46 protein-coding genes and 1 pseudogene are annotated in these 56,910 nt (G+C 75.3%); 28 read left to right on the forward strand and 19 right to left on the reverse strand.

The features are described 5' to 3' along the window. The 4 genes from PUR56_RS06440 to PUR56_RS06455 all read right to left on the reverse strand — a co-directional run. On the reverse strand, positions 1 to 288 hold a 288-nt coding region (locus PUR56_RS06440), incomplete at its 3' end, for an RICIN domain-containing protein (RefSeq protein WP_329948186.1). A 41-nt stretch (positions 289 to 329) separates the two neighbouring features. Continuing rightward, on the reverse strand, positions 330 to 863 hold the full coding sequence (locus PUR56_RS06445; RefSeq protein ID WP_329948187.1) for an RICIN domain-containing protein: 534 nt from the start codon (positions 861 to 863) through the stop codon (positions 330 to 332). Between the two features lie 61 nt (positions 864 to 924). Then, positions 925 to 1,467: an RICIN domain-containing protein gene (locus PUR56_RS06450; protein ID WP_329882435.1), complete on the reverse strand. Its 543-nt coding sequence runs from the start codon at positions 1,465 to 1,467 to the stop codon at positions 925 to 927. A 690-nt stretch (positions 1,468 to 2,157) separates the two neighbouring features. Beyond that, on the reverse strand, positions 2,158 to 3,450 hold the full coding sequence (locus tag PUR56_RS06455) for an MFS transporter (protein WP_329948188.1): 1,293 nt from the start codon (positions 3,448 to 3,450) through the stop codon (positions 2,158 to 2,160). A gap of 204 nt (positions 3,451 to 3,654) precedes the next feature. On the opposite strand from PUR56_RS06455, the gene PUR56_RS06460 reads away from it, so the two are divergent. The 8 genes from PUR56_RS06460 (at position 3,655) to PUR56_RS06495 (ending at position 11,078) form a co-directional block, all read left to right on the forward strand. Beyond that, a complete protein-coding gene (locus tag PUR56_RS06460; RefSeq protein WP_329948189.1) occupies positions 3,655 to 4,911 on the forward strand; it encodes an ROK family transcriptional regulator in 1,257 nt (418 codons plus the stop codon). Between the two features lie 237 nt (positions 4,912 to 5,148). Continuing rightward, positions 5,149 to 5,562: a TOBE domain-containing protein gene (locus PUR56_RS06465; RefSeq protein ID WP_329948190.1), complete on the forward strand. Its 414-nt coding sequence runs from the start codon at positions 5,149 to 5,151 to the stop codon at positions 5,560 to 5,562. A gap of 36 nt (positions 5,563 to 5,598) precedes the next feature. Then, positions 5,599 to 6,045 carry a hypothetical protein gene (locus PUR56_RS06470; protein ID WP_329948191.1) on the forward strand — a complete coding sequence of 149 codons (447 nt, stop codon included), beginning with the start codon at positions 5,599 to 5,601 and terminating at the stop codon, positions 6,043 to 6,045. A 183-nt stretch (positions 6,046 to 6,228) separates the two neighbouring features. Next, positions 6,229 to 6,957, forward strand: a complete 729-nt coding sequence (locus PUR56_RS06475; protein WP_329948192.1) for a glycerophosphodiester phosphodiesterase — start codon at positions 6,229 to 6,231, stop codon at positions 6,955 to 6,957. After that, positions 6,954 to 8,060, forward strand: a complete 1,107-nt coding sequence (locus PUR56_RS06480) for a winged helix DNA-binding domain-containing protein (RefSeq protein ID WP_329948193.1) — start codon at positions 6,954 to 6,956, stop codon at positions 8,058 to 8,060. The genes PUR56_RS06475 and PUR56_RS06480 overlap by 4 nt, the downstream gene beginning before the upstream one ends. A 162-nt stretch (positions 8,061 to 8,222) precedes the next feature. Then, positions 8,223 to 8,657 carry a hypothetical protein gene (locus PUR56_RS06485; RefSeq protein WP_329882427.1) on the forward strand — a complete coding sequence of 145 codons (435 nt, stop codon included), beginning with the start codon at positions 8,223 to 8,225 and terminating at the stop codon, positions 8,655 to 8,657. Positions 8,658 to 8,787: 130 nt separating this feature from the next. Then, complete coding sequence (locus PUR56_RS06490; RefSeq protein WP_329882426.1) at positions 8,788 to 10,032, forward strand: AI-2E family transporter; 1,245 nt, start codon at positions 8,788 to 8,790, stop codon at positions 10,030 to 10,032. 167 nt (positions 10,033 to 10,199) lie between these two features. Further along, on the forward strand, positions 10,200 to 11,078 hold the full coding sequence (locus tag PUR56_RS06495) for a Vgb family protein (RefSeq protein ID WP_329948194.1): 879 nt from the start codon (positions 10,200 to 10,202) through the stop codon (positions 11,076 to 11,078). 37 nt (positions 11,079 to 11,115) lie between these two features. Here the strand turns inward: PUR56_RS06495 and PUR56_RS06500 are convergent, their stop codons facing one another. Beyond that, on the reverse strand, positions 11,116 to 11,970 hold the full coding sequence (locus PUR56_RS06500; RefSeq protein ID WP_329948195.1) for an AraC family transcriptional regulator: 855 nt from the start codon (positions 11,968 to 11,970) through the stop codon (positions 11,116 to 11,118). 141 nt (positions 11,971 to 12,111) lie between these two features. Here PUR56_RS06500 and PUR56_RS06505 point away from each other — a divergent pair, with 141 nt between their 5' ends. Beyond that, positions 12,112 to 13,323: an MFS transporter gene (locus tag PUR56_RS06505; protein WP_443034446.1), complete on the forward strand. Its 1,212-nt coding sequence runs from the start codon at positions 12,112 to 12,114 to the stop codon at positions 13,321 to 13,323. Positions 13,324 to 13,386: 63 nt separating this feature from the next. Here PUR56_RS06505 and PUR56_RS06510 read toward each other — a convergent pair whose 3' ends face one another. The 4 genes from PUR56_RS06510 to PUR56_RS06525 form a co-directional block, all read right to left on the reverse strand. After that, a complete protein-coding gene (locus tag PUR56_RS06510; RefSeq protein WP_329948196.1) occupies positions 13,387 to 16,350 on the reverse strand; it encodes a helix-turn-helix transcriptional regulator in 2,964 nt (987 codons plus the stop codon). A 477-nt stretch (positions 16,351 to 16,827) separates the two neighbouring features. Next, entirely contained in the window at positions 16,828 to 17,019 is a 192-nt protein-coding gene (locus PUR56_RS06515) for a hypothetical protein (protein ID WP_329948197.1), read from the reverse strand. Between the two features lie 170 nt (positions 17,020 to 17,189). Next, positions 17,190 to 20,654: a type 2 lanthipeptide synthetase LanM family protein gene (locus PUR56_RS06520; protein WP_329948198.1), complete on the reverse strand. Its 3,465-nt coding sequence runs from the start codon at positions 20,652 to 20,654 to the stop codon at positions 17,190 to 17,192. Between the two features lie 259 nt (positions 20,655 to 20,913). Further along, on the reverse strand, positions 20,914 to 21,558 hold the full coding sequence (locus tag PUR56_RS06525) for a class I SAM-dependent methyltransferase (RefSeq protein WP_329882420.1): 645 nt from the start codon (positions 21,556 to 21,558) through the stop codon (positions 20,914 to 20,916). A gap of 310 nt (positions 21,559 to 21,868) precedes the next feature. Here PUR56_RS06525 and PUR56_RS06530 point away from each other — a divergent pair, with 310 nt between their 5' ends. The 7 genes and pseudogenes from PUR56_RS06530 to PUR56_RS06560 all read left to right on the forward strand — a co-directional run bounded on the left by PUR56_RS06530 (position 21,869) and on the right by PUR56_RS06560 (position 28,391). Then, positions 21,869 to 22,732, forward strand: a complete 864-nt coding sequence (locus tag PUR56_RS06530; protein ID WP_329948199.1) for a sigma 54 modulation/S30EA ribosomal C-terminal domain-containing protein — start codon at positions 21,869 to 21,871, stop codon at positions 22,730 to 22,732. Between the two features lie 50 nt (positions 22,733 to 22,782). Further along, positions 22,783 to 23,253, forward strand: coding sequence for a pyridoxamine 5'-phosphate oxidase family protein (locus PUR56_RS06535; protein ID WP_329948247.1), 471 nt, complete (start codon positions 22,783 to 22,785; stop codon positions 23,251 to 23,253). A 333-nt stretch (positions 23,254 to 23,586) separates the two neighbouring features. Further along, positions 23,587 to 25,257: pseudogene (ctaD, locus tag PUR56_RS06540) on the forward strand (aa3-type cytochrome oxidase subunit I); the annotation flags it as partial. 393 nt (positions 25,258 to 25,650) lie between these two features. Next, complete coding sequence (locus PUR56_RS06545; protein WP_329948200.1) at positions 25,651 to 26,199, forward strand: hypothetical protein; 549 nt, start codon at positions 25,651 to 25,653, stop codon at positions 26,197 to 26,199. A gap of 181 nt (positions 26,200 to 26,380) precedes the next feature. After that, positions 26,381 to 26,818 carry a nuclear transport factor 2 family protein gene (locus PUR56_RS06550; protein ID WP_329882417.1) on the forward strand — a complete coding sequence of 146 codons (438 nt, stop codon included), beginning with the start codon at positions 26,381 to 26,383 and terminating at the stop codon, positions 26,816 to 26,818. Positions 26,819 to 26,983: 165 nt separating this feature from the next. Further along, positions 26,984 to 27,715 (forward strand): response regulator transcription factor, encoded by a 732-nt coding sequence (locus tag PUR56_RS06555; RefSeq protein ID WP_329882416.1) that lies wholly within the window; start codon positions 26,984 to 26,986, stop codon positions 27,713 to 27,715. Between the two features lie 247 nt (positions 27,716 to 27,962). Beyond that, entirely contained in the window at positions 27,963 to 28,391 is a 429-nt protein-coding gene (locus PUR56_RS06560; RefSeq protein ID WP_329948201.1) for a pyridoxamine 5'-phosphate oxidase family protein, read from the forward strand. A 103-nt stretch (positions 28,392 to 28,494) separates the two neighbouring features. On the opposite strand, the gene PUR56_RS06565 is transcribed toward PUR56_RS06560, so the two are convergent. After that, positions 28,495 to 30,192 (reverse strand): sensor histidine kinase, encoded by a 1,698-nt coding sequence (locus tag PUR56_RS06565; protein WP_443034447.1) that lies wholly within the window; start codon positions 30,190 to 30,192, stop codon positions 28,495 to 28,497. A 625-nt stretch (positions 30,193 to 30,817) separates the two neighbouring features. Here PUR56_RS06565 and PUR56_RS06570 point away from each other — a divergent pair. Next, positions 30,818 to 31,738: a universal stress protein gene (locus tag PUR56_RS06570; protein ID WP_329948202.1), complete on the forward strand. Its 921-nt coding sequence runs from the start codon at positions 30,818 to 30,820 to the stop codon at positions 31,736 to 31,738. 299 nt (positions 31,739 to 32,037) lie between these two features. Continuing rightward, positions 32,038 to 32,481 (forward strand): hypothetical protein, encoded by a 444-nt coding sequence (locus PUR56_RS06575; RefSeq protein WP_329948203.1) that lies wholly within the window; start codon positions 32,038 to 32,040, stop codon positions 32,479 to 32,481. Positions 32,482 to 32,801: 320 nt separating this feature from the next. On the opposite strand, the gene PUR56_RS06580 is transcribed toward PUR56_RS06575, so the two are convergent. From PUR56_RS06580 to PUR56_RS06590, 3 genes are all read right to left on the reverse strand, one after another. Further along, positions 32,802 to 33,347: a copper chaperone PCu(A)C gene (locus tag PUR56_RS06580; RefSeq protein ID WP_329882412.1), complete on the reverse strand. Its 546-nt coding sequence runs from the start codon at positions 33,345 to 33,347 to the stop codon at positions 32,802 to 32,804. Next, entirely contained in the window at positions 33,344 to 35,716 is a 2,373-nt protein-coding gene (locus PUR56_RS06585; RefSeq protein WP_329882411.1) for a heavy metal translocating P-type ATPase, read from the reverse strand. The genes PUR56_RS06580 and PUR56_RS06585 overlap by 4 nt, the downstream gene beginning before the upstream one ends. A 339-nt stretch (positions 35,717 to 36,055) precedes the next feature. Continuing rightward, positions 36,056 to 38,419, reverse strand: a complete 2,364-nt coding sequence (locus tag PUR56_RS06590; protein ID WP_329948204.1) for a lamin tail domain-containing protein — start codon at positions 38,417 to 38,419, stop codon at positions 36,056 to 36,058. Positions 38,420 to 38,911: 492 nt separating this feature from the next. On the opposite strand from PUR56_RS06590, the gene PUR56_RS06595 reads away from it, so the two are divergent. From PUR56_RS06595 to PUR56_RS06620, 6 genes are all read left to right on the forward strand, one after another. Next, positions 38,912 to 39,970 carry a FecCD family ABC transporter permease gene (locus tag PUR56_RS06595; protein WP_329948250.1) on the forward strand — a complete coding sequence of 353 codons (1,059 nt, stop codon included), beginning with the start codon at positions 38,912 to 38,914 and terminating at the stop codon, positions 39,968 to 39,970. Next, positions 39,967 to 41,028 (forward strand): FecCD family ABC transporter permease, encoded by a 1,062-nt coding sequence (locus PUR56_RS06600; protein ID WP_329948205.1) that lies wholly within the window; start codon positions 39,967 to 39,969, stop codon positions 41,026 to 41,028. Before PUR56_RS06595 ends, PUR56_RS06600 begins: the two co-directional genes overlap by 4 nt. 40 nt (positions 41,029 to 41,068) lie before the next feature. Further along, a complete protein-coding gene (locus tag PUR56_RS06605) occupies positions 41,069 to 41,986 on the forward strand; it encodes an ABC transporter ATP-binding protein (protein WP_329948206.1) in 918 nt (305 codons plus the stop codon). An 83-nt stretch (positions 41,987 to 42,069) separates the two neighbouring features. Next, positions 42,070 to 43,125, forward strand: a complete 1,056-nt coding sequence (locus PUR56_RS06610; RefSeq protein WP_329948207.1) for an iron-siderophore ABC transporter substrate-binding protein — start codon at positions 42,070 to 42,072, stop codon at positions 43,123 to 43,125. A gap of 92 nt (positions 43,126 to 43,217) precedes the next feature. Then, positions 43,218 to 45,035 carry an ABC transporter ATP-binding protein gene (locus PUR56_RS06615; protein WP_329948208.1) on the forward strand — a complete coding sequence of 606 codons (1,818 nt, stop codon included), beginning with the start codon at positions 43,218 to 43,220 and terminating at the stop codon, positions 45,033 to 45,035. Positions 45,036 to 45,194: 159 nt separating this feature from the next. Next, positions 45,195 to 46,898 (forward strand): ABC transporter ATP-binding protein, encoded by a 1,704-nt coding sequence (locus PUR56_RS06620; protein ID WP_329948209.1) that lies wholly within the window; start codon positions 45,195 to 45,197, stop codon positions 46,896 to 46,898. A gap of 42 nt (positions 46,899 to 46,940) precedes the next feature. Here the strand turns inward: PUR56_RS06620 and PUR56_RS06625 are convergent, their stop codons facing one another. Both PUR56_RS06625 and PUR56_RS06630 read right to left on the reverse strand, forming a co-directional pair. Next, positions 46,941 to 47,417: a PPOX class F420-dependent oxidoreductase gene (locus PUR56_RS06625; protein ID WP_329948210.1), complete on the reverse strand. Its 477-nt coding sequence runs from the start codon at positions 47,415 to 47,417 to the stop codon at positions 46,941 to 46,943. A 130-nt stretch (positions 47,418 to 47,547) separates the two neighbouring features. Continuing rightward, entirely contained in the window at positions 47,548 to 49,374 is a 1,827-nt protein-coding gene (locus PUR56_RS06630; protein WP_329948211.1) for a D-alanyl-D-alanine carboxypeptidase family protein, read from the reverse strand. A 319-nt stretch (positions 49,375 to 49,693) separates the two neighbouring features. On the opposite strand from PUR56_RS06630, the gene PUR56_RS06635 reads away from it, so the two are divergent. The 3 genes from PUR56_RS06635 to PUR56_RS43295 all read left to right on the forward strand — a co-directional run bounded on the left by PUR56_RS06635 (position 49,694) and on the right by PUR56_RS43295 (position 51,728). Further along, on the forward strand, positions 49,694 to 51,055 hold the full coding sequence (locus PUR56_RS06635; protein ID WP_329880874.1) for an MFS transporter: 1,362 nt from the start codon (positions 49,694 to 49,696) through the stop codon (positions 51,053 to 51,055). A gap of 10 nt (positions 51,056 to 51,065) precedes the next feature. Further along, complete coding sequence (locus tag PUR56_RS06640) at positions 51,066 to 51,281, forward strand: hypothetical protein (protein ID WP_329880872.1); 216 nt, start codon at positions 51,066 to 51,068, stop codon at positions 51,279 to 51,281. Positions 51,282 to 51,419: 138 nt separating this feature from the next. After that, positions 51,420 to 51,728 carry a hypothetical protein gene (locus PUR56_RS43295; protein WP_443034444.1) on the forward strand — a complete coding sequence of 103 codons (309 nt, stop codon included), beginning with the start codon at positions 51,420 to 51,422 and terminating at the stop codon, positions 51,726 to 51,728. Between the two features lie 124 nt (positions 51,729 to 51,852). On the opposite strand, the gene PUR56_RS06650 is transcribed toward PUR56_RS43295, so the two are convergent. After that, positions 51,853 to 52,080 (reverse strand): hypothetical protein, encoded by a 228-nt coding sequence (locus tag PUR56_RS06650; RefSeq protein WP_329948212.1) that lies wholly within the window; start codon positions 52,078 to 52,080, stop codon positions 51,853 to 51,855. A 277-nt stretch (positions 52,081 to 52,357) separates the two neighbouring features. On the opposite strand from PUR56_RS06650, the gene PUR56_RS06655 reads away from it, so the two are divergent. After that, on the forward strand, positions 52,358 to 53,353 hold the full coding sequence (locus PUR56_RS06655; RefSeq protein WP_329880869.1) for an alpha/beta fold hydrolase: 996 nt from the start codon (positions 52,358 to 52,360) through the stop codon (positions 53,351 to 53,353). Positions 53,354 to 53,396: 43 nt separating this feature from the next. Here PUR56_RS06655 and PUR56_RS06660 read toward each other — a convergent pair whose 3' ends face one another. The 3 genes from PUR56_RS06660 to PUR56_RS06670 all read right to left on the reverse strand — a co-directional run bounded on the left by PUR56_RS06660 (position 53,397) and on the right by PUR56_RS06670 (position 56,630). Then, on the reverse strand, positions 53,397 to 54,944 hold the full coding sequence (locus PUR56_RS06660) for a vWA domain-containing protein (protein WP_329948213.1): 1,548 nt from the start codon (positions 54,942 to 54,944) through the stop codon (positions 53,397 to 53,399). After that, on the reverse strand, positions 54,941 to 55,813 hold the full coding sequence (locus PUR56_RS06665) for an AAA family ATPase (protein ID WP_329948214.1): 873 nt from the start codon (positions 55,811 to 55,813) through the stop codon (positions 54,941 to 54,943). The genes PUR56_RS06660 and PUR56_RS06665 overlap by 4 nt, the downstream gene beginning before the upstream one ends. Positions 55,814 to 55,955: 142 nt before the next feature. Further along, a complete protein-coding gene (locus PUR56_RS06670; protein WP_329948215.1) occupies positions 55,956 to 56,630 on the reverse strand; it encodes a Tat pathway signal sequence domain protein in 675 nt (224 codons plus the stop codon). Positions 56,631 to 56,910 lie beyond the last annotated feature (280 nt).

The following is a 56,910-nucleotide window of genomic DNA, read 5'->3' on the forward strand; positions in this document are numbered from 1 at the left end:
GCACAGCCCGCTGTTCCGGTTGACCAGGAACCCGTTGCTGTTGGCCGCCCACTGCTGGTTGGCCCCGCCCGTGCAGGTCCACTGGCGGACGGGCGCACCCGCGTCCCTGCGCCAGTCGGAGACCTCCAGGCACTTGCCGGTCGAGTGGTTGAAGAGCTCGAAGTAGGGGGTGTAGCGCGGGATCTGCTCCGAGGCGGCCGCCGAGGCCGACCCGGTCACGGCGAGGCCGGACGCGAGGGCGAGGACGGCGGCGCCGGAGGCGAGCCGGCTGCCGAGGGGTGCGCGCATGGGGTGGTCCCTTCGCTGTCGAGACGGGGTGCTGGGGTTGTCTAGCGGACGCTGCCGGCCGGCCACGGCGAGTAGAACCAGACCTGGTTGAGGCCGTTGTTCTTCCCCCACTGGGCCACGGGGGTGCCGTCGTCGGCGCTGGAGCCGGTGAGGTCGAGCAGGAGACCGCTGTGACCGTTGGTCAGGGTGCGGATCCCGCTGTGGTGGACGACGGTCTCGGTCCAGGTCTGGTTGAGCCCGCCGTTGCAGGTCCACTGGCCGGCCCGGGTGCCCCAGGTGGTGCTGTATCCGGGGATCTCCAGGCACTTGCCGCTGCGGACGTTGACGAACTCGCCGCGGTCGGTCCGGACCCACTTCTGGTTGTCGCCGCCGGTGCAGGTCCACTGGCGGACGGGTGCGCCGTCGTCGGTGCGCCAGTCCGCGACCTCCAGGCACTTGCCGGTGGCGGCGCTGTTGATCTCGAACGGGGTGCTGTCGGCGGCCCCGGCCGGCGCCGGTACCGCCAGTGCGAGCGCACAGGCGAGGACGGCGGCGGGGCCGAGGCGGACGGCGAGCGTACGGCGGGCGGTGCCCATGGTTCCTCCTGCGGTGGGGTGGGTTCGCGAACGGGGGAGGACGGCCCGGACGGCTCCGGGGTCAGTGGTGCGGGCCGGGCGGGAACGGCGAGGGCGCCCAGACCTGGTTGTAACCGCCGGTCGGACCCCACTGGATGACGGGCGTGCCGTCGGCCGGGTCGGAGCCCGAGACGTCGAGGTTGAGGCCGCTGTTCAGGTTGACGATAGTGCGGCTGCCGCTGTGGAGCCGGTTGGCGTCGCTCCAGGCCTGGTTGCGTCCCCGGTTGCAACTCCACTGGCCGCCCGGGGTGCCCCAGGTGGTGCTGTATCCGGGGATCTCCAGGCACTTGCCGCTGTGGACGTTCACCAGCTCGTCGCGGTCGGTCCAGTACCACTTCTGGTTGTCGCCGCCGGTGCAGGTCCACGTCCGGACCGGGGCGCCGTCGTCGGTGCGCCAGTCGGCGACCTCCAGGCACTTGCCGACGGCGAGGTTCCCGAGCTGGAAGTGCGCGGAGTCCGCGGCGTGCGCGGGCGAGGACGGGGCGGTGACGGCCAGTCCGACGGCGAGGGCGAGGCAGGCGGCGGTGGAGCCGGCCCGCCGGGCGAGTGCGGTGGGAGTGCTCACGGTCTTCTCCTGACGGTGGGTCGGGTCGGGTGGTCGCGGTACCGGAGGGGACCGGTGCGGGGCGGGGCGGCGGACCCGCCCCGCCCCGGCGCGGTTCACCGGTTTCAGAGCGGGGTGCTGCCGTCCTTCCAGACGAAGAAGAACTGGTTGACGACGGTGCTGCGTGGCCACTGGATGGCCGGGGCCCGGGGTCGAAGGAGACCTCGGCCACGTCGAGGGCGAGCCCGCTGTGGACGTCGACGAACTCCCGGTAGGTGCGCACCCCGTAGTACGGCGGTCGTGACGAGGGCGAGGACGGCGGCTGCGGAGGCCGAGCCGGGACGACGCTTCACGATGGTGCGACGGGTCATGGGGTCCTCACGGCGTGTTCGAATATGGACATACCTGGGACACGGCGGTCCGTGCTCGCCACGGAGCGCCGGGAGTGAAGGGCGGGTGGTCGGATGTACCCGGTCCCCCCGACCGGTTCGCAGGGTTCGACTGAGGATCATTCGAAAGGGTTGTGCGGCACCTGAGGAAAGTTCATGAACCCTGAGAAGTAGCCGGGTTCGGTGGCCGAGGGTGTGCGGGCGGGGCGTGCGGGGGAGCGGCGGAGGGCGCGAACGCGTGCGCCCCGGCCGCGGGGTGGCTGCGGCCGGGGCGTTGCGGGGGTCGGGTGGTGCGCGCCGGAGGACGGTGCCGGCAGGGTGTTCAGCCGTCCTGCCGCTGCCCGGTTCCGGTGCGGCCGGTCCGGCCCGGGACGGCGGCCGGTGCGGGGTGCGGGGTGCGCTCCGGAGCGGGCTTCGGGGTGGTGGCCGGCGCCCGGTCGGGCTCGGCCCGGCGCAGGGCGCCCGCGCTGAGGAACAGGGCGACGGAGAGCGCGGTGACGACCCCGAACGAGACGGTGAGCGAGGTGGCCTGCGCCAGCCCGCCGACGATCGCGGGCGCGATCAGCCCGGAGGTGTAGGTGACGGTGGCGACGCCGGCGATGGCCTGGCTCGGGTTGGTGCCGATCCGGCCGGCCGCGGCGAAGGCCAGCGGCACCACCACCGCGACGCCGACCCCGATCAGCGCGAAGCCGGGGATGGCCAGGGCGGGGCTGTCGGCGACGACGACCAGCAGGCCGCCGGCGGTGGCGATCGCCCCGCTGAGCCTGGTGGCCCGGACGGCGCCGAGCCGGCGGATCGCCGCGTCGCCCGCGAGCCGGCTGACGGCCATGGTGAGGGAGAAGGCGGTGTACGCGGCGGCGGCCACGGTCGACGAGGCGCCGGTGACGTCCCGGAGGTAGACGCCGCTCCAGTCCATCGACGCGCCCTCGGCGAACACCGCGCAGAAGCCGACCAGTCCGATCACCAGCGAGCTGCGCGGCGGCAGTGCGAACCGCGGCGGCTCCTCGGCCCCGTCCGGCGCCCGCAGGTCGGGCAGCGCGCGGCAGACCGGCTGGCTGACGGCCAGCAGGACGAGCGCGGTGACGGCGAGCTGGAGGCGCGCGTCGAGGTCCTGGTGGGCGGCGACGATGCCGAACCCGGCGGCCAGCAGCCCGCCGGCGCTCCACATCCCGTGCAGTCCGGACATGATCGAGCGGCCGAGCCGCTGTTCGATCTCCACGCCCTGGGCGTTCATCGCTACGTCGGCCATGCCGGCGCTGGCCCCGTAGAGCAGGAGGGCCGGGCAGAGGAGCGGCAGCGAGGGGGCGAGGGGCGGCAGGATCAGGGCCAGGCACCAGAGCGAGAGCAGCCCGCGGACCGCCGCCCGGCCGCCGTAGCGGTGGACGAACCGCCCGGCCAGCGGCATCGCGAGGGACGAGCCGATCGCGGGCATCACCAGGGCCAGGCCCAGCTGGCCGGGGGAGAGGTCGAGACGGTCCTGGATCCACGGGATCCGGCTGACGAACGTGCCGCTCACGGCCCCGTGCACGGCGAAGACGAGGGAGATGGAGGCCCTGGCCCGGCGTGGTGAGTCCAGTGTGTCGAGGGGTGGTCCTGCGGTCGAGTTGCTGGTCATCCGGCTTCTTCCCTCCCGGCCGCGCCGGAGGCGCGGCGGTGCCCTGAGGTGGTGGTTCCTGGTGGGTGGCTGCTGCTGAAGGTGGTACCCGTCGAGCGGTACCTGTGACCGGTGCCCGCGCGGGGTCGTCGGTGTGCGGCGGCGACGTGGGATAAATTATCAGGAAGGGACCCTGATAGAAACACTCTGGAAGGATGTCCGCCCATGACCACCGCGCGTACGGCCACGCCGAGCACCGCCCGGGCGATCAACGACCGGTTGGCGCTCAACCTGCTGCTCGACCAGGGACCCCTCACCGCCACCGAGCTGCGCGACCTCACCGGCCTCTCCCGGCCCACCGTCGCCGACCTGCTCGAACGGTTGCAGCGCACCGGGCTCGTCGCCGTGGTCGGCGAGCGCGGCGAGCAGCGGCGCGGCCCGAACGCCCGGCTCTACGCGCTGGTCGCCTCCCGTGCGCACCTCGCGGCCGTCGACGTCCGCGAGGGCGGCGTCTCGCTGGTCGTCGCCGACCTCGCCGGACAGGTCCTCGCCTCCGCGGACATCCCGGTCGACGTGCCCGGCGGCGACTCCGCGGCCGACGGCCCCGCCGCCGTCGACCGCCCCGCCGCCGACCGTGCGAGTGCCGACCGCGACACCGCGGCCCGGATCGTCCGCACCCTGCTCGACACCGCCGCCCGGGCCGGCGCAGGCCACCTGCACACCGTCGCCGTCGGCGCCCCCGGCCTGGTCGACCCCGCCACCGGCCGCCTCCAGTCCACCGGCGAGCTGCCCGCCTGGCACGCCGAACTCCTCGCCGCCCTGCGGGCGCTCCCCGGCACCGACGTGATCCTGGAGAACGAGGTCAACCTGGCCGGCCGCGCCGAGTACCGGACCGGTGCCGCCCGCGACCGGGAGGACTTCGTGCTCATCTGGCTCGGCCACAGCGTCGGCGCCGCCGTCGTCCTCGACGGCAGGCTGCGCCGCGGGGCGAGCGGCGGCACCGGTGAGATCTGCTTCCTGCCCGTTCCCGGCTCCACCGGCCTGCCCAGTGCGACCAGCTGCGAGGGCGGCTTCCACGGGCTGGCCGGCAGCGCGGCCGTCTGCGCGCTGGCCCGCGCCCACGGGTTGCCCGCCGACCCCGCCGACGACGCCTCCGCCGCCGAGGCCGCCGTCCGGGCCGCCCTGCGCGCGCTCGGTGACGATCAGCCGGGCGGGCCCTTCCTGGAGGAGCTGGCCGAGCGGATCGCCGTCGGGGCCTCGGCCGTCTGCGTCGTCCTGGACCCGGGCTGCGTCGTCCTCGGCGGCGAGATCGGCCGGGCCGGCGGCGCCGAGCTCGCCGCCCGGGTGGAACGCCGGCTCGCGATGCTCTCCCCGCTGCGCACCGAGGTCCGGGCCGGCGAGGCGGGCGGCGGCGCGGTGCTCGGCGGCGCCGTCCTCACCGCCGGTGACGCCGTCCGCCGTGACCTCTTCGGCGAGCCGTAGGCACGCAGGGGCGGCGGACGCCCTCCGGCGGGCCGGCCGTCGGGCGGGCGGGCCGGTCGTCGGACCCGGCCGGACCGGCCGTGCCGTCGCCGGCGGTGGCCCGGCCGGGCGCCGCTTGGCCGTGCGGGCACCCGGTACGGCAGGATGGCCGCGGGGGCTCCGGCCAGGGCCCGCCGTGTCCGCACCGCGTCCGCCGTCACGCGTACCGGCACCCGAACGATCGTCAGGAGTCGCACCATGGGCCAGCCCGGGGCACCGGTCAACCCGTACCGCATCAGCGAGGCCGCGGCGCTGCTCGGCGTGAGCGCCGACACCATGCGGCGCTGGGTGGATGCCGGCCGGGTCGTCGCCGAGCGTGACGAGCACGGTCACCGGATCGTCCCCGGCGCCCAGCTGGCCGCCTTCGCCCGCGAGCTGGCCCGCCCGGAGAATGCCACCGAAGGCCGTGCCTTGTCCGCGCGCAACCGCTTTCCCGGCATCGTCACCGACGTCGTGCTCGGCGACGTCGCCGCCCAGGTGGAGATCCAGGCCGGGCCGTTCCGGGTGGTCTCGCTGATCAGCCGGGAGTCCGCGGAGGAGCTGGAGCTGGTGCCCGGAGCGCCTGCCACTGCCGTCATCAAGTCCACCAATGTGATGATCGAACGGCGCTGAGCGCGACCCGAGAACCCGTCAGGAGAGGATCGCCCGATGTCCCACCCCCCGCTGCCGTCCACCCAGAGCGCCGTCTTCGCGATCGAGGCGATGGCCGCCCGGCACGGCCGTGCGGTGAGCACCGATCACGACATCGGACACGACCGGACCTTCGCCGGTCTGGTCGGCACCGGCGGCGGTGGTGACGAGCTGGCCGCGATACCCCACGAGGCCCTGCTGGAGATCCCGGGCCGGCCCGGGATCACCGTCCGGCTCTTCGTCCACGACGAGGCCGTGGTGACGGTCGACCACATCGCCTTCGACGTCCCGCGCGACAGCGTGCCGGCCTTCCTGAACTCGGTCTGGTCCGATCTGGTCCACCTCAAGCGGCGGGCCTTCCCGCCCGCCTGCACCATGATCGTCACCGTGCCGGGCGAACCCGCCTACCGCGAGGCCGTCACCCTGCCGGTCCTCACCCCGTGGCTCGCGGGGAAGATCCGCTGACCACCCGGCCGACCCGGCCGGTGCCCGCAGTGTCCGCGGTGCCCGCCGGCCCGGCGAACCCCTCGACCGCGCACCTCCCACCGGCCGACGACCGACCCGACCACCGACCCGATGATCGACCTGATGATCGACCCGATGAGCGAATTGATGCGCGCACCGATGAGTGAACCGATGAACGGACCGATGACCGACTCAGCCCGCCCGCAGGGCTCCGCCCCCCGCCCGGTGCTCGCCGTCGCCCACCGGGGCGACCCGTACCGGTACCGCGAGAACACCCTCCCGTCGATCGAGTCGGCGCTCGCCGCCGGGGCCGACGCCGTCGAGGTCGACGTCCGGCTCACCAGGGACCGCGTCCCGGTCCTGCTGCACGACGCGACGCTGGAACGGCTCTGGGGTGACCCGCGCGCACTCGACCGGGTCACCGCCGAGCAGCTCGACGACCTGGGTGACGGGCAGTACGCCGTCCCCACCCTCGCCGAGGCGCTCAAGGCCGCGGAGGCGTCCCCGACGGCCAGGCTGCTCATCGACCTCGACGACCCGACGCCCGCCGCGGCGGCCTGGGATGCCGTCACCGGGCTCGGCGCCGAGCAGCGGGTCGCGTTCTGCGGCCCGGCCACCGCGATGCTCGCCGTCCGCGCGCTCGCCCCCGGGGCGGAGATCGCGCTCACCTGGAAGCAGCCCCGGCTGCCCGTCCGCGCCCTGCTGGACGACCTGCGCCCGCACTACCTCAACCCGCCGTTCGGCCTGGCCACCCCGGAGTTCACCGCGGCCGCGCACCACGCCGGGCTCGCCGTCTCCACCTGGACCGCCGACCTGCGCCGCACCATGCGCAGGCTGCGCGCCGCAGGTGTCGACTCGATCACCAGCAACCGGATCGCCGTCCTGCGCTCCGTCCTGGACGGCCGCCGGTGAACGACGGCGAGGTCCTCGGGCCGAGAGCGCTCGGCCGCGCGCTGCTGGCCCGGCAGCACCTGCTGACCCGTACCGCCGCCACCCCGGCCGCGATGATCGGGCACCTCGGGGGCCTCCAGGCCCAGGCCGTCCCGCAGCCGCCCTACCTCGGGCTGCTCGCCCGGCTGGACGGCTTCACCCCGGACGCGCTCGACGAGCTGATCGAGGGGCGGCAGGCCGTCCGGATCGCCCTCCAGCGCGGCACCATCCACCTGGTCACGGCGGAGGACTGCCTCACACTGCGCCCGTTGCTCCAGCCGGTGCTGGACCAGGGGCTGCGCGCCACCTTCGGCAAGCGCCTGGACGGTCTCGACCTCGACGCGCTGGCCGCCGAGGCCCGCGCCCTGGTGGAGGAGGAGCCCCGGACGTTCCAGCGGCTCGGCGTCGAGCTGGCGGCCACCCGCGCCGACCGCGACCCGGCCGCGCTGGCGCAGGCGGCGCGCTGCCTGCTGCCGCTGGTGCAGGTCCCGCCGCGCGGCCTCTGGGGCCGTGGCGGCCCCGCCGCGCACACCACCGCCGAGGAGTGGCTGGGCCGTCCGCTCGATCCTGCGCCCTCGCTCGACGACCTCGCCCTGCGCTACCTGGCGGCCTTCGGTCCGGCCACCGTCGCCGACCTGCAGAAGTGGTGCGGCCTCAGCCGGCTCGCCCCGGTGCTGAAGCGCCTCGCCCCCGGTCTGGTCACCTTCCGCGACGTCCACGGCCGGTTGCTCCACGACCTGCCCGACGCGCCCCGGCCCGACCCGGGCACCCCGGCGCCGGTCCGGCTGGTCGCGCCGTTCGACAACCTGCTCCTCTCGCACGCCGACCGCACCCGCGTGCTGCCCGAGGAGTACCGGGGCCGGGTGATGACGCAGAACGGCATCGTGCTCGGCACCCTGCTGGTGGACGGACTCGTCGCCGGGAGCTGGCGGCTGGCCGAGGACCGGCCCGGTGAGCGGGTGGTGACGGTCCGCCCGTTCGTGCCGCAGGCCCGGGCCGACCGGCGTGCGGCCGAGGCGGAGGCCGAGCGGGTGCTGGCGTTCGCGGGCGGGGGCGGGGCGGTCCGCTTCGAGGAGCCGGAGTAGGGGGCGGGCGTTCGACGGTCGGTCCGGTGTTCGGGGAGGCCGACTCGTTCGAGTGGCCTGCGGCGGGTGGTCCGTGCACGGAGCGGCCGGCCTGGCTTGAATCGACCCACCCGTCGGACGGCGGCGCCGCACGCGGCGCCGCCCCGTGAAGTGGAGTCGACAATGGCAGCACCTGTACCGGACGGCGTCTACGCCATCGGCAAGCCGGAGGAGCAACTGCTCACCCTCCAGGAAGCGAAGGAGTTCGTGGTCGTCCTCCCGCCGACCGGTGGGCCCGGCGAGCAGGAGTGGGAGGTGGCCGCGCAGAGCAACGGGAACGTCGTCGTCAAGAACCTCCGGCACGGCAGCTTCCTCGGCCTGGAGGGCCGGCCGGAGGTGAACCAGCAGGTCGTCGGTGCCGCCGAGCCCTTCGAGTGGGTGCTCTACCAGGCCGCCGAGCCGTACTCCTTCCACGTCGTCCTCCCCGGCGGCCCGGTCGACGGTGAGGAACTGGCGCTCGACCTGAGCGTGCTGCGGATCTTCCCGCCGCGCACCGCGCTGCGGCCGTTGGACGTCGAGGACCAGGCGCAGACCTGGTCGTTCAGGTTCCACGAGTGACGGAGGGGCGTCCGGGCCGGTACCGCCACGGCCGGCCCGGGCGCGCCCGAGAGGGAACAAAACGCGCAATTGATCGGATCATCTGCTGAGATGGGGCAGACCTGGACCGATCGACCGGACGGAGACGCGGATGCCGGGGGAGCCGGGGAAACCAGGGGCGCAGCCGGGGGAGCCGGGGGAGCGGAAGGAAGGCCCGTCCGGCGACGGCTCGCAGGCGGAACGGCGCGCGACCGAACGGCGCGGGCCGGTCGACGTCCTCGAAGCGAGGCCCACGGACCACCGCCGTCCCTACCTGATGCTGCCGCCCCCGATCCGGGCCGCGGCCGCGTGGTCGGTGGCGGTCATCCTGCTCATCACCGTCGCCTCGCTGGTGGTCTACGCCCTCGTCGAACTGCGCGCCGCCACCGTCCCGGTCATCCTGGCGCTGCTCGGCACCTCGCTGCTGTACCCCGTGATGCCCTGGATGGTCCGACGCGGCGTCAGCCGCTCGGTCGCCTCCGGGCTCACGTGCGCGGTGCTGGTGGCCGCCGTGGGCGGGGTGATCGCCCTCCTGGTCAACTCCCTGGTGCACAGCGCACCGCAGATCGCCGCCTCCCTCCAGGAGGCCGGCGACCGGATCGCCGCATGGCTCGGCCCGTTCGGCGAGAAGATCCGGCACGCCCTCGACAACGCCCAGGGCGAGACCAGCTCGCTGCTCTCGACCGTCACCGACGGCGTGCTGTCCGGGCTCGGCCTGGCCACCCAGATCGTCACCGGAGCCGTGCTGGCACTCGCGCTGGTCTTCTTCTTCCTCCGCGACGGCCACCGCACCGGCGACGCCATCCGCTCCTACCTGCCCGGCCGCACCGCCGACACGGTCGTCGCCTGTGCCGAGCGGGCCTTCGAGGCGATGGCCGGGTTCATGCGCGGCACGACCCTGATCGCCCTGATCGACGCCTTCTTCATCACCGTCGGCCTTCTCGTGCTGAGCGTCCCCGGTGCACCCGGCCTCGGTGCGCTGGTCTTCATGGGCGCCTACATCCCCTTCGTCGGGGCCTTCCTCTCCGGTGCGGTCGCCGTCCTGGTGGCGCTCGCCGAAGGCGGCTTCGGGACGGCGCTCTGGGCGCTCGGCATCGTGCTCGCCGTCCAGGTCATCGAGGGCAACGTCCTCCAGCCGCTGATCCAGAGCCGCACCGTGGAACTCCACCCGGCCACCATCATGGTCGCGGTGGTGGCCGGCGCCGGGATCGCCGGCATCCTCGGCGCCCTGCTCGCGGTGCCGATCTGTGCCGCCGTCCTGGGCGTCGTCTCCGTCCTGCGGGGCGATCCGAACCGCCGGGCGCGCGGCGGGCGGCGGAACGGCACGGCCCCCGCCGAGGTGGCCGTACCGGAGTAGGCGGCCGGGCGCCGTCCTCCCGGCCGCCCCGGTTGCCCGGGCGGCCGCCCTGCCCGTCCGTCCTGCCCGATCGCCCGGAACCCGGTTGCCGTGCGTGTGCCGAGTAGTGGAGAGTGCCGGGTGCGGGGGAGCCGCCGAGGTGTCACGAGAGAGGGGCGGGGCTGCTGATGACGGTCGAACGCATCAAGGTGTCGGACGGTGAGGCCGGTCCGTACGGCGTGACGGTCGGTCCGGACGGAGCGATCTGGTACACGCTGGTGCACGCCGGGGAGATCGGACGGCTGGCGGCCGACGGCACGGTGACCGGGTACGGGCTGGGCGCGCCGGAGTGCGGACCGTCGGTGATCACGGCCGGCCCGGACGGCGCGCTCTGGTTCACGCGGATGCGCGACCACCGGATCGGACGGATCGGCACCGACGGGACCGAGCGCTCCTTCGCGCTGCCGGGCGAGGGCGCCGGTCCGTACGGGATCACGGCAGGCCCGGACGGCGCGCTCTGGTTCACCGAGCTGAGCGCCGACCGGATCGGCCGGATCACCGTGGACGGCGAGGTGACGGAGTACCCGCTGCCCGTCACCGGAGCCTTCCCGTCGATGATCGCCGCCGGCCCGGACGGGGCGCTCTGGTTCACCCTCAACCAGGCCGACGCGGTCGGCCGGATCACGGTCGAGGGCGAGGTGACGATCCATCCGCTGCCCACCACCGGCACCGCGCCGGTCGGCATCGCAAGCGGTGCGGACGGCGCGCTCTGGTTCGTCGGGATCGGCGCCGGGCTGGTCGGCCGGATCGAGGTCGACGGCAAGGTCACGGAGTACCCGCTGCCCGACCGGGCCGCCCGACCGCACGCCATCACGGCCGACCCGGACGGCCGGCTCTGGTTCACCGAGTGGGGCGCCGGCCGGATCGGTTCGCTCGGTCCCGGGGGCGACTACCGGAGCCACGAGCTGCCGGTGCCCGGCGCGGAGCCGCACGGCATCGTCGTGGGCCCGGACGGCGCGGTGTACGCGGCACTGGAGATCGGCGAGATCGCCCGCCTCGCCCGGTAGCGGAGCCACCGGGCCGGCAGCGGCTACGGCGGGGCGGTCAGCGCGGTGAGTCCGTCCGGCGGTGGTGGGCGGCGGGGGTGTGGCCGAAGACCCGGCGGAAGGCGTCGATGAAGGCGCCGGCCGACGCCCAGCCGCAACGGTGCGCCACCGCCGTGACCGGCAGGTCGTCGGCCAGCAGCTTCAGCGCGTGGTGCAGTCGCAGCTGGGTGCGCCACTGGGGGAAGGTCATGCCCAGTTCGTCGTGGCAGAGCCGGCTGAGGGTGCGGGCCCCGGCCCCGGCGGCCCGGCCGAGCTCGGCGAGGGTGCGCCGGTCGGCCGGATCCCGGTCGAGGAGGACCCCGACCGCGGCGAGCCGCGGGTCGCGCGGCACGGGCAGGTGCAGCGGCTGCTCGGGGGCGTGCCGCAGTTGGTCCAGCAGGACGGCCAGCACGCGCCGCCCCTCCTCGGTCCGTTCGGTGCCGGGGCTGCTGTACGCGATCAGGAGCTCGCGCAGCAGCGGGCCCACCGCCAGCACGGCCGGGCGGGTCAGCCCGAGCGGGTTCCGGTCCAGCGGCAGGCCGACCGTGTGCAGCACCGTCCGTCCGTACGCGCGGTGTCGGTGGAGCGTCCCGGCCGGGATCCAGAGGGCCCGCGTCGCCGGTGCCACCCAGGTGCCCGCGTCCGTGGTCACCGCGAGCACGCCGCGGCCCGCGTACACGATCTGGTGCACCTCGTGCCGGTGCGCGGCCACCTCCGAGCCGGCCGACAGCGGGCGCGTGGTGGTCGGGTGGTCCGTCGGGCCGTGCTGCGCACGGTCGGGACCGGGCGGTCGGTCGGGTGAGGGGGCGGTTGACGGACAGGGCGTCTGGTCGGGCGTCTGGTCGGGCGGCGGGGGTTGGCGAGAATCCGGCATCGATCGGCACTTTATCGGAAGTACGCCACCGGTCCGGTCCCCGATGATCGGCTCGTGACCTCCCAGACCTCGTCCCGAACCGCCCGAACCGCCCGAACCCGCGGGGCCGGCCGGCCCCGCGGTGCCGCTCCGATCGCCGCGCTGGCCGCCGGCCATGCGGCCGTCGACTTCTACCAGGGCGTCGTCCCCGCCCTGATCCCCTTCCTCGTCGCCGGCCGCGGGCTGGGCTACCTCGCCGCATCGGGGATCATGCTGGCCGCGACGTTGCTCTCGTCCGTCGTGCAGCCGCTGTTCGGCGTGCTGACGGACCGTTGGGCGATGCCCTGGTTGATCCCGGCCGCGACGGTGACGGCAGGTGCCGGAGTCGGCGTGGCCGGGCTGTTCGGGACCTACCCGCTGGTCTGCGCGGCGGTCGCGGTCTCCGGGATCGGGGTGGCCGCCTACCACCCCGAGTCCGCTCGGCTGGCGCGGGCCGCGAGCGGTACGGGCCACACCCGGATGGGCTGGTACTCGCTCGGCGGCAACATCGGCTTCGCTCTCGCCCCGCTGCTGACCGGCCCGGTACTGGAGGCCGGCGGGCTCGGTGCGACGCCCTGGCTGGTGCTGCCCGCGCTGGCCGCCGCCGTGCTGACCGGCCCGGTGGTCCGCAACCTGGCCACCCGGACGGCCGTCGCGCAGTCCGCCGCCCCGCGCGGTGGCGGGCACGACGACTGGCCCGCGTTCCTGCGGCTCTCGGCGGTGGTCGGCTGCCGGTCGGTGGTCTTCGTCGGGTTGAGCGCCTTCGTCGCCCTCTACGCCCGGCAGCGGCTCGGCGGCGGGACGGGCGGCAGTTCCGGCGCCGGGACGGTGGCGCTGTTCGCCCTGTTCGCGGGCGGCGCGGTCGGCACCGTCCTGGGCGGGTGGCTCGCCTCGCGCTGGGGCCGGGTGCGGACCGTCCGGTGCGCGTACGCGGCCGCCGTCCCGGCCGTGGCCGGACTGCTGCTGGTGCCCGGGCCGGCGCTGTACGGCTTCGCGGCGGTCGTCTCGCTGGCCCTGTACGTGCCCTTCTCGATCCAGGTGACGCTCGGCCAGGACTACCTCCCGAGCCGGATCGGGACCGCCAGTGGCGTCACCCTCGGCCTCGCCGTCAGCGTCGGCGGGGTCGCCGGCCCGGTGATCGGGCTGCTCGCCGATCACGTGGGTCTGCGGGTCGCGCTCGCGCCGCTGGCGGCCCTGTGCGCGGCGGCGTGGTGGATCGCGCGCCGACTGGTGGAGCCCGCCGGGGCGGCGGCGGTGGCGGTGGCCGGCACGGAGCCGCCGGCCGAAGCGGCGGGGCTGCCCGGGACGGCCGGCGGTCCGGTCCGGGAGTCCTGAGGGCGGAGCCCGCCGGGTGCGGCCCCGCGCGGACACCGGTACAGGCTCCGCCGGGCGCCCGGGTCAGCCCTCGCCGCAGAGTTCGGAGGCCAGGTCGCAGAGCCCGGCGCGGTCGGTGCGGCCGGTCTTGGCCAGCAGGTTGGCCATGTGCTTCTCCACCGTGCGGGGGGAGATGGACAGCTTCCGGGCCAGCTCCTGGTTGCCCGGGCGGGCGGCGAGCAGGACGAAGACCTCGTACTCGCGGACCGTCACCCCACAGGTGCGCAGCCGGGCCGGCACGGCGTCGCGGCCTCCCCGGTGCTGGGCGACACTGGCGCCGGCCCGCCGCAGCAGTGTCCGGCAGGCGGCGGCGACCGGTTGCACCTCCGCCTGGTGGAAGTACTCCTCGGCGGTGCGCAGCCAGGTCACCGGATCGCCCCATCCGTCGGCCAGCGCGGCCTCCGCGGTCAGCCGCAGGGCGAGGTGGTGGGCCAGCGGGAACGGTGCGGCGGTCAGCCGGGCCTCCGTGACCGCACGGGTGGCCTCGGCCGGCCGGCCCTCACGGCCCAGCAGGACCGCCTCGGCGAAGCCCAGGAACTGACGGTTCCAGGCGAGTTCGGCGGCAGGCGAGGCCACGGCCCGGTCGAGCTCGGCCCGCCCCCAGCGGCCGTCGGCCACCTCCAGCAGCGGATGCAGGCCGTGCCGGCCGGCCAGGTAGAAGACGCTGGGGTGCTCCTGCTCCCAGACCAGGCCGGCCGCCAGCTCGGCGGTGGCCCCGGCCCGGTCCTCGGCGAGCAGCGCGCCGACGGCCCGGCAGAGCCCGTACCGCAGTGGCATCAGGAACGACTCCTCGCCGCCGGCCTGCCGGAACCGGGCCAGTTCGCGTTCCGTCTCCCGGCCGCGGCCGCGGTGCGCGGCCAGGGTGGCGGAACAGAGCAGCAGGTAGCGGTGGGCGGCGAGGTTGCGCAGCCGGGCGGTGGCGTCCAGACACCGGTCGACGATCTCCCGGGCGGTGTCCCACTCGCCGCGCAGCACCGCGTTCATCGCGAGCAGTCCGTCCAGCGTCTGGGTGAGCATGATCGCGCCGAGCCCGGCGGCGGCCTCGCGGGCCCGCTCCAGCCGGGTACCGTCGCCCGTGCGCATGAAGGCGTTGGCCCCCAGCCGGAGCAGCGCCTCGACCCGCCAGACCGGCAGGGCGTGGGCCTCGGCGACGGCCAGCATGCGTTCCAGGCAGGCGTCGGCGGCGTCGAAGCCGCGTTCGCGGGCGAGCAGGGCGAGCAGTTGCCAGGCCTGGCAGGCGACCACCGGCAGCCCGGCCCGTTCGGCCACCTCGGCGGCCTGGCGGGCGCGTCGTTCGGCCTCGGCGAGGCGGGTGGCGGTGTCGGTCCGGTCCTGCGGGTCGTGGACCGGCAGCAGGGCGAGGTGTCCCTCGACGACCGCGAGCGCGGCGTCCTGCTCGGGTCGTGGGCGGTCGGCCGAGAGCGTGCGTACGGCGGCGACCTGGGCCACCGCGTCCGGGCCGCGCTCGGCCATGACCGCCGCCCAGGCGAGGCGGGTGTGGAGGTCGATCCGGCGCTCGACGGCGGGGGTCCGGGCCGGTCCCCGGTCGGCGTGGACCGGGGGCAGCGTCCGGGCCAGCTCGAATGCCCGGTCCAGCTGGCCCGCCTCGGCGAGTGCGGGCAGCAGCCGTTCGGTGACGGTGGTCCGTTCGGCGTCCCCGGCGAGCTCGCGGGCGCGTTCCAGCAGGATCACCGCCGAGCTGGCCGCGCCCGCCTCCAGCATCCGCCGTCCGGCCTCCGCGAAGTGCACCGCCGCGCCCGCCCGGTCGCCACCCGCGAGCAGCAGGGAGGCAACCAACTGGCGTCTTTCGTCGGCGAGTTCCGGATCCGTTCGGACGATCGCCCGGGCCGCCCGGCGGGCCAGCGCGGCCCGTTCGGCGGGGGCCAGGGCGGCGGTCACCGCGTCGGCGGTCAGGGCGTGCCGGAACGCGTAGCGGTCGGGGGCGGCGCTGTCCGGCACGATCATGTTGGCCTCGGACGCCGAGCGCAGGTGGCTGAAGAGGGTCCGGTCGTCGTACCCGGTGATCAGCTGGACGGTGGTCACCGAGAACCGGCTGCCCAGGGTGGCGGCGGTCAGCAGTAACTCTCGGACCTGAGGGTCGAGTTGGTCGATCCGGCGACTCCAGCTGCGGACGATGGTGCTGGGCACGCCGGTCCGCGGTCCGCCCGGCAGGGTCCAGCGGCCGTCCTCGCCGCGGTGCAGCGCGCGGGAGTCCAGCATGTCGGCGAGCAACTCCTCGACCAGGTAGGGGCAGCCGTCGCCACGAGCGGCCAACTGGTCGATGACGGCCGCCGGTACGTCGGCGACCTCGCTCTCCAGGATCGCCGCGGCCAGCGCGGCGACCTCGGCGGGTGGCAGCGGGCGCAGTTCGGCGACGGTGGCGGCGCGCCGGCGCTCGGCGGTCCGGACCAGGTCCAGCGCGGGGCCCGGTTCGGCGCGCAGCGTGCCGAGCAGCAGCACCGGCAGGCCGTCCAGGTTGTCGACGAGGTACTCCAGCACGGCGACGGTCTCCGCGTCGGTGTCGTGCAGGTCCTCCAGCAGCAGCACACAGCCCTGGTCGCGGCCGAGCACGGCGAGCAGCCGCAGCAGCGCCTCGGCCAGCTCGACCACCGTCTCCGGGTAGGCGCCCGTGCCGGCCGCCGACGCCCCGTCGCGCCACTCCGGCACCAGCCGGGCGAGCGCCGGGCGGTACGGGGCGAGTTCGGGGTCGGCCGGCGGGCCGGCGGCCCGGAACCGGGAGGAGAGCGCCTCGATCAGCGGGCGGAAGGGCGTCACCGTGCCGGTCGAACTGCCTCGTCCGCGCAGGACCGGAAGGCCCAGCCCGTACGCCTGGTAGGCGCATTCGCCGGCCAGCCTGGACTTGCCGATACCGGCCTCGCCGAGCAGGAAGACCGCCCCGCCGGCCCGCTGCCGGGCGGCGGACAGCACATCGCCGAGCAGCCCGATCTCGGCTGCCCGGCCGACGGTGATCGACGACGTGGTGCGCATGGCCGCAGGCTACTTGACGTGGCATCTGTTCTGAAGGGTGGCGAATCGGCCACGAAGCAGACACGGTACGAACACGGGAGGATTACGGCTCGACCACATGGATGGGGCGGTGGTCCGGCGGGGCGACGGGTGTGACGGATGTGATCACTGGGTCGGGTGGGGTGTCCGGGAGTGGGGAGGCCGGGGTGCGGAGCGGTGTTCCGGAACGGTGCGGCCGGTTCCGGCGGGGCGGCGGGGGCGGGTGGCACGGCCGTCCCGCCGGGTGGTGCAGGTGGGGCGCACAGGAGCACGGGGTGCGGGCGGACGGCGGCGGGTGCGGGCCGGTCGGCTTGCAATTCCGGGGCGCGGGGCGCGCCGGGAGGGGCGCACGGGCGCACGGCGCGGTGCGGCGGCGCGCAGTGGCGCGGTCCACCGCCGGGGGGCTGCCCGTACCCCGGCGGTGGACCGTCCGGCCGTGTCAGGGCCGGGGAGGGACTGCTAGAACGGGGTGGTCATGGTCGGGAACTCGAAGATCGGCGGGACGACGCCGCCGGTGCCGGCGAGCAGCTGCGAACGCAGGCCCAGGCCGCCGCCGGTGCGCAGCCGGATCTCGCCGGCCGGGTGGTCGGCCGCGTCACCGGGGCGGGCGACGGGCTGGTTCCGGTTCGGCTGCTGGTCGTTGGTGTGCATCGGGTGGTGCTCCTTCGCGGTCGGTGCGGACAGTGCGGGGGTGGCGCCGGTTCGACAGGGGCGGAAGGGGTCGGCGGACAGGGCGGGCGGTGCGGTCCGTCCGGCCGCACACGGAGTGCGGCGAACGGGCGTGTGCGGGGCGGGCGGAGGCCCGCGCGGGTCGGATCGGGTCAGGTCGGGTCGGGTCGGGTGCCGGGAACGGTCGGAGGGCGTGGTCGGCGGAGCGCGGGAGGCCCGCCGGAGCGGAGCAGCAGGGCGGGCGGCACGAGGTCGGGGAAGCCGAGGCGGAGCAGGCCGTGGCCGATCCCGGCCAGGCCGGTGAGCAGGCCGGGATGCGGGACGTGGTCGGGGGTGCCGCAGCGGGCCCCGTCGTGGTCGATTCCGGCCAGTAGCGCCCCGGCCCGGCGGACCCACGGCGTCCGGCCGGACGCGGGGCCGTGCCGGCCGAGCAGTTCCAGGACGCCGAGTTCGCCGTGGCAGAGGCTGTGGTCGGCGATCGGTATGGCGCGGGCGGTGTTCCGGACGGCGCGCTGGGCCCACTCGGCGAGCCGGCGGTCGGCGAGCGCGAGCGGGCTGTCGACCACGGCGAGCGCGACACCGGCCCGGCCCCGGCACCAGGAACCCTCCCGGGAGCGGGCGGAGGTGGCGGCGTGCAGGGCGGCCAGCCCGGCCCGGTGGTGCGGCCCGTCGGCCGCCTCGCCGATGGCCTCGGCGTACCGGAGCAGGGCCCAGCCCGTGCCGGCCGTGCCGTGCGCGAATCCGGTGGCGGGCGGCACGGGTCCGTCCACGAGCCGCTCGGCGCCGAGGGCGGCGGCGCGCAGTGCGGCGGTGGCCTGTGCGGCGGTGGCCTGTGCGGCGAGGGCGTCGGTGCCGGGCGTACCGGCGGTGCGGGCGCCGGCGGCGTGCGGCGGCCGTCCCGTGGCGTGACCGGGGTGGCCCGCGCGGCCGGTGTGTCCGGGGGAGGCGAGCGCGGAACGCACGGTCGAGGCGTGCACCGCGAGCAGGGCGGCGACGCCGCCGGCGGTGCCGCTGTGCACGCCCGGGTCGCTCTCGCGTTCGATCGCGGACGCGACGAGTGCCACCGCCGGGCCGGTCCACTGCCTGATCAGGGGGTCGTCGAGGATACGGGCGATCTCGGTGAGCGCGTAGGCGATGCCGCCGAGGCCGGCGAAGCCGCCGGAGCCGACGGCGGCCGGGAGGTCGGGGTGGGCGGCGAGGGATTCGAGCAGGCCGGGCACGGGTGTGAGGGCCTGACGGGCGACCTCGGCGTAGCGGTCGGAGCCGGTGAGCGCGGCGAGTTGGGCGAGGAAGAGCGCGGCACCGGTGTAGCCGCCGGCCAGGTCGGCGCCGAGCGGCCGGACCCGCCAGTACCGGTCGGCGAGCAGCTCCAGGCCGAGCCAGTTGGTGCGGGACCGGGCCCGGTAGGCGTCGGCGACCAGCTGGTCGCCGACGCCCCGGGCGGCGGTGAGCAGCTGCTCGGGCTCCGGCGCGGTGGCCCAGACGTTCTCGGGGACGGGCCGGCCCGGGCGGTGTGCGGGCGTCCCGGCGGCGCCGACCATGGCCGCGCGGATGATCCACTCCTGGTCCTTGCGGTCGACCCCGCCGAGCCCCGCGAGCTTGGACTCCGCCCGGGCCAGCCCCGCCTCGGCGAGTTCCCCGGGCAGCCGCCGGCCGCCGGAGGTCCACAGATCGCGGGCGCCGGGGCGGGCGGTGAAGAGCGGGACGTCACCGCTCCAGAGGTCGGCGATCTCGTGGTCGGCGAGTTCGGGCCGGCCGGGATCGTCGACCGCGTCGGTGCGCAGCAGCTCCAGGACGGCCTGGCGCGCGGCGGCGTCGCGCAGCACGTCCGGGTGGGTGGACTCGTCGAGCAGGCGTGCGTAGACCCGGGTGGCCCGGGGCACCACGCGGACCTCGTCCTCGGCGAACGAGCGCAGCAGGCCGCGCGGGCCGACGAGCCGGTCGCGCCCGGCGGCGAGTGCGGCGTACCCGGCGCGGAAGCCTTCGACCAGGGCCTCGGTGTGGCCGGCCGGGTCCACCGGCGCGCCGCCCAGGCGGGGGCGGTTGTGGGCCTCCCCGAACGGTCGCGGGCGCCGGACCAGCCGCATCTCGTCGGTGCCGGCGCCGGCCCAGTCGACGCCCTCGACGGGGGAGGTGAGCCGGCCCGCACCGCCACCGCCGATGCCGGAGACGTCCACCGCGCCGTCGTCGCCGACCAGCAACTGCGGCAGCAGGCCGACCCGGTGCACGGACTCCTGGAGGGCCAGGACGGCCGGGTCCTCTGCCGGGTCACGCCGGGCCGGCGGGTGGAACAGCGTCTCGACGTCCACCAGCACCGGGTGCTCCCCGCACGCGACGAGGTTCTCGAAGTGCAGGTCGGTGCCGTCCAGGACGTGCAGCAGCGCGAGCAGCGCGCCCTGCCGGCGGTAGAAGCGCTCGACCTCGAAGCCGGTCAGGCAGGGGCGTGCCTCGGCGTACTCGGTCCAGCCGTGGCCGCCGCGGTCGAGCAGGCCGAGCGCGCGCAGCCGGGGCACCCCGGGCTGCGCGGTGTACCAGGTGAGCAGGGCGTTGAAGTGCCGGTGCGCGGCGGGCGGCCGGGGCCGGTGGACGACGGCGCCGCCGTCGGCGAAGTGCAGCACGGCCACCGCACGCCCGCGCCGGTGCCGGTCGCCCGCGTCGGCGGCGACCGCGACCAGCGCGCCCGGGTCGCGTCCGCGCAGCAGGCCGGCGACCAGGGACGGACGGTCGCCGGCGAAGCGGTCCAGCAGCTCGGCGAACGCGTCGGCGGCGTCGAGGCAGGCGCGGGCGAGCAGCCGGGCCAGCACCGGGTACTCGCGCAGCAGCGCGGCCAGGCCCTCGCGGCGCGCCGTGAGCGCGAGGAACGAGCGGAACCGCTCGTGCGGGCTGCCGCCGGCCAGCCGCCCGCCCGCCCGTGCCACGTTGAGCTCCAGGACCAGCGTGCGGGCCGCGATCCGGGCGAGCCGTTCGGTCAGGCGGGCGGTGAACCCGGTGCGCAGGGCGGCCAGGTCGATCCGACCCAGCTGCTCGGCGGCCCGCACGCCGGGGGAGAGGGCGGTCAGCAACCGGACCTGGGCGCGGTCGGCGAACGGCTGCAGGACGAGCGCGAAACCCGTCAGCCCCGGGTAGGCGGCGCGCGGCACCACCGGGCGGACCGGGGCGGCGGCGACGGCGGCCTCGGTGAAGGCGGCCCAGTCGGGGCGGGCGGCGGGGGCGGGCCGGCCCGGCGTCAGGCCGCGCTCCCACCAGGGGGGGCCGCCGGAACGGGCCGCCCGGAGGCGGGAGCGGTGGAGGCGGGAGGCCGGGCCGGGGTGCGCCGGGCCGGGGCTCGGCGCGGCGAGGTCCGGTGCGTCGGGGGCCGGCGCGGCGAGGTCCGGCGCGGCGGGAGGGGGCGCGGCGGGCGTCTCCCCGGGGACGTGCGGGGTTCCGGATGCGGATCCCGGCCCGGACGAGGCCGGGGCTCCGGTTCCGGCCGGCGCCCGGTCGGGACCGGCCGGTTCGTCCGGCGAGGTGGCATCACCGGGCACCGGAGAGTGCGGGAACGGTGCGGTCGAGGAGATCGCCGGTGCGACCGGGCCCTGAACCGGTCCGGCGCCTCCGTCGAGGCGCGTGCTGCGCACGGCGTTCACCTCTGCCACCACCGCACCTCCGATGCCGGGAGAGGGCTGCGCTGCCGTCGAAGGCGCCGCCCTCGGTGCCGATCCTGGCGTCGAGGCGGCCACCGGGGCATGGGGGGAGGGCCCCCATCTTTGTGGCGGTCGGCCCGCATGATCCGGGCCGACCGCCGGGGCCGGGGGAGGCGCCGGGTGCGGGGCCGGTGCGCGATCGGGTGCGGGGCCGGTGCGTGGCCGCCGCGTTTCCGGGTTCCGGGGAAGGGACCTACCGTCTGGCGAACAGGAGCCGAGTGGCGACCGCGGGGCGGCCGTTCATCGTGAGCACCGGGAGTTCGTGCTCGGCCACCGCGTCGAATTCGCCGAACAGTTCGCCCAGCCACGCCCGGGTGTGGTGGCGGCAGACCGCGCCGTCGCCGGTCTCGAACACGCCGAACCGGCCGTACCGCGGCTCGAACCGCCGGTAGCGCTCGCGGTTGCGTTCGTCCGGCTGGAGGCAGTAGTCGCTGACCTGGAGGAGCGCGCCCGGGCGCAGCACCCGGTGGAGTTCGGCGACGAGGGCGCGCTGGGCGTCGTCGCCCGGTACGCAGGTGAGGACGGCGAACAGGAAGGCCGCGTCGTAGGAGGAGTCCGGACGGTCGAGCCGGGGCGGGTCGGTCAGCACGTCGAACCGGGCGGCCGGTTGCTCGGCGCGTGCCCGGGCGACCGACTCCGCTGCGACGTCCACGCCTTCGACGTCGGTGAAGCCCAGGCCGGCGAGTTCGCCGGCGAGCCGGCCGTACCCGCAGCCGTAGTCCAGGAGGGCGGCACCCCGGTCGATCCGGGCGGTCCAGCCGGGGTGCAGCGGGTGGCCGAAGGTCTTCCCGGTGCCGGTGGAGTTCCAGTACGCGGACTGGTCGTCGGGGATCGACATGGCCCGATCATGCCACGGCCGGGGCGCGGTCCGGCATCCCGCGACGTCAGAGAGCGGGTGTGGCCCGGCCGTCCGGGGATTCCCGCACTCCCGGCGCCCGGGACGGCCGGCTCGCCCCGGCGGGAGCACCACGCCCGGACGAGCCGGGTCGTCCCGGCGGTGGGGGCCGGACGGCGGGCGCCGATGGGGCCGTTCGGCCCTTGTGACGGCTGTGCGGTGGCGGGATGGTGATCGACGCGCCGGTGTGTGCGGGCCTGCCGGAGGCGGGTGGCGCGGTCTGACGAGAACGCGGAACGGGAAGAGGCCTGAGGTGGGCGAGTTGGTCACGGTGCGGGTGTGCGACGGGATTTCGCGAGGTTTCGCGGCCGACGCCAGGGCCCGGATCGCAGCCGTGGTGAGCGGGGCGGACGCCCTGGTCGAGTTGCTGCGGGTCCGGGTCGGACCGGTCGGCCCGACCGGCGTCCTGGCCCAGGTCAACGCGGAGGTGGACGGCCGGCGGATCCGCGTCCAGGAGGTCGCCGTCGATCTGGGGGAGGCTCTGGACCGGCTGGCCGACGGCCTGCGCGGCCGGATGGCAGCCGTCGCCTCGGGGTGGGCGCCCCGGCCCTGGCCCCGCCGGGCCCGGAGCCGCGGGCCTGCCGCGGCCCCCTCGTCGGTCGAGGCGCCGCCGGCCGGGGTTCCGGAGGTCAGGGCCCAACAGGTCAGGGCCCGGCAGGTCAGGGCCTCGGAGGTCAGGGCCCGGCGCTGGGCGGATCCGCAGGCCGCCCGTACCGAACTCCCCTGCGCCGCCGGGCCGCAGGACATCGTCCGGCGCAAGCAGGCCCACCTCGTGTGGTGCTCGCCGGACGCCGCCGCCCGGACGATGGACGCGATGGACTTCGACATCCACCTCTTCACCGACCCGGCCACCGAGACCGACGCCGTGGTCTACCGGGTGGGTCCGACCGGCTACCGGCTGGCCCGTACGGCCGCGGCCGGTCCGCCCACCCGGCCGATCGCCCCGCTCACCCTCAGTCCGAGCGGTGCACCGGAGTTGACGGAGGATCAGGCCGTCGAACGGCTGGCCGCCGCCGAGCTGCCGTACCTGTTCTTCGCCCAGCCGGGTTCGCGGCGCGGGCGGGTGCTCTACCGGCGCTTCGACGGCCGGCTCGGCCTGATCGCGGGCGCCTCGTGAACGACGAGTCCGTCCGTCGCCGCCTGCGCGCGCTGCGCCGGCCCGAGGGCCTGCCGCCGCCCGCCCGACCCCGTCCGGCCTCCGACGCCCCGCCGCGCGAGCTGGTCCCGCTCGAACGGGCCGAGGCCCTGCGGCTGTTGGGACGTGCGCCGTTCGGCCGGATCGTCTTCACCGTGTCCGCGCTACCGGCGATCCGCCCCGTGAACCACCTCCTGGTGGACGACGTCATCGTGATCCGGACCCACGACGGCGCCGCGCTGACCACGGTCGCCCAGGGCGGGGACGACGCCGGCGTGGTGGTCGCCTACGAGGCCGACGCGATCGACCCGTCGACCCGGCTCGGGTGGAGCGTGGTGGTGACCGGCTTCGCGCGGCCGGTCACCGATCCGTCCCTCCTGGCCCGCTACCGCGGGCTGTTGAGCCCGTGGGTGAACGCCTCGATGGACCACACGGTGGCCATCCGGCCCGACCTCGTGACCGGCTACCGGATCGCCGCGGTCGGCACCGCCGCCGCCTCCTGACGCTCCCGCGTCGGCCCCGGCGGCCGGGGGCGCGGCCACCGCGGACGTGAGCGGCCGAGGCCCGCGGGCGGCCTTCGCCGACGCTCCGCCGTCCCTCGGCCGACGGCTCCCGAATGCGCCGGCGCGACCGGGGAGAACGTCAACTCACCGGCTGCGACCGGTGCTTCGTCGTCTCCGGGGGCCGGTGACGGTGGTCCCGGCCGGTGGTCCCGAACCGGGGCCCACCGGCCCCGGCCGCTGGGTCCAACGGCCCTGGGGCGCAAGGGTGTCGCGTTCCGATCATGGATCGCCACCCATCCGCAGTAGTTTCGAAGGAGTGCGTCCTTGAGCGCCATCGAGGCATGGGGCGACAACGCGCCGCCGCCGTCCGCCGCCCGCCCGGAAGGAGTCCGGGCCGCGCGGCCCGGCTCGGCCCTGGTCCGGCTGCTGACGACCACCGATCACAAGACGATCGGCACCATGTACCTGGTGTCCTCGTTCGGGTTCTTCCTGATCGGCGGCATCCTCGCCCTGGTCATGCGCGCCGAACTCGCCCGGCCGGGGACGCAGATCCTCTCCAACGAGCAGTTCAACCAGGCCTTCACCATGCACGGTTCGGTGATGCTGCTGCTCTTCGCGATGCCGCTGTTCACCGGCTTCGCCAACTGGATCATGCCGTTGCAGATCGGCGCACCCGACGTCGCCTTCCCCCGGCTGAACATGCTCGCCTTCTGGCTGTTCCTGTTCGGCTCGCTGATCGCCGCCGCCGGCTTCGCCACCCCGCAGGGGGCCGCGGACTTCGGCTGGTTCCTCTACGCGCCGCTCTCCGACGCGGTCCACTCGCCCGGCGTCGGCGCCGACATGTGGATCATGGGCGTCACGCTCTCCGGCTTCGGCTCCATCCTGGGCGCGGTCAACTTCATCACCACGATCATCTGCATGCGGGCCCCCGGCCTGACCATGTTCCGGATGTCCATCTTCTGCTGGAACGTGCTGCTGACCTCGGTCCTGGTGCTGCTGGTCTTCCCCGTGCTGGCCGCCGCGCTGCTCGCCCTGGAGTGCGACCGCAAGTTCGGCTCGCACGTCTTCGACCCCGCCAGCGGCGGGGCCATGCTCTGGCAGCACCTCTTCTGGTTCTTCGGCCATCCCGAGGTGTACATCCTGGCCCTGCCGTTCTTCGGCATCGTGTCGGAGATCATCCCGGTGTTCAGCCGCAAGCCGATGTTCGGCTACGCGGGTCTGATCGCCGCCACCGTGGCCATCGCGGGCCTCTCGGTCACCGTGTGGGCGCACCACATGTACGCCACCGGCCAAGTGCTGTTGCCGTTCTTCTCGTTCATGACGTTCCTGATCGCGGTACCGACCGGCGTCAAGTTCTTCAACTGGGTCGGCACCATGTGGAAGGGCTCGCTGAGCTTCGAGACGCCCATGCTCTGGACGGTCGGCTTCCTGGTCACCTTCCTGTTCGGCGGCCTGACGGGCGTGCTGCTGGCCGCGCCGCCGATCGACTTCCACGTGACCGACTCGTACTTCGTCGTCGCCCACTTCCACTACACGCTGTTCGGCACCGTGGTCTACGCGATGATGGCCGGCTTCCACTTCTGGTGGCCCAAGATGACCGGGCGGATGCTCGACGAGCGGCTCGGGCGGATCTGCTTCTGGACGCTCACCATCGGGTTCCACTCCACCTTCCTCGTCCAGCACTGGCTCGGCGCGGAGGGCATGCCGCGCCGCTACGCCGACTACCTGGCCTCCGACGGCTTCACCGTGCTCAACACGGTGTCCACCCTCGGCTCCTTCCTGCTGGGCCTGTCGATCCTGCCGTTCCTCTACAACATCTGGAAGACCGCCAAGTACGGCGAGCGGGTGACCGCCGACGACCCGTGGGGCTACGGCCGCTCGCTGGAGTGGGCCACCTCCTGCCCGCCGCCCCGGCACAACTTCGTCACCCTGCCCCGGATCCGGTCCGAGTCCCCGGCCTTCGACCTGCACCACCCGGAGATCGCGGCCCGCGACTTCCTGGACCACAACGGCGAGCCCGCCAGGCACCTGGCAGGCGTCACCCCGGCGGCGTACGACGCCCCCGCACCGCGACGCGGCCGCGCGCTGGGGAGTTCCGCCGCCGGTTCCTCCGGGGCGTCCTCCGAGACGTCCCCCGGCGGGTCCCGTGCCGGGTCCTCCGGTGGGCCCGGCGCGGGCCGCTGACGGCCTGCCCCCTGAACGCCGCTCCCGCCCGCGTCGCTGCCCCCGGGCGGGCGGGAGCGGCCCTCCGTCCCGGGCCAGTCGTCCCGGGCCAGTCGTCCCGGGCCCTCCGTCCCGGGCCCTCCGTCCCGGGCCAGTCCACACGTCGTCCCCGTCTTCGTCCGACGCCTTCCCGAATCCACGTCGAGCCCCACCGGCTGAGGAGCGCACGGAACCATGTCCCACACCGTTCTCGCCATCGGCACGGCCGCGACCACCGCGTCCGGCTGTGTCTGGTACCTGCCCGCCATCGCCGACCTCCAGGCGGGCGACGACCGCCCCCGCTCGGCCCGCACCGCCGCTGCCGCCTGCGTGGTCTGGTGGGCCGGCCTCGCCCTGGGCGGCGTCCTGTTGCTGGCCGTCCCGGACTGGCAGCCCGCCGCCCGGATCACGCTGGCCGGCCTGGTCGCCGGGGTCCTCCTGAGGGTCCGCGCCCACCTGCAGAGCCGGTCCGAGCGGCGCGAGGACCGCCTCCGCTGGGCCCTGCTCGACCCGGACCCGGACCCGGACTCCGGGGCCACGCGCTCCCCGCGCCCGGCGGCCCGCACGCTGCTCGGCTGGCTGCTGGTGGGACTGGCGGTCGCCTCGCTCGGCGCCGCCTCCGTCCTGCTGACCGGTGGCGGCCCCCTGACTCCGCGCCTGGCCGCCGCGGCCGGAAGCGCCGGCGCCGTCTCCGCCGCCTTCCTTCTCATCGGCCTCGGCGACGTCCGTCGGCACCGCCGCTGAGGCACCGCCGTGAGGGCTCCGCCCCGCCGACGGCGACTGTGTTGCTCACCTGCCCGGTAGGGGTGGGGCGGAGGATCCAAGTCGACCTTTGAGCAGGGACTTTGAAAAGCAGTCAGGTCGACCCGTATCTTCGGGCGCGACACCGGGGGAACCGCCCCGGTGGCGTCGAAAGGGGTGTCCCATGACCACTGCCTCACCGCGCGAGGTCCTCCAGCGCTTCGTCGACTACATGGCCGACGGTCCCGACGAGGCGGCGGCGGACCTGTGCACGGAGGACGCCGCCTTCGAACTGCCCTACCTGATGCCGGGCGTGCCCGAGCAGAAGCCGGGGCGGGAGGCCTTCCGGGCCCACCTGCGGCACGGCGCCACGATGCAGAAGTCCGAGAGCGTGGACCCCGTGAGCATCCACGAGACCGCCGATCCCGAACTCGTCGTCGTCGAGTACCGCCTCCAGGGGCACGTCCTGGCCACCGGACGGAAGTTCGCCTTCGACATCGTGATGTTCGCCCGGGTCCGGGACGGACTGATCACCTGGTCGCGCACCTACTCCAACCCGCTCGACAGCGCGATAGCCTTCGGCGCCGCCGAGCGGCTGCTCACCGCGATCGCGGCCGGGTAGGGGCACACCCGGGCCGGGACCGGCGCTGTCCTCGGCACCGATCCCGGCGGCGGACCGTCCCGGGCCGATGGGGTCGTTCGACCCTGGCCGGGGGCGCGGCGCCGGGGCATGATGCGGTGGACCCGGCGTGTGGTGTGCCGGGCGTGGAGAGGGTGGAGCCGCGAGATGGCGAGCGAGACGGCCGGTACCGAGACGCCGGCACCGGTCAGGGTGTTCCTGCTGGACGACCACGAGGTGGTGCGCCGCGGCGTGCACGACCTGCTGGACTGCGAACCGGACCTGGAGGTGGTCGGCGAGGCGGCCACCGCCGAGCAGGCCCTCGTCCGCGTCCCGGCGCTGCGGCCCGACGTCGCCGTGCTGGACGTCCGCCTGGGCGACGGCGACGGTGTGGCCGTCTGCCGCGAACTGCGCTCCCGGATGCCCGACCTGGCGTGCCTGATGCTGACCTCCTTCGACGACGAGGAGGCGCTCCTCGACGCCGTGATGGCGGGCGCCGCCGGGTACGTGCTGAAGCAGATCAGCGGGACCGACCTGGTGGCCGCCGTCCGCACCGTCGCCTCCGGGCGTTCGATGCTCGACCCCGGCGCGGCGACCCGCCTGCTGAACCGCCTCCGCAGCGAGGCCGAACCGGCCCAGCCGTCCACCGGAGGACCGGAGCTGACCGTCCGCGAGCAGGAGGTGCTGGCGCTGATCGGCGAGGGCCTGACCAACCGGCAGATCGGGGAGCGGCTCTACCTGGCGGAGAAGACGGTGAAGAACCACGTCTCCCGCCTCCTGGCCAAGCTCGGCGTGGAGCGGCGCGTCCAGGCCGCCCTGATCGCCACCGAGCTGCGCCAGGCCGCGGCCGCCCAGCCGACCTACCACCCGCGCATCCTCGGCGGCGGCCTGCGCGGCTGACCCGCGCCCTGAGCCCCGGCCCCAGGCCCCCGGCCCCCGGAGATCGGTGGGAGCCGGGGGTGTCGGCGCTGCCGCGGTGCGGCCCTCCCTCCGTCCGGCAAGCCCGTCCGGGGCCGCCCCTCGCCGCGCCCGTACCGTCCGCCGCGCCCGGTCCGGGCGCCTCTCGACGCGGCCCCGCCGGCCGGGGGCGGTGGACGGGACCATCGGCCCTCGCCCCGCCGCTGCCCGGCGAGTGACCATCGCTCGCATGAACGTCGATCCTGAAGCCCCGGCCGTGGTGCCGGTCGAAGCGTCCGCAGGGCCGCCGGCGGGCGGTTCCCGGGACCTCGACGAGGCCCGGGCACTGGAACTGCTGGGCGGCACCGACGTGGGCCGGGTCGTCTACACGGTCCGTGCGCTGCCGGCGGTCCTCCCGGTGCGGTTCCGGTTGGACGCGGGCGGCGGCGTGCTGGTGTCGGCGGCGGCCGGATCCGAGCTGGCGCGGGCGGTGGACGGCGCGGTGATCGCCTTCGAGGCCGACGAGGTGGACGGTACCGACGGCACCGGTTGGTGCGTCACCGTCCTCGGCCGCGCGGAGGTCCGCCGACCGGCGAGGGGGCCGGGCACGGCCCGGGTCGAGATCCGGATCGGTGCCGAACTGGTCGTCGGCCGGCACCTGACCGCGGACCTGTTGTGACCGCCGACCTGTTGTGACCGCGGACCGTCCCTGAGACCGGGCCTGAGCTCGGCCTGAGCGCGGCGGGTCCGTAGGCCCGCTGACCCTGCTCCCCCGGGGCGGGCTACAGCCCCAGCGGGGCCTCCCAGCGCAGGACGGTCCCGCCGCCGTCCGCGGGGCGCAGCTCGAAGCTGCCGCCGACCCGCTCGGCACGTTCGGCGAGGTTGCGCAAACCACTGCGCCGGCCCCCGGACGGTACGCCGACGCCGTCGTCGGTGACCGTGAGCGCGACCACGCCGCCGAGGGCGCGCAGGGAGACCTCGACCCGGCCGGCCCGGGCGTGCCGGGCGGCGTTGCTGAGGGCCTCTCCGAGGACGGCCATGACGTGTCCGGCGAGTTCCTGCGGTACATCGGTGTCGAGCAGGCCCTCCATGCTGAGCCGCGGGGCGAAGCCGAGGGTGGCCTGGGCCTCGCCGACGGCCCGGGTGGCCCGGGCGCGCAGGCCCCGGTCGGGCTCGTTGTGGGCGCGCAGACCGAAGATCGTGGAACGGATGATCTTGATCGTCTCGTCCAGGTCGGCGACCGCCCGGCTGACCCGGTCGGCCGCGCTCGGGCTCTCGATCAGGCGGCCTGCGCTCTGCAGCGTCATGCCGGTGGCGAAGAGCCGCTGGATGGCCAGGTCATGGAGGTCGCGGGCGATCCGGTCGCGGTCCTCCAGCAGGGTCAACTGCTCCGCGTCGCGCCGCCGTTCGGCCAGCTCAAGGGCGAGCGCGGCCTGGTCGGCGAAGCCCAGGAGCGGGCCGGTCTCCTCGGCCGTGAACGGTGGCCGGCCGCTCTCCCTCGCGAGCAGCAGCACACCCCGTCCGAACCCCTCGCCGGTGCCCAGCGGCACCGCGACGGCCGGTCCGAGCCCGGTGAACCGTCCGGCCGGTCCGGCCGGGTACCGCCCGTCGTGCTCCAGCTCGTCGCTGGTGACGGGGGATCCGGACGCGTACGCGGCGCCGGAGAGCGTGCCGTCCACCGGCACGGTCACCCCGAGCCGCGCCTCCGGACGGCCGCCCAGGGCGACCTCGACGGTCAGCTCGGCCGCACGCTCGCCCGGTCCGGCGAGCGCCACCGAGACGTCGGCGAGCTCGGCGCCGGCGATCTCCCGGGCCCGGCGCGCGATCAGCTCGACCACCTCCAGCCGGGGGGCGCCGGAGAGGAGACTCCGGGTGATCTCGGCGCTCGCCCGCAGCCAGCGCTGCTGGCGCTGCGCCTCCTCGTACAGCCGGGCGTTGTCGATGGCCACCCCGGCGGCGACGGCGAGCGTGGAGATGACCGCCTCGTCGTCGGCGTCGAAGTCCAGGCCGCCGCGCTTGTCCGTGAGGTACAGGTTGCCGAACACCTCGCCCCGCACCCGCACCGGAACCCCGAGGAAGGTGTGCATCGGCGGATGGTTGGGCGGGAAGCCGACCGAGGCCGGGTGGTCCGAGAGCACCGGGCAGCGCAGCGGCTGCGGCTCACGGATCAGCTCGCCCAGGATGCCGTGCCCGGCCGGCAGCGGGCCGATCGCCTCGATCTCCTCCTCGGTGAGACCGACCGTCAGGAACTGGGACAGCGTGTGCCCGTCCGCGCCGATGACGCCGAGCGCCGCGTACCGGGCGTCGACCAGGTCGGCGGCGGCCTCGACGATCCGGCGCAGGGCCTGCGAGAGGTCCAGCTCGCGGCCGACGGCGAGCACCGCCTCCAGCAGGCTGTGCACCCGGTCGCGGGTGCCGCGTGCCGCGTCGATCCGCCACTGGAGTTCCTCCAGGAGCTCGTCCAGGCGCAGCTGCGGGATCCGTGCGCCCGCGCCACGCGGGTGCGGCCGGTCGGCGGCCGGGGTGGCGCCGGTGACAGCCGTGGCGGCGAGGCCGGGATCGCCGGGAGTGTCGAGGATGTCGGGAGCGCCGACGGCGCCGGGAGGTGCGGGAGTGGCGGGCTCGGCGCGGCTCCCGGGGGCCGGGGTGGCCCGGGGGCAGGCCGCAGGGGGCGCTTCGTCGTGTCCGCCGGTGCCCGTCCGCGTACCTTCCGCGCCGTTCACCGGCGTCCTCCTCGTCGTTCTGTCCTGCCCGGTCCGGTTCCGCCCCGGTCGTCGGACCGGTCGGATCGTCGGATTCACGTTAGTGCCCAGGGCGGCCCGTGCGGCACCCCGGGGTGGTCATGGACGCGTCTTCGGTCCTGCCCAGGGACCTATGGCCCTGCGGCGCGGGCCCTGCGGCCCCTGGCCCGGAGCCCGGCCGCCCGACCAGGGTGGGAACCGGCGGACGGTGCGTCAGACCGCACCGCCCGGAAGCCGGCCGGAAGCCGCCCGGCGCCCGGGCGGCCACCGTACGGCACCAGCGGCACGCAGTGGACCTGCGGCGGGACCGGCAGCGAACCCGGTGCGCACCCGCGGCGGGACAACGAGCGGAGAGGAACCTCCCATGACGCCCCCTGTTCTGGTCGGAGTCGACGGATCGCCCGAGAGCACCGCAGCCGCCCACTGGGCCGCCGAGGAGGCCCGGCGCCGCGGGGCCGCGCTGCGCCTGGTGCACGTCTGGCCGTGGCTCACCGACGGCCGTGCCGCGTTCGCCGACCCTGACGACCTGCCGGTCGCCGCCCAGCGGATGCTCGCGGGGACGGCGGAGGAGGTCCGCGAGGGTCACCCCGGCGTGGCCGTCCACACCGACGTGGTGCTCGACGCCGCGGTCGACGGGCTGGTGGCCGCCGCCGAGGACGCGGGTCTGCTCGTCGTCGGCTCGCGGGGCCTGGGAGGCTTCGCCGGATTGCTGGTCGGCTCGGTGAGCATGGCGGTCGCCGCCCGGTCGGCCGCGCCGGTGGTGGTCGTCCGCCCGGGACGTCCGGCCCGTCCGGCGGAGCCGCACCGTGACCGGGCGCAGGCCGCTTCGGAGACACGGCCCGAGGCGGTCCCCGAGACCGTTCCCGACGTGGTCGTCGGCGTGGACGCCGGTGCGCCCGGCGACGCCGTGCTGGCGTTCGCCTTCCAGGAGGCCGCGCTGCGCGGTGCCCGGCTCCGGGCGGTCCACGGCTGGGAACTCCCACCGGCGTTCGCGGTGGTCGGCTTCCTGCCGTCCGGTTCCGAGATGGCGCTGCTCCAGGCGGGGGAGGAGAAGGCGCTGGCCGCCGCTCTCTCGGCGCACCGGGAGCGGCACCCCGACACGGAGGTCGTCGAGCAGGCCAGGCTCGGCGCCGCCCGCACGCTGGTGGAGGAATCGGTCGGGGCCGGGCTGGTGGTGGTCGGGCGCCGACGCCGGCCGCACGACTTCGGCCCCCGGCTCGGACGGGTCGCGCACGCGGTGCTGCACCACGCCCACGCGCCGGTCGCGGTGGTCCCGCACGACTGACACGGTGAGGACGCGGGCGCGGCGCAGTGCGGCCGGTGGCCGTCGAGGCGCGGCGGGTGTCCGCCGCCCCGCCGCCCGACGACCCGCCCCGAGGCCCCGCTGATCCACCCCGCCCCGGGCCGTAGGCGCAGCGCCACCCTTCGCCCTCCGGACGCGGGCCGTTGGACCCTGCCGTCCGGCCGCCGGACGGGCGCAGGCTCGGAGTAGCAGCCGTCCCGCCCGCCACCGCCCCGACCCGGCCGTCCCGCCCGCGCGGTGGCTCCGCCGGGGCGTGGCGACGAGGCAAGGAGAGGATCACCATGACCGAGTCCACCCTCACCCCGGACGACCTGCGGCTGCTGGCCGTCGCCGGCGGCGCGGCCCCCTCGCTGCACAACAGCCAGCCGTGGCGGTTCCGCCCCACCCCGGACGGGTGCGGGATCGAGGTGCACGCCGACCTCGCCCGCGCCGTCCCGCTCGCCGACGCCGTCGGCTCCGCACTGCACGTCGCCGTCGGCGCGGCCCTGTTCAACCTGAGGGTGGCCGCCGTCCGGCTGGGCCGCGAGCCGGCGGTCCGGCTGCTCCCGGATCCGGTCGACCCCGGTCTGTCGGCCGTTCTCGACCTCGCGCTCCGCGCCGCTCCCGGATCCGCTTCCGTCGCCCCGCCGTTCGGCCGCGATCTCTATCCGGCGATCACCGAACGCCGCTCCAGCCGACGGCCGTTCACCAACCGGGACGTGCCCGAGGCGTGCTCGCGGAGCTGATCGCCGCCGCCCGGGAGGAGGGTGTGGCACTCGCCGTGCTGGAGGAGGCCGGGGTACGGCAGGTGCTGGCGCTCACCGCCGAGGCCGAGGACCGGATCGCCCACGACCCGGCCCGGCGAGCCGTCCGCCCACCCCGCCGAGCGACGGGTCGGGGGCCGCCCGGCCGCTCAGGTCGGTGGCCGGGCCGCCTCCCCTCGCTGCGGGCGGCCCGACCACCGGGCTTCTCCACCGGGCTTCGCGACCGGGCTTCGCGACCGGACGGCGTCGGCCGCCGGTGGTCGCCCCCCACTCCTGCCGCCCGTCGCCGCCGCAGGCCGTCCTCAGCCGCTGCGGCGTCCGCCCGGCTTGACGACCTCCGCCTTCAGCCGCAGCTCGGGGCTGTGGCGGAAGGTGAGCGTGAACTCCACCCACTGGCCGACCGTGAGCGCCGGCGGGTTCGTGATCATCAGGTCGGCGTCCTCCGGCGACATCACCAGCTCGCCGCGCTCCGGCACGGGCAGGGCCGTGACCGGCTCCCACCGGCCGGAGGCACCCTGGTGCAGATGGCGTTTCAGCGTCACCTTTCCGCCGAACTCCCAGCTGGCACCGGTGAGTTCGTCCGGTATGTCGCCGGGGTTGCGGACCGTGAAGAAGGCGGCCGTGGCCGTCGCCCCGCCCGTCGTCGGCAACAGCAGCCAGCCCGGACCGGCCTCCACCGGCTGTGGCCGCCCGGCTCCGCCGACCGCGGTCCACCCGGAGAGCAGCGCCAGTGCCACCACCGCCGCCGCGACCGGCGGGCCGACCACCTTCAGCCGCTCGGGGACGCGCCCCGTCCGTGCGGAGATCCTTCCCGGCCGTACCCCGCCCACCGCACCGCCGCCGCTCACCGCGCGCCCCCCGTACCCGTGCCTGCGCCCGCCCGCGCCGAGCGTCGCGCCCGGTCCGGCCGCCGCCCGCCGCCGGGGGCGCCGCCGCCCCGTCCGTCCGAGGCGCCCCGGCCGGGCCGCCAGGTCCGCAGCCGCAGGCTGTTCCCCACGACGAGCAGCGAACTCAGCGACATCGCCACCGCCGCCAGCATCGGGTTCAGCAGCCCGACCGCCGCCAGCGGGATCAGCACCACGTTGTAGCCGAACGCCCACAGCAGGTTGACCCGGATCGTGCCCAGCGTGCGCCGGGCCAGCCGGACGGCGTCCACCACCGCCTCGATGTCCCCGCGCACCAGGGTCAGCCCGGCGGCGCCGATCGCCGCGTCGCTCCCCGAGGCCAGGGCCACCCCGAGGTCCGCCGAGGCCAGCGCGACCGCGTCGTTGACGCCGTCGCCGACGACCGCGGTCGTCCGTCCGGCGGCCTTCAACTCGGCCACCACCTCGGCCTTGCGCTCCGGCGAGGCCGAGAAGTGCACCCGCTCGATGCCCAGTTCGGTTGCCACCGCGTGCGCCGCGCCCGGCCCGTCACCGGTCAGCAGGACCGGTTCCAGACCCATCCGGCGCAGCCGGTGCAGCGCGCGCCAGCTGCCCGAACGCAGGGTGTCGCCGACCGCGAGGACGGCCACCGCCCGCCCGTCCAGCTCCACGACCACCGGCGTCCGGCCGGCCGCCGCAGCCTCCTCCAGCGCGGTCACCAGCCCGGCCGGCAGCGGTCCGACCGCGTCGTCCGGGCGGACCACCCGGACCTGCCGCCCCTCCACCGTGCCGGCCACCCCCACCCCGGCAGTGGCCCTGAACTCGGCCACCGCCGGGAGGGGTTCGGAGCCACATCGCTCGCGGGCCGCCCCCACGACGGCCCGGCCGATCGGGTGCTCCGAACGGTGCTCGACGGCTCCTGCGAGCCGGAGCACCTGGTCCTCGTCGACCCCCGCGTCCGGGGCCACGGCCACCGCCGCGAGCTCCATCCGGCCGGTGGTCAGTGTCCCCGTCTTGTCCAGCACCACGGTGTCGATCCGCCGCAGGCTCTCCAGCACCTCCGGGCCGCGCACCAGCACGCCCAGTTCGGCGCCCCGGCCGGTCGCCGCCAGCAGCGCGGTCGGCGTGGCCAGGCCCAGCGCGCACGGGCAGGCCACCACCAGGACGGCGACGGCCGCCGTCACCGCCGCCTGCGGGTCGGCCCCGGCACCCAGCCAGAAGCCCAGCACGCAGACCGCGACCGTCAGCACGCACGGCACGAACACTCCGGCCACCGTGTCCGCCAGCCGCTGCGCCCGGGCCTTCCCGGCCTGGGCGTCCGCCACCAGGGCGGTGATCCGGGCGAGTTGGGTGTCCGCACCGACCGCCGTCGCCCGTACTACCAGGGCGCCGCCGACGTTCACCGTGGCGCCCGCCACCTGGTCGCCCGGACCGACCTCGACCGGCACCGACTCGCCGGTCAGCAGGCTCAGATCCAGGGCCGAGCTGCCCTCCACCACCACACCGTCGGTGGCCACCCGCTCGCCCGGCCGGACCACGAACTCCTGCCCGGGCAGCAGCTGTTCGATCGGCAGCAGCTGTTCCTCCCCGGTCTCCGGGTCGCGGACGCACACCTCCTTGGCGCCCAGCTCCGCCAGGGCCCGCAGCGCCGAACCGGTGCGCCGCCGCACCCGCCCCTCCAGCAGCCGCCCGGCGAGCACGAACAGCGGCACCCCGACGGCCGCCTCCAGGTAGACGTGCGCGGCGCCGCCGCCGTCCGCGGTCAGCGAGAACGGCATCCGCATGCCGATCTCGCCCGCCCCGCCGAACACCAGCGCGTACGCGGACCAGCCGAACGAGGCCACCACCCCGAGACTCACCAGGGTGTCCATGGTCGCCGCCGCGTGCCGCAGTCCCTGCCAGGCCCGCCGGTGGAACCCGGCCGAACCCCAGCTCACCACCGGCACCGACAGCGCGAAGCAGACCCACTGCCAGGCGTCGAACTGCAGCGACGGAACCATCGACAGGACCACCACCGGCACGGCCAGCAGGGCCGTCACCAGCAGCCGCCACCGGTCCGCGGACTCGTCCTGGTCCGGGCCCGCCGCCGACAGCCCGTCCGGGGCCTGCTCGGCGGTGTAGCCGGCCCGTTCGACCGCCGCCACCAGTTCCTCGACGCCCACCCCGGCCGGGTGCAGCACCCGCGCCCGCCCGGTGGCCAGATTGACCCCGGCGGTCACGCCCTCGATCCGGGCGAGCCGCTTCTCCACCCGGCTGACACAGGCCGCGCAGGTCATCCCGCCGACCACCAGATCGGTGCTGACCGGCGGCGGGCCGGTCTCCCCGCTCCCGGGGCTCTCCACCACGGCCCTCATCGGCCCGCCCCCATGTCATGCCCCATCCCGGGTTTACCCCCGCCGCCCCCGCCGGGCGTCAGCCCGGGCGTCACGGGCCCGGCTCCGCGCCCTACCGCGAAGGCCACTACGAACACCACCACCAGCATCAGGGCGAACCCCACCAGCACACTCAACGGCCGGGCACCCGGCGACATCCCACTCACCCCCCACCAGTCGTCCCCCCACCCCGATCAGTTCCCGTACACCCCTGATTGACCCGGATCATCCCTCCGGCGTCCCGGACCGGGAACGAATCCCGTCTCCGCACGGCGCTGCCCCGGCGCCGGGGGCGGGGCCGGGGCAGCGGGGTTCGGGGTGTCAGGGGAGGGGGATGCGGACGACCTGGGGGTCGTGGTCGCTGAGCTGGGTGGGGAACTCGCTGTTGAGGTGGACGATGTCGTAGCTGTAGGGCCTGGCCGCGAGGGCGGGGGAGATCAGGATGTGGTCGAGCACCTGGGAGTTGCCCTCGTAGACGTAGGTGTAGCGCTCGGCGAGGGGGAGGGTGCGGGGGAGGTCGACCAGGGAGCCGCCCGCGGTGAGGAGGTCGGCGGTCTGGGAGAACTCGAAGTCGTTGATGTCGCCGAGGACGATCACCGAGGCGCTCGGGTCGACGGCGAGGAGCTGGTCGGTGAAGGTCTTCACCACACCGGCCTGGGCGTGCCGCTGGGTCTCGGAGGGGCGGGCCGGCTGCTGGTAGCGGCCGAAGAGGGGCTGGTCGCCGCCCTTGGAGTTGAAGTGGTTGGCGATCACGAAGACCGGGCGGCCGTTCCAGCGGAACTCGCCGGCCAGCGGCTTGCGGCTGGCGCCGAACGCGGAGTTGCCCGGGTCGATCCGGCCGGGGGAGTAGGCGAGTGCCGGGGTGCCGCCGCTGTTGACGACCGAGTTGGCGGTGCTGGAGCCGGCGCCCGGGCGGTCGGTGAAGGTCAGACCCCGGTCCGTGCGGTAGAGGAAGACCTGGCGGATGTTGCCGCCGGGCTGGCCGCCGTCCTGGCCGTCCACCGGGTTGATCTGCCGGTAGGAGTAGGACGGGCCGCCGGCCGCGGTGATGGCGGCGGTCAGCCGGGCGAGGGTCTGGTCGGCGGCGACGGTGCCGTTGTCGGTGGCGCCGTTGTTGTCCTGGATCTCCTCCAGCGCGACCAGGTCGGGCGCGCGGAGGTTGGCGACCACGGCGGCGGCCAGGCCGTCGAACTTGCTCTGGGGGTCGTTCGGGGAGAGGTTCTCGACGTTGAACGTCGCCGTGGCCAGTTCGCCGGCGGCCGGCGCGGCCGTGGTCTCCGCGGCGAGTCCGCCGGAGGTGACCGTCGGGGTCGTGGTGGGGAGCAGCTTGAAGTTGCCGAAGGAGTAGTCGACGACGCCGACGGTGGCGCCGGTGAGGGTGTCGCCGACCTTGGCGGTCGGTACGGGGGCGAGCACGTCGTCGAGGACGATCCGTTCGGGGTTGCCGTCGCCGGCCCGGAGGAGGATGCCGCCGCGGGTGGTGCGGGTGGTGGAGCCCTGCGGGACGACCGGGATCTCGCCGAACGAGCTGGTCGGGCCGACCACGGCCGCGTCGTCGATCCTGACCCGCATGCCCTCCAGGGACTCCCAGAAGTCGAGGCCGTCGGTGGACGGCTGGAAGCCGGCCGCGGTCTCGACGTTGCCGCTGGTCACGCCGGAGATCACCGCGGCCGGCGGCACCCGGCCGCCGGCCCCGACCAGGGCGGGTGCGGGAAGCGGCGCGTTGTGGGTGAGGACGGTGACGCTCGGTGCGGTCAGTTCGGTGACGGTGAGGTTGGTGGTGCCGCCGGTGCCGCCCGGACGGAACTCGCTCACCGTGCCGCCGACCGTCACCGAGTCGCCGACGGCGACGCCCGGTGCGCCGGCCGTGTAGACGTAGACGGCCTCGCTGGTGGCCGGGTCGGCGTCGGGCTGCGGGTCCTGGAACCAGAAGCCGCTCGGGCCGGTGGCGGTGACGACGCCGGGGACGGCCGTGACGGTCTGTCCGGCCTTCGGCGAGGTGCGGGCGGCGCCCTGGACGTCACGTATCCGGGTGCCGCCGGTGCCGCCGCCGGAGGAGGAGTTGCGGGGGGCGGGCGCGGTGACGGCGAAGTCGGCCGCGTTGCTGTCGGTGTCGGTGGCCCCGCCGCCGGCCCGCAGCGCGGCCGTGGTGTTGGCGAGGTTGCCGGTCGGTGAGCCCTCGGCGGAACTGGCCGTCGACCCGTAGCCGACGAAGTCCTTCACGCCCGGCTGGGTGGCGCAGCCCGTGGCGCAGGTGAGCGCGGTTCCGTTGGTGACCAGCGCGACCTTGCCGGTGGTGGCGCTCAGGGCGAGCGTGCCGGTCGCGTCCGGCGTCGGCAGGGCGGCTCCGGAGCCGGCCCCCGCCGCCTGCTGGACGAGGTAGTACCTGCCGGGGGCGATGGTGCCCGACAGCGTGGTCCTCGCCCAGGAGGAGCCGCCCGCCGAGGCGTACTGGACGGTCCAGCCGGTGACCGGGACCGGCACGGTGCCCCGGTTGTAGAGCTCGACGTAGTCGTTGGCGTACTGGGCGCCGGAGTTGCCGCCACCGCCGTACACCTGGCTGATCACGATGTCCGCGGACACCGCCTGCGCGGTGCCGGCCGGCAGCGCGAGGAGCGCTCCCACGACGGCGGCGGCGGATGCCACCGCCGGTGTGCGGAGCCGGACTCGATCGGTTCGCCTCACGGGGGTCCTCCTGACGAGCGAGCGGGTGATGGTCGGCGCTGTGCGTTCAGGGGCGTGTCTGTCGGACAAGCCTTAGCAGCGTCACCCGTGCCGTACCGCGCGCTGTGGTGAACGGCCTGACGTACGAGGGGAGAACAGTTCCGGTCGGGCGGTACCCCCACCGGGCGGAATTGGGCGGGGAAGGAGGGCTTCGCCCCCTCTTGTTCGGTCGACAGCACTACTGGATAAGGTGAGCGTTACCTAAGTTCCGTCGGTCCTCGGTCGTCGGTCGTCGGTGCGCCTGGACTCCCTCGCGCCTCCGGCCTCGACGGGACGCCTGGCAGGCGGCCGTCCCGGCCGACCCGCCGGCGGGTCGGCCGACGTGCACGCAGTACGTGAGAGAAAGGAACGTCCGTGCCCCCTGGCACACGCCGTCGCTCCGGCGGCCCGCCCGACGGCGAGCACGAGGTCGCCGGGCGGCCCGGCGACGGTGCCGGGATGACCTACCTCGCCATGGGCGCGATTTCAGCGGAACGCCCCGCACTTTCCAAGGTGGCAGGGCTCCGGCGGCGGCGAATCCTCGGTCTGGGCGTGGTGGGAGCGGTCCTCGTCGCCGTTGCGGTGCTCTCGGTCGCCGTCGGTGCGCGGGCGTTGACTCCCGCCGAGGTGTGGCACGGGCTGTTCGCGGGGCCGGACCCCGACCAGAGGAGTACGGAGATCAGGCTCATCGTGCAGACCGTGCGGGTGCCCCGGACGGTGCTCGCGATCGTGGCGGGTGTCGCGCTGGGCGTCGGCGGGGCACTGATCCAGGGGTTCACCCGCAACCCCATCGCGGACACCGGCCTGCTGGGGGTGAACACCGGTGCCTCGTTCGCCGTGGTGGCGGCGATCTCCCTGTTCGGGTTCACCGACCCGTTCCAGTACGTGTGGTTCGCCTTCCTGGGGGCCGCGCTCGCGGGTGTCGTCGTGTTCGGGCTGTCGAGCATCGGGCGGGGCGCCGGCAATCCGCTGACCCTGGCTCTGGCGGGCCAGGGGGTCGCGGTGTTCCTCGCGGCGATGACGACGGCGATCGCCCTGTCGGACAAGGCGGCGCTGAACGCCCTGCGGTTCTGGAACGCCGGCTCGGTGGCCGGTGTGCCGTTCCGGGTGATCTGGCCGGTGACCGCCTTCGTCGTGGTCGGGCTGGTGCTGGCCCTGGTCACCCTGCCCTCGGTCAACCTGCTCAACCTGGGGGACGACGTGGCGCGGGGCCTGGGGGTGAACATCGCGCTGATCCGGACCGTCGGCATCGTCGCGATCACGCTCATGGCGGGCGCGGCGACGGCGGCGTGCGGTCCTGTCACGTTTCTCGGGCTCATGGTGGCGCACGTGGCCCGGTACCTGGCGGGGCCGGACTACCGCTGGCTGGTGCCGTACGCGGGCCTGCTCGGCGCGGTGGTCCTGCTGGTCTGCGACATCGTGGGGCGCGTGGTGGTCCGGCCGGGCGAGCTGGAGGCCGGCGTCCTCGTCGCCCTCCTCGGCGCCCCGTTCTTCGCGGGTCTGGTGTGGCGAGGGAAGTTCAAGAACGCATGAACGTGACCTTGGAGAAGCGGGTGGCGGCGCCGGGCGTGCGGTTCGGCGGCCTGTCCTTCGTGTGGCGGCCCAGGATCGTGCTGGTCACGCTGCTGCTGACGGCGGCGACCTTCCTGGGGTTCTGCCTGTCCATCGCGGTGGGGGACTTCCCCATCGGGCTGCCGCAGGTGGTGGCCACGCTCTTCGGCGGCGGCGAGCGGGTCGACGAGTTCGTGATCATGGACCTGCGCATGCCGCGGGCCCTGGCCGGTCTCGTCGTGGGGTTCGCGCTGGGGGTGTCCGGGGCGCTCACGCAGTCCATCGCCCGCAACCCGCTGGCGAGTCCGGACATCCTGGGGATCACCGGAGGGGCGAGCGCCGTCACGGTGTTCCTGGTGACGGTGTCGGGCGGGTCGGCCGCCGCGGTCGCCGGCGCCGTCGGCCTCTCCGGGGCGGCGCTGGTGGGCGGTCTCGGCACCGGCCTGCTGGTGTACTTCCTGGCGTGGCGACGGGGGGTCGACGGTTTCCGGCTCATCCTCATCGGCATCTCGGTGAGCGCCGTGATGGAGGCGGTCACGACCTGGCTGCTGGCCACCGCCGACATCAGGGACGTGGCCCGGGCCCAGGCGTGGCTGGTCGGCTCGCTGGACAACCGTTCCTGGGACGAGGTGTGGGTGGCGCTCTGGGGCACGCTGGCCGTCCTGGCCGTCGTGACCGGCGTCGCCTTCCAGTTCAAGCCGCTGCACTTCGGTGACGACGTGGCGGCCGGCCTGGGGGTGCGGTACGCGCTGGTGCGGGCGGTGCTGCTGCTCTGCGCGGTGCTCCTGGCCGGCTTCGCGGTGAGCGCGGCGGGGCCGGTGCCGTTCGTCGCCCTGGTGGCGCCGCAGGTGGCGATGCGTCTGACGAGGTGCCCGACACCGCCGGTGGTGGCCTCCGGCACGGTCGGAGCGCTGCTGCTGATCGGCTCGGACCTGGTCGCCCGGACGGCGCTGCCGATCACCCTGCCGGTCGGCGTGGTCACCGCCGCCATCGGTGGTCCCTTCCTCGTCCACCTCCTGGTGCGGGCGAACCGCCGCTAGGTGATAGAAAGGTTAGGCAAGCCTAAATAGAGGGGGCCCCATGGTCGCTGAGCACACCGGGACCGAGCCCGGGACCGAGTCCGGGATCAGGTCCGGGATCAGGTCCCGGACCGGTTCCGCCGCCGGGTCGGACGGCGTCCCGCGGCTGGCGGCCAGGGGTGTCACGGTCGGGTACGGCGACCGGACCGTCATCGACGCCCTGGACGTCACGATCCCGCCGGGGGTGGTGACCACGATCATCGGCCCCAACGGGTGCGGGAAGTCCACCCTGCTGCGGACCCTGTCACGGCTGCTCAGGCCGACCCGGGGGTCGGTGGTGCTGGACGGTGAGGACATCGTCAGGCTCAGGACCAGGGACGTGGCGAAGAAGCTCGGCCTGCTGCCGCAGTCGCCCGTCGCGCCGGAGGGCCTGACCGTGGCGGACCTCGTCGCCAGGGGCCGGCACCCGCACCAGAGCTGGCTGCGGCAGTGGTCCTCCGACGACGCCTCGGTGGTGGAGCGCGCGCTGGCCATGACCGGGGTGTCCGACCTGGCCGACCGCCCCGTCGACGCGCTGTCCGGGGGTCAGCGGCAGCGGGTCTGGATCTCCATGACGCTGGCCCAGGGCACCGATCTGCTGCTGCTCGACGAGCCCACCACCTACCTGGACCTCGCGCACGCGGTCGACGTGCTCGACCTGGTGGACGACCTCCACGAGTCGGGGTGCACCGTGGTCATGGTGCTGCACGACCTCAACCTGGCCGCCCGGTACAGCGACAACCTGATCGTGATGAAGGCGGGTTCGGTCCTGGCGCAGGGTCACCCGCGCGACGTGGTGACCCCGGAGCTGCTGCACGAGGCGTTCGGCCTGCGGGCCGAGGTGATCGACGACCCGGTGGGTGACCGGCCGCTCGTCGTGCCGATAGGCCGGACCCATGTCCGGGGACGGGGCGGGCGGGAAGCCGGAGCTTCAACTTAGGCTAGGCTCACCTCATCACCCCAAACCAAGGCTCACCTGCCGTCATGCGGGGTGTCGGACAGCACGACAGCAAGGGAATCCGGATGCTCCTCGACCGAACGACACGAACGAACGCCTGGCGGCGGCTGGCGGCGGGCGTGTCCGTCGCGGCCCTCGGCGTGGGTCTCCTCGCCGGCTGTGGTTCCGACGCGGGGGACAAGGGCGCGAACGACAGCGCCAACGCCCCGGCCGCCACCGGCGCGTTCCCCGTCACCGTCGAGCACGCCTTCGGGTCCACGAAGGTCGACAAGGCGCCCAAGCGTGTCGTGTCCGTCGGCTACACCGACGACCAGACGATCCTCGCGTTCGGCGTCAAGCCGGTCGGCATGGTCGACCAGTACCCGAACCCGGTGGGGCAGAGCCCCGACATCAACACGCAGTGGCCCTGGGTCAAGGACAAGTGGGGCGACGCGCGTCCCGAGGTGGTCCTGAACAACGGCGACGCCGGCCCCAACTTCGAGAAGATCGCCGCCCTGCGGCCCGACCTGATCGTCGCGGTCTACTCCGAGATCGACCAGGCCGCCTACGACAAGCTCTCCAAGATCGCCCCGACGGTCGGCCGTACGAAGGCCGAGAAGGAGCCGTTCAGCGCTCCGTGGCAGGACAACGCGCTCCACATCGCCAAGGCGCTCGGCAAGGCCGACGAGGGTAAGCAGATGGTCCAGGGCATCCAGGACAAGCTCGCCGCGGTCAAGACGGCCCACCCGGAGTTCGCCACCCAGACCGCCGTCGCGCTCTCCTGGTACAAGGACTCGGTCACGCCCTTCACCACCACCGACGTACGGGGTCAGCTCCTCGCCGGGATGGGCTTCAAGGGCCAGACCGAGATCGACAGGATCGCGGGGTCCGGGTTCTCCACGCAGCTCTCCCCGGAGCGCATGGACCTCGTCGACGTCGACCGCGTCTTCGTCATCAACGACAAGGTCGACACCGACGCGCTGAAGAAGTTCGACCTCTTCACCAACCTGAAGGTGTCCAAGGCCGGCAAGGTGTCGTACCTGCTGGACAGTGAGGGACCGGCGGTCGGCGCGGCGATGTCGCAGGCGACCCTGCTCTCCCTGCCGTTCGCCATCGACGAGCTCGCCAAGTCGGTCGGCTAGGGATCGTCGGACAGGCCCCGGGTTCGCTCCTCCGGATCACGTCGGAACAGCGGGTGGCGCGGCCGGCGGGATCCGACAGAGAGGACCTGGGTGTGAGCACCACGGGAACACCGGCCGCTCCGGCCACCCTGCGCACCACGGGCGGCCGTGAGGCAGCCCGATGGGTCGCCGCCCACTGCCGCGACACTCCGTGGCTGACGGCCGCCACCGCGGTCAGCACGGTGGCCGGGGCGGCGCTCCAGATGCTCCCGGTCCTCCTGCTCGGCCGCGTGGTCGACGGCGTGGTCCGGGGCGAGCCGGGCTCGTCCCTGCTCCCGATCGGCGCGCTGATGGTGGCCGCCGCGCTGCTCGGCGCGGCGGCCACCGCGGCGTCGACGTACCTGATCGGGAGGCTCGGCGCCGACCTGCTCGCGCACCTGCGGGAGGGCGCCGTCCGGGCCGTGCTGGGCATGCCGATCGCCCGGGTCGAGCAGGTGGGCCGCGGCGACGTCCTCTCCCGGGTCGGCGACGACGTCGCCGTCCTGTCCAGGGGCATCCGTTCGGCCGTCCCCACGGTGTTCTCCGCGGGCGTGCTGGTGGCCGTCGCCACGGTCGGCATGTTCGGGCTCGACTGGCGGCTCGGCCTCGCGGGAGCCTGCGCGCTGCCCGCGTACGGGCTGGCGCTGCGCTGGTACCTCCCCCGGTCCGCCCCGCTCTACCGCAAGCAGCGCGCCGCCCAGGCCGACCGCGCGCAGGCGCTGATCAGCGGTCTGAACGGCATCGACACCGTCCGGGCCTACCGCCTGGAGGAGAGGTTCCGGGAGAAGGTCGCCGACGACTCGCAGCGGGTGCGGGACCACGGCGTCGAGGTGTTCCGCTTCTTCGGCCGGTTCGTCGGCAGGGAGAACCGCGCGGAGTTCATCGGCCTCGTCCTGATCCTCGTGGTGGGCTACGTCCTGCTGGAGACCGGATCCGCCAGCCTCGGCGACGTGTCCGCGGCCCCCCTGGTGTTCCACCGCCTCTTCACGCCGCTGGGCGCCATCATGTTCACCTTCGACGAGGCGCAGAAGTCGGGCGCGAGCCTGACCCGGCTCGTCGGCGTGCTGACGGAGTCCGCGGCGGAGCGGCTGGTGGGCGACTCGGCCCCCGCGCCGCAGGACGGCACCCCGTACCCGGTGACGGTGGAGGGGCTGACGTTCGCGTACCCGGGCGCCGAGGAGCCGGTCCTGCGGGACGTCACCCTGACGGTCCCGGCCGGTGGCTCACTGGCCCTGGTGGGCGCCACGGGCGCCGGCAAGTCGACCCTGGCCGCCCTCGTCGCGGGCATCGAGACTCCGCAGACCGGGTCGGTCCGCGTCGGACCGATCGACCTCGCCGACCTGGACGAGGTCGGGGCGAGGGCGCTGGTGAGCGTCCTGACCCAGGAGACGCACGTGTTCTCCGGCCCGCTCGCCGACGACCTGCGGCTCGCCGCGCCGGAGTCGACCGACGCCGAACTGATGGACGCGCTGCGCACCGTGGGCGCCGAGGAGTGGGTGGAGGCACTGCCCGACGGGCTGTACACGGCGGTGGGCGAGGGCGGTGAACGGCTGGACGGCACCGCGGTCGCCCATGTCGCCCTGGCCCGCCTGGTGCTGGGACGGGCGCCGGTGGTGGTGCTCGACGAGTCGACCGCGGAGGCCGGCAGTGAGGGCGCCGCCGAACTGGAGCGGGCCGTTCGGGCCGCCTGCGCCGGCCGGACCACGCTGTTCGTGGCCCACCGGCTGACCCAGGCGATGGCGGCCGACCGGATCGCCGTGCTGGACGCGGGACGCGTCGTGGAGCAGGGCACGCACGGGGAGCTGGTGGCCCTGGGCGGCCGCTACGCGCAGCTCTGGCGGGCCTGGAGGGGCGAGAGCCGGGCGATTCCACGTCAGGTCGGTCCGGCCTGAGTTCCCCGGGGCGAGCGCGGTGGGCGACCTCCCGCCCCTCGGGAGACACTCCACGCCGGCCGTACGTCCGGTCGGACTCCTGCGCCGGGAGTTCGGCCCCCTGATCACGATCCGTGATCTGTTCACCCTGCGAACCCCGGAAGCGATTGCCCCGCATCGATGACAACTCCTGACGTCCAGCGATCCCGCCGCCCGGGATCCGACATACTCCGGACCGCGATCCGCCGCAACGCCGGTGCCATGGCCCGGGGCACCCTCCTCATGAGCCTCTACCAGGCCGGCGAGACCGCCTTCCCCATCGCGCTCGGTCTGATCGTCGAGCACACGATGCGCGAACGCAGCCCCGGATCACTCGCCCTGGCGGTCGCGGCCCTGGCCGTGATCACGACGACGGTGTCCCTGTCGTGGCGCTTCGGCATGCGCGTCCTGCAGAAGGCCAACACGACCGAGGCCCACCGCTGGAGGGTGCGGGTCGCGGCCTGCGGCCTCCAGCCGGTGGCCCGGGACACCGGCCTCAAGTCCGGCGAGGTGCTCACCATCGCCACCGAGGACGCCGACCAGACCGCCGACATCGTCGAGGTGGTGCCGATGCTGATCAGCTCCATGGTCGCGGTGCTGGTCGCGGCGGTGGCCCTGGGCACGGCGAGCCTGCGGCTCGGCCTGCTGGTCATGGTCGGGACCGTCGCCATCCTCTCGGTCCTCAGCGTGATGTCCCGGCGGATCGGCAGCAGCACCAAGGAACAGCAGGCGCGGGTGGCACGCGCGGGTGCGAAGGTCGCCGACCTGATCACGGGCCTGCGCCCGCTGCACGGTTTCGGCGGCAACCACGCGGCGTTCCGCTCCTACCGGAGGGTCAGCACGGAGGCGAAGGAGCAGGCGGTCACCGTCGCCCGGGTGAACGGCGCCTACGCGGGCGCCGCGCTGGCGCTGAACGCGACCCTCGCGGCCTCGGTGACCCTGACGGCCGGATGGCTGGCCTTCGACGGGCAGATCGGCATCGGGGCGCTCGTCATGGCCGTGGGCCTGGCGCAGTTCATCATGGAGCCGCTCCGGCTGTTCTCGGACATGCCGAAGTACGTGATGACGGCGCGTGCGTCGGCCGAGCGGATGGCCCTGGTGCTGTCCGCCCCGCCGGTGGCGGCCCCGGGGTCGGAGCAGCCGGCCCCGGGCGGGGACCTGGAGGTCGACTGCGTCCGGTACGGCTCCCTGCAGGGCGTGAAGTTCCACGTCCCGGCCGGAGAGTTCACGGCGATCGCGGCCTACCAGCCGCGGGCGGCGGCCGACCTCGCGTCCGTCTTCGCCGTGGCCGTCCCGCCGGACTCCTACGAGGGAGTGGTGCGGGTCGGCGGCCGGGAGCTCGCGGAGCTGTCGGTCGAGTCGGTCCGTGAGCGGATCCTGGTCAACCCCCACGACGCGGAGATCTTCGCCGGCACGCTCCGCTCGAACATCGACCCGTCGGGGACGAGCCGGACGGTGCCCGAGGCGGTCGAGGCGTCCATGCTGACCGACGTGGTGGCCCTGCACCGGCAGAGGCTCGACTACGAGGTCCGTGACCGCGGCTCGAACCTCTCCGGGGGGCAGCGCCAGCGGCTGTCCCTGGCCCGGGCCCTGGCCGCCGACACCGAGGTGCTCGTCCTGCGTGACCCGACGACCGCCGTGGACGCCGTCACCGAGCAGCTCGTCGCACGCAACATCGCGACGCTGCGGCGGGGCCGTACCACCGTCGTGATCACCAGCAGTCCGGCGCTGCTGGACGCCGCGGACCGGGTCCTCGTCCTGGACGGCGGGGTCGTCACGGCCGAGGGCACCCACCGCAGGCTGCTGGACACCGATCCGGCGTACTGCCTGGCGGTGACCCGGTGACCGGGTCACCGGTGGCGGGGGCGGGCGTCGCTCCCGTCGGTGTCAGTCGGCGAGCGTGAGCCGGATGCCGACGGTGCCGCGGTTGCCGCGCCGCAACTGACTGCCGAGGAGGGTGACCACGCCGAGCAGGCCGTACTTCTGCCGCAGCAGCGTCCGGTAGGCGGCGGTGCGCCCGGGGTCGAGGATCTCGGCGGTGGCCGGGTACGACTCGCCGGTCGGGTTGCCCCGCAGGTCGCAGGGGCCGACCAGGACGTCGGCGCGGTTCCGGATCCGCTTGACCTTCCAGGAGTCCGCGACGGTCCAGACGCCGAGTGCCTCCCCGTCCCGCACCACCCAGACGGGGGTCGGCACGGTGGTGCCGTCCTTCTTGTACGTGGTGACCAGCAGGTAGCTGCCGGAGGCGAGGTGGACCAGGCGTTCGAGCCGCTGCTTCTGACGCTCGGCCGGGTCCTGAGGGTCCTGAGGGTCCTGAGGGTCCTGAGGGTCGTTCGGGCCGGAGGGCGGGGTGGGGGCGCTCATGGCGGGAATTCTAGGGCGCCGACCAGGGGGCTCTCGCGCGCCGGAGGCGGCACCGCGCACGCGGTGCCCCGCCGGTCCGGGGTGTCGGGAGGAGGAGCCCCGCCTCGGCCGGCGCCTCGGTGCCCGGGGGTCAGACCCGCCGCCCGGTCCGGCCCGTGGTGAGCCGGGTCCGGGCCGACACGGCCAGCCCCCGGGCCCGGCGGGCGAGCCGGCGGCGTCCGCGTCCGCCGACCGCCGTCGCGCCCGTGGCCCTGGCACCCACGGCCGTGGCACCCGCACAGGCCGCGCGCCCCGGCACGGCGGCGGGACGGAACCGGGGAGCGGCGTCGGGCCGGGCGGGGGCGCCCGGAGGGAACGCCGGGAGGGCGGGCGGGTGCGGAGCGGCGGGGGCGTCGGGCCCGGTGGGCGGTGCGACCGGGAAGGGGAACGCGCTCCACCGGGCGTATTCGGGGTACTGGGAGAACACCGTCGGGGCGGCGGTCGGCGCGGAGCCAGGAACCGGGCCCGGCAGGGCGGTGCTCGCGGCGGTCCTCGGGTGCAGACGCCGTCGGGTCCGGACCCGGGCCGCCGCCCAGAGCGCCAGCGCCCCGCACAGGGTGACCGCCGTCCAGCCGGCCGGCCCCAGTACGTGGTCGGCCTGCCGGATCGCGTGCGGCAGTACACCCGAGGCCGGTGCCTCGGCGGCCTCCGAGGCCGCGGCCGGGGCGGAGGCTCCCGCCTCCTCGACCAGGTGCCCGACCGGCTCGACCTTGCCCGCCGCCGCGAACCCCCAGTCCAGCAGCGCCGCCGCCTCGTCGTACACCTTGGTCTGCTGCTCCGGGTGCATGACCGTCACGATCAGGGTCCGCCCGCCGCGTTCTGCGGCGCCGGTGAAGGTGGCCCCGGCGTTGGTGGTGTAGCCGTTCTTCACCCCGATCAGGCCCGGGTACCTGCCGAGCAGGCGGTCGGTGTTGGCGATGTCGAACGAGGAGCGCAGGCCGGTCGCCTTGTCGACCCCGCCCGGGAAGCGGGCGGTGCGGGTCGAGCAGTACGCGCGGAAGTCAGGGTTGCGCAGCCCGGCCCGCGCGAAGAGCGTGAGGTCGTACGCCGAGGAGACCTGGCCGTCCTGGTCGTAGCCGTCCGGCGAGACGACCCGGGTGTCGCGGGCCTGGAGGGCGTCGGCCCGGCCCTGCATCTGTGCGACGGTCCTCGCGATCCCGCCGTTCATGTGGGCGAGCACGTGGACGGCGTCGTTGCCGGAGGCGAGGAAGACCCCCCGCCAGAGGTCCTCGACCCGGTACGGCAGGTTCTCCTTGATCCCGACCAGGCTGCTGCCCGCACCCAGCTCCGCCAGCTCGGCCGGCGTCACCCGGTGCTCCAGGGCGCGGTCGAACCGGGGCAGCACGGTGTTGGCGAAGAGCATCTTGAGCGTGCTGGCGGGCGGCAGCGGCAGGTGCGCGTTGCGGGCCGCGAGCACCTCGCCGGTGGCCGCGTCGGCGATCAGCCACGACCGCCCGGTCAGCGCGGCGGGGAGGTCGGGCGCACCGGCGCGGAGGGCCACCTGGACGGCCGGGCGGCCGAGCCGCTCGCCGCCGACCACGGCGGCGGCGTCCTGCGCGGCACCGGCGCCGGGGAGGGCGGTCCCGGACGCGGCTCCGGACGCTCGGGCGGTGGCGGTGGCGGTGGCGGTGGCGGTGGGCGCGGTGGCGGCGGTGGACGCCGGCGTGGTGGGCGCCGTCGGAGCGGCGGGCCGGGCGGACGCCCGTGTGGGTGTCGCCGTGGCAGCTGCCGTCGTACGGGCCGCGGCGGTGCGCGCCGCTGCCGTGGGCGTCGTCGTGGGCTTCGCCGTCGAGGACGCCGCGAAGGCGGCGGCCGAGCCGGCCGACGACCCGGCGGCGAGGACGAGCGCGGCGACGGCGCCCGCCGCCGGCCTACCGGCGCGGGCACGTCTGCTGACGTGGAGTGACCTCTGCTGCACACCGCGAACGTACCCGGGCGCCCGCCGCCCCGCCCTGCCCGCTGCTCCGTCCGGGCCCGTCCCCGGAGCCGCCGGGCGCCGCCCGGTGCCGTCCGTGGACCCGTGGCGGTGCGGCCGGGGCGCCCACCCGTGGGCCCGCCGGGGTGCGCGGGACGCAAGCCCGGGCGGTGCTGGTACGGTTCGGAACCATGTTCGCTCCTCGTGCGTGACCGACCCGCCACGACCGCGCCCGTTCGATCGGCGCGGCGCTCCGGTGTCCCCGTACGCACCCGGGCCGAGGGCCGTCACGCCCCGCCCGGTTCTCCCGAGGAACGATCCCGTGTCCACGCCTTCCCCCGCGCCCGCGCGCACCCCGTCCGACGGCGCCTCCCGCCGTCCCTCCTACCGCGCCGTGCTCGGTGCACCGCACGCCCGCCGCACCTTCGCCGCCGCCCTGCTCGGCCGCCTCTCCTACGGGACGGTCCCGCTGGCGCTGCTGCTCGCCGTCCGCGACGCCACCGGTTCGTACTCGGCGGCCGGCGTGGCCATGGCCCTGTTCGCGCTGGCCAGCGTGCTCCTCTCGCCGGCCAGGGCCGCCCTGGTCGACCGGTACGGACCCCGGCGCGCCCTGCCGCCGATGGCCGGCCTGTACGCCGCACTGCTCCTGGCCGTGGCCGGCGCCACCGCGAGGCCGGGGGTCGAGCCGCCGGCCGTCGGGATCCTGGTGGTCGCCGCCGGGGCCTGCACGCCGCCGCTCGGACCGGTCATGCGGACGCTCTGGCGCCGGCTGCTGCCCGATCCGGCACTGCTCCGCCGCGCCTACAGCCTGGACGGGGTGGCCGAGGAACTGCTCTTCGTCACCGGGCCGTTGCTGGTCGGCGTGCTGCTCCCGGTCGTCGGCCCGGCCGGTGCCGTGGCGGTGGGCGCGGCCCTGGTCCTCGCCGGGACGCTGCTGCTGGTCGCGGCTCCGGCCGCTGCCCGGGCACCCTCGGCCGACGTACCTGCGGTGGTCCCGCCCGTCCCCGCCCGGACCGCTCCCGCCGTACCGCCGGCCTCCGGGCAGGTGGCCGCCGGTGGGGCTCGGGGCGGGCGGCCCGGAGGCGGGGGAGAGCTGCGCCGCGCGGTGCTCGCGGCAGCCGTGACCGGTCTCGGGCTCGGCGCCCTCGACCTGATGGTGGTCGCCTCCGCCGAGCAGCAGGGCCGTCCGGGGGCGGTCGGCTGGGTGCTGGCCGCCCTCTCGGCGAGCAGTGCCGTCGGAGGTCTCGCCCTCGGTGCGATCGACCGGCCGATGCCCAACGCGGCCCGGTTGCCGCTGTTGACCGCCGGGCTGGGACTGTCGCTGGCCGTCGCGGGGCTCGCGCCGAACCTCCTCCTGCTCGGCGCCGGTGTTGCGCTCGCCGGACTCTTCGTCTCACCCGCCGTCACCACCGCCTACCTGGTGGCGGACGAAGCGGTCGCACCCGACGCCCGGACCCGGGCCGGGGCCTGGGTGAACACCGCGCTCAACGCCGGTTCGGCCGGCGGTGCCGCGACCGTCGGCCTGCTGGTCGGACATCTGCCGCTGTCCCTCTGCTTCGCCCTCGCCGCGGCCCCGGCCCTCCTCGCCGTGCCGCTGCTCTCCGCGCCGGCCTTCCGCGGGCGAGACTTTGGTGGCGGCCGCCCGCTCCGAAAGTCGGATTCGGGTGACGACCTGGCGCTCTAGCGTCCGGGGAATGAAGAACCTGCTCGGATTCGTGAGCTTCGTCCTCGTGGTCGGAGGCATCAGCGGTCTCGTCTCGGACCACCTGTGGGGCTTGCACGTCTTCGGCTCCCTGCGCTACCTGATCCCGGCCGGGTACGAGACGGTGGGCTACCCGGTGATGATCGTCCTGGGCGCGGTCCTCGGCGGGGTGGTGGCCCTCCTCGACCGTGCGGGGCGCAACGACTGACGCGGACTCTCCGGTTCCCCGTTGGGCGAGGGGAGTGAAATTCGTTCGTGGGCATCCGAGCCGACGGCCCCGCCTGAGGGCGACGGCGCGCTCTGCCGCGCACGATCGGGCGAGGATCTCATCGGACGAGGGGTAAATATGATCAAGAAGATCGTCGTCGTCGCCGCTGCCGGCGGCCTGGTGCTCGCGGGTGCGAGCGCGGCCGTCGCAGGCTCGGGAGCCCACCACGGGTATGGCGGCCACGACCGGAAGCCCGTCGCCGGCTGCGCCGTCGGCGGGGACGCGGGCGTGGCGAACATCTGCGGCAATACGAACGTCTACAGCCCCAACATTCTGGGCGGCCTTCTCAACCTGCTTCCCCTGCCGCCGGTCAACGGCGGCGGAGGCGGGGGCAACAACGGCGGTGGCAACAACGGCGGTGGCAACAACGGCGGGGGCAACAACTGACCCCGACCGGCGCCGTCCCGCGCGCCCCCGGCCCGGGTGACCGGGCCGGGGGCGCGTCGGGCGTCACGTCCCCGCGGGCCGGGCCCGGGCCGCCGTCGGCAGTCCGGGCCCGGCCGCGTCGTGCTCACGGCCCGGGCGGGCGGGCGGTGGAGACCGCCGTGATGCCGTCGAGCAGGAGATCGAGGCCGGTGCGGAAGGCCTCCCGGGTGCGGTCCGGGGTGGGGTCGCCGGTCGCGGACTCCGGGGCGTCGGCCTGCTGGAGCGCGGTCAGGAGGGGGAAGTGGGTGGCGAAGTGGGGTGCAAGGCCGACGAGTTCGGTGGACCGGTCCCGCCGGCACAGTTCGTCGGCCACGCCGGTGGCGGTCGCGAGGTGCGGGCGTCGGCGGTGACCTGGGCGCTGCCTCGGCGCGGCTACTGGCGGCACAGCCCGACCCAGGACGACGCGCCGACGGCTGAGGACCTGGCGGACGCCCGGGAGGCGGTGGCCCGCGCCACGGGCGGCTGACCCGGTCCCCGAGTGGGCGGGCCGGGGCGGGGGGTTCCCGGGGGACGTCGCTGGGCAGGGTGAGGGCGAACGGTCGGGCGCCGTCCGTTCGATCCGGTGGCGAGCCGCGACCAGGGAGGGCCGCATGACCTTGCAGGCGTACGGGCACATCGCACACCGTCGGGTCGAGGTGAACGGAGTCCGGCTGCACGTCGCGGAACAGGGGGAGGGGCCGCTCGTCCTGCTCCTGCACGGGTTCCCGGAGAGCTGGTACTCCTGGCGGCACCAGTTCGCCCCGCTCGCCGCGGCGGGCTACCACGTGGTCGCCGTCGACCAGCGCGGCTACGCCCGCAGCGAGCAGCCCGAGCCCGTCGACGCCTACACGCTGCTGCACCTGGTCGGCGACGTCGGCGCCCTGATCGGCGCCCTCGGCGAGGAGCGGGCCGTCCTGGTCGGCCACGACTGGGGCGCCCCCGTCGCCTGGACCACCGCCACCCTCCGCCCCGACCTGGTGCGCGCGGTCGCGGGGCTGAGCGTGCCGCCGCTGCCGACGCTCGGGCTGCCGCCGCTGGCGCAGCCCCGACAGCTGTACGGTGACGGCTTCTACCAGATCTACTTCCAGCGCCCCGGCGTCGCCGACGCCGAACTGGCGGAGGACCTGCACTCCACCTTCCGCCGCATGCTCGTCGGAGGATCCGGTGACCGCCCCGGCTCCGAGCGGCCGCAGGCCTGGACGGTGCCCGAAGGGCAGACCCTGCTCGACACCCTCCCCGATCCGGAGAAGCTGCCCGGCTGGCTCTCCGAGTCCGACATCGAGGCCTTCGTCGCCGACTACGCCGAGCACGGCGAGCGCGCCTTCACCGGAGGCCTCAACTGGTACCGCAACATCGACCGCAACAACGAGCTGCTCGCGGGACTCGTCGGCCGCCTGGTCGAGGTGCCGGCCCTCTACGTGGTCGGCGACCGGGACATGGTGTCGGCGATGATCCCCGAGGAGGCGCTGCGCCGGCTGCTCGCCACCATGGCGCCCAAGCTGTACCGCCACGTCACGCTCCCGGGGGCCGGGCACTGGACGCAGCAGGAGCGGCCGGCGGAGGTGACGGCGGCCCTGCTCGACTTCCTCCGGCACCTGGACGGCTGAGCGGATCGGCCCGTCGGACCGGCTCGTCGGACCGGCGGGCTCGTCAGACCGGTAGCAGGTGGGCGATGAAGTCGCCCAGGCGGCGGGAGTTGCGGCAGGAGTGCATCTCCACCACCTCGGCGTACACGCGGGCGGCGGAGTCGCCGGTACCCCAGAGGGAGCGCTGCTCGGGATTCAGCCAGTAGACGCGGCGGGCCCGGGCGGCAACCAGGCGGAGCGCGGGCACGTTGGGATCGCGGTGGTTGTTCCGGGCGTCGCCGAGGACCAGCACGCTGGTGCGCGGGCCGACGGCGTCCAGGTGGTCGTCGGCGAACTCGCCGAGCGCCGAGCCGTAGTCGCTGTTGCCGTGGTAGCCCGTCACCCGGGCCTCGGTGAGGATCCGGCGGGCCAGTGCGGCGGGGTCGGCGCCGCCCCGGGTGAGCAGCCCGGTCACCTCGGCGGTGCGGTTGACGAAGGCGAACACCCGGACCTTGCTGAACTGGTCGCGCATCGCCTGGACGAGCAGCATGGTGAAGTCGGCGAAGCCCGCGACCGAGCCGGAGACGTCGCAGAGCAGCACCAACTCCGGCCGGGCCGGCCGGCGCAGCCGGTACGCGGGGCGCAGTGGGACGCCGCCGGTGGAGAGCGAGCGGCGCAGGGTGCGGCGCAGGTCGATCCGGCCGCGCGCCGCCCGGCGTCGGCGCGCGGCCGTCCTGGTGGCCAGCTTCCGGGCCAACGGGTGGACGGTGCGCCGAAGTTCGGCGAGCTGGTCGCGGCCGGCGGCGAGGAAGTCGATCCGGTCGACGGTGGGCGCGACGGCCCGCGCGGCGACCTGTTCGGTGCCGCGGAGCTCGGCCGCCCGGCGGCGTGCCTCGGTGGCGACCATGGCGCGGAAACCCTGGATGCGGCGCCGGATCTCGTCGGGGAGGAGGTGGTCGGCGACGTCCGCGCCGTCCGGGCCGGTGCCGTCGGGGTCGCGGACGGTGCCCGCTCGCAGCGCCGCGAGGACGCGGGCCAGCAGGGTTTCGGGCGCGAGCCGGCCGAGCGCCTGGTAGGCGGACCAGCCGCTGGTGCCGGGCGTTGCGGATCCGCCGCCGCCGGTGCCGTACCGGCCGAACGCGGCCACCACCTCGCCCGCGAGGCGAGCCTGGGCGGCCCGGTCGTCGGCGGCGAGTGCGGCGGCCAGCCGGGCCCGGAGGTCCTCGCGGAGCGCGGCGTCCTCGGCGGAGGGGTTCGGGGCGGAGGGGTTCGGGCCGGGGGCGTCCGGGGCGTGCGGCGCGCCTTCGGTGTCCTGGGCGGCGTTCCGGCGTACGGCCTCCGGGGCGCCGACGCCGAGCGGGAAGAACAGGTCGAAGGCGGCGTCGAAGACCGGCCGTTGCCCGTCGGACCGCAGCAGGGCGGCGGCCAGGCCGGCCCGGACCTGCTCGCGTTCGGCGAGGCCGAGGACGTCGAGCACGGCTGCCGCGTCCACCGTCTCGGCCGGGCCGATCCGCAGGCCGTGGCCGCGCAGCGACCGGACGAAGCCGGTCAGCCGGGCGGCGAGGTCGGCGGCCGGCGTGGTGCCGGCGCCGGGGGTGGCGGTGGCGTCGGTGCGGTCCGGCGGGGGGCTCATGCCAGGGTGAGCTTCTGTGCGGCCTTCACCACATCGTCCTGGTGTTTGAGGATCACACCGAGGGTGGATCGGACGAGTGCCTCGTCAAGGGTGTCGGCGCCGAGCGCGAGCAGGGTGCGGGCCCAGTCGACGGTCTCCGCCACGGACGGCGCCTTGCGCAGTTCCATGGTCCGCAGTGCGCCGACCACCCGGACCAGCGAGTCGGCCAGCGCCGCGTCCAGTCCGGGCACCTTCAGCCGGACGATGCGGCGCTCCAACTCGGCCTCCGGGTAGTCGAGGTGGAGGAAGAGGCAGCGGCGGCGCAGGGCCTCGGAGAGCTCCCGGGTGGCGTTGGAGGTGAGCAGGACGAACGGCCGGCGGGTCGCGGTGATGGTGCCCAGCTCCGGGACGGTGACCTGGAAGTCGCTGAGCACTTCGAGCAGCAGCGCCTCCACCTCGACGTCGGCCTTGTCCATCTCGTCGATCAGCAGCACGGTCGGCTCGTCGCCGCGGATGGCGGTGAGCAGGGGGCGGGTGAGCAGGAACTCCTCGCCGAAGATGTCGGTGCGGGCCCCGTCCCAGCCCTCGTCCCGCCCGGCGGTGATCCGGAGCAGCTGTTTGGCGTGGTTCCACTCGTAGAGCGCGCGGGCCTCGTCGATGCCCTCGTAGCACTGGAGCCGGACCAGCCGGGCGCGGCCGATCGCGGCGACGGCCTTGGCGAGCTCGGTCTTGCCGACCCCGGCCGGGCCCTCCACCAGGAGGGGCTTGCCGAGCCGGTCGGCGAGGAAGACGGTGGTGGCGACCTCGATCGAGGCCAGGTAGCCCGCCTCGGCCAGCCGTGCGGCGGTGTCGGCCACCGACTCGAAGAACCCCGTGCCCTCGCCGCCCATGCGTGCTCCACTCCCGGTCGCTCACGGTGCCTGTCGCCAGCACCCTACCGGTGGGTCACTTCGCTGTCGCGTGCCGAACGGCGTGCGGCGACCGGAGTCGCCGCACGCCGCGCGCAGGTGCCGAGGGCCCTGCCGGGGGCGATCAGTTGATGTAGATGTGCGGGTTGCCGGGCACCGAGCTGTCGGTCACCGGCCCGTAGGTCGCGCTGAAGTACCCGGTCGCGAAACAGGTGCTCGGGCCGGAGACCTTCGGGAACGCCTGGGAGCTGAAGCCGATGGTCTGGCCGACGTTGCTGGTGGTGCCGGCGATGCTGCCCGGCGCGCGGTAGACGCAGGTGATGGTGCCGAGGACGGTCTTCAGCACCACCGTGGTCTGCAGCGGCCCGGCCGCGGTCGGGCTGAGGCTGACCGGGTTGCCGGCCGCGTCACTGACCGCGTTGGTGTACGGCAGGTTGTTGACCGTGATGCTCTGCACGCTGGTCACGCCGATCACGTTGGCGGTGCAGGAGCCGAAGGTGTGGCTGTTGAGCTGCTCGGTGGCCACGCCCGGGGCGGCCGGGTTGCTGGTCACGGTCGCGGAGAACGACGAGGTGGCGCACTTGATGCCGCTCGTCCCGGTCGCGCTGGAGTAGAAGGTGGCGTAGCTGCCCGCCACCAGGTTGGCGGTGAGGACGTCGCCGACGGCGACGTTCGGACCGCCGGGGGCGGTGTGGGTGAGCACGGCGGGGCCGGCGGCCTGGGCGGGGGTGACGGTGCCGGCGGCCAGCACCGCGGCGGCGGCGAGGGCGGCGGTACCGAGGGTTCGGCGGATGCGCATGAGGGTGTGCCTCTCTCCTGGCGGAGTCGGGTGGGGGGGAGCCCGTGAGGTCGCGTGGGGGTGGCGTGCGGCGGTGGCCGGCCGAGGAGCGACCGCGACGGGGTGGTGCGGGTGGTGGGGCACCGCGGACGGTGACTCGGCGGGCCCGGCGCCACGGGCCCGCCCGTACGGCGAGGCAGGTCGAGGTACGTGGCGGCACGGCGCCGTGGTACGGCGGGGAGCCGGGCGGTACGTCGACGTACGTCGGGTACGGCGGCAGTACGGCGAGGAGGGTGCGGGT

This window comes from Streptomyces sp. BE303 (assembly GCF_036290945.1).
Taxonomy (GTDB): Bacteria; Actinomycetota; Actinomycetes; order Streptomycetales; family Streptomycetaceae; genus Kitasatospora.

What these genes read in the sequence shown, in the direction of transcription:
- PUR56_RS06445 (WP_329948187.1), bottom strand. Translation starts at nt 863, where the DNA reads ATGGGCACCGCCCGCCGTACGCTCGCCGTCCGCCTCGGCCCCGCCGCC.
- PUR56_RS06455 (WP_329948188.1), bottom strand. Translation starts at nt 3,450, where the DNA reads ATGACCAGCAACTCGACCGCAGGACCACCCCTCGACACACTGGACTCA.
- PUR56_RS06460 (WP_329948189.1), top strand. Translation starts at nt 3,655, where the DNA reads ATGACCACCGCGCGTACGGCCACGCCGAGCACCGCCCGGGCGATCAAC.
- PUR56_RS06465 (WP_329948190.1), top strand. Translation starts at nt 5,149, where the DNA reads ATGGGCCAGCCCGGGGCACCGGTCAACCCGTACCGCATCAGCGAGGCC.
- PUR56_RS06470 (WP_329948191.1), top strand. Translation starts at nt 5,599, where the DNA reads ATGTCCCACCCCCCGCTGCCGTCCACCCAGAGCGCCGTCTTCGCGATC.
- PUR56_RS06475 (WP_329948192.1), top strand. Translation starts at nt 6,229, where the DNA reads ATGACCGACTCAGCCCGCCCGCAGGGCTCCGCCCCCCGCCCGGTGCTC.
- PUR56_RS06485 (WP_329882427.1), top strand. Translation starts at nt 8,223, where the DNA reads ATGGCAGCACCTGTACCGGACGGCGTCTACGCCATCGGCAAGCCGGAG.
- PUR56_RS06490 (WP_329882426.1), top strand. Translation starts at nt 8,788, where the DNA reads ATGCCGGGGGAGCCGGGGAAACCAGGGGCGCAGCCGGGGGAGCCGGGG.
- PUR56_RS06495 (WP_329948194.1), top strand. Translation starts at nt 10,200, where the DNA reads ATGACGGTCGAACGCATCAAGGTGTCGGACGGTGAGGCCGGTCCGTAC.
- PUR56_RS06500 (WP_329948195.1), bottom strand. Translation starts at nt 11,970, where the DNA reads ATGCCGGATTCTCGCCAACCCCCGCCGCCCGACCAGACGCCCGACCAG.
- PUR56_RS06510 (WP_329948196.1), bottom strand. Translation starts at nt 16,350, where the DNA reads ATGCGCACCACGTCGTCGATCACCGTCGGCCGGGCAGCCGAGATCGGG.
- PUR56_RS06515 (WP_329948197.1), bottom strand. Translation starts at nt 17,019, where the DNA reads ATGCACACCAACGACCAGCAGCCGAACCGGAACCAGCCCGTCGCCCGC.
- PUR56_RS06525 (WP_329882420.1), bottom strand. Translation starts at nt 21,558, where the DNA reads ATGTCGATCCCCGACGACCAGTCCGCGTACTGGAACTCCACCGGCACC.
- PUR56_RS06545 (WP_329948200.1), top strand. Translation starts at nt 25,651, where the DNA reads ATGTCCCACACCGTTCTCGCCATCGGCACGGCCGCGACCACCGCGTCC.
- PUR56_RS06550 (WP_329882417.1), top strand. Translation starts at nt 26,381, where the DNA reads ATGACCACTGCCTCACCGCGCGAGGTCCTCCAGCGCTTCGTCGACTAC.
- PUR56_RS06555 (WP_329882416.1), top strand. Translation starts at nt 26,984, where the DNA reads ATGGCGAGCGAGACGGCCGGTACCGAGACGCCGGCACCGGTCAGGGTG.
- PUR56_RS06560 (WP_329948201.1), top strand. Translation starts at nt 27,963, where the DNA reads ATGAACGTCGATCCTGAAGCCCCGGCCGTGGTGCCGGTCGAAGCGTCC.
- PUR56_RS06570 (WP_329948202.1), top strand. Translation starts at nt 30,818, where the DNA reads ATGACGCCCCCTGTTCTGGTCGGAGTCGACGGATCGCCCGAGAGCACC.
- PUR56_RS06575 (WP_329948203.1), top strand. Translation starts at nt 32,038, where the DNA reads ATGACCGAGTCCACCCTCACCCCGGACGACCTGCGGCTGCTGGCCGTC.
- PUR56_RS06585 (WP_329882411.1), bottom strand. Translation starts at nt 35,716, where the DNA reads ATGAGGGCCGTGGTGGAGAGCCCCGGGAGCGGGGAGACCGGCCCGCCG.
- PUR56_RS06595 (WP_329948250.1), top strand. Translation starts at nt 38,912, where the DNA reads ATGGGCGCGATTTCAGCGGAACGCCCCGCACTTTCCAAGGTGGCAGGG.
- PUR56_RS06600 (WP_329948205.1), top strand. Translation starts at nt 39,967, where the DNA reads ATGAACGTGACCTTGGAGAAGCGGGTGGCGGCGCCGGGCGTGCGGTTC.
- PUR56_RS06605 (WP_329948206.1), top strand. Translation starts at nt 41,069, where the DNA reads ATGGTCGCTGAGCACACCGGGACCGAGCCCGGGACCGAGTCCGGGATC.
- PUR56_RS06610 (WP_329948207.1), top strand. Translation starts at nt 42,070, where the DNA reads ATGCTCCTCGACCGAACGACACGAACGAACGCCTGGCGGCGGCTGGCG.
- PUR56_RS06620 (WP_329948209.1), top strand. Translation starts at nt 45,195, where the DNA reads ATGACAACTCCTGACGTCCAGCGATCCCGCCGCCCGGGATCCGACATA.
- PUR56_RS06625 (WP_329948210.1), bottom strand. Translation starts at nt 47,417, where the DNA reads ATGAGCGCCCCCACCCCGCCCTCCGGCCCGAACGACCCTCAGGACCCT.
- PUR56_RS06640 (WP_329880872.1), top strand. Translation starts at nt 51,066, where the DNA reads ATGAAGAACCTGCTCGGATTCGTGAGCTTCGTCCTCGTGGTCGGAGGC.
- PUR56_RS43295 (WP_443034444.1), top strand. Translation starts at nt 51,420, where the DNA reads ATGATCAAGAAGATCGTCGTCGTCGCCGCTGCCGGCGGCCTGGTGCTC.
- PUR56_RS06655 (WP_329880869.1), top strand. Translation starts at nt 52,358, where the DNA reads ATGACCTTGCAGGCGTACGGGCACATCGCACACCGTCGGGTCGAGGTG.
- PUR56_RS06660 (WP_329948213.1), bottom strand. Translation starts at nt 54,944, where the DNA reads ATGAGCCCCCCGCCGGACCGCACCGACGCCACCGCCACCCCCGGCGCC.
- PUR56_RS06665 (WP_329948214.1), bottom strand. Translation starts at nt 55,813, where the DNA reads ATGGGCGGCGAGGGCACGGGGTTCTTCGAGTCGGTGGCCGACACCGCC.
- PUR56_RS06670 (WP_329948215.1), bottom strand. Translation starts at nt 56,630, where the DNA reads ATGCGCATCCGCCGAACCCTCGGTACCGCCGCCCTCGCCGCCGCCGCG.